The following is a 46,233-nucleotide window of genomic DNA, read 5'->3' on the forward strand; positions in this document are numbered from 1 at the left end:
GGGTTGGGGTGGGGGCTGGCGGCGGGCGCCGACCCTTCGTTAAAAGCAGAGGCGATCACATGCGCGACGCCCCCGATATTCGTCATCACGTCGAGATTGGTCACGCGCACCGTGCGATATCCCCGCATCAGCAGGAGATCGTCGCGCAGCCGGTCCTTCGCATCGTCATGCGTGTCGCCATCAACCTCAACGATCAGCGCCTCGGACGGGCAGAAAAAGTCGGCGATGAACGGCGGTAGCACGGCCTGGCGGCGGAACTTGCGGCCTGAGAGCTGCGAACCGGACAGGATACGCCAGACGCGCTTCTCGGGTTCAGTGGGGTTGCGGCGCATGTCGGCAGCGCGGTCATGCAACGCCGCGATCGCGTTCGCGGAGAGCCCCCACCCCCGGCCCCTCCCCTGAAGGGGAGGGGAGTTGAGGCGCCGATCGGTGTCCTGCGCCGCCAGCATCAGCCGACCGAACCTTCCAGCGAGATCCCCAGCAGCTTCTGCGCCTCGACCGCGAACTCCATCGGCAGCTGCTGCAGCACCTCCCGCGCGAAGCCATTCACGATCAGCGCGACCGCCGCCTCCGCATCCAGCCCGCGCGACATCGCGTAGAACAGCTGGTCCTCGGAGATTTTCGACGTCGTCGCCTCATGCTCGATCTGCGCGGACGGGTTGCGGACCTCGATATACGGCACGGTATGCGCGCCGCACTGGTCGCCGAGCAGCAGGCTGTCGCACTGGGTGAAGTTGCGCACGCCCTCCGCGGTCGGCGCGACGCGCACCAGCCCGCGATAGGTGTTGTCCGAGCGCCCCGCCGAAATCCCCTTCGACACGATCGTCGATCGCGTGTTCTTGCCGAGGTGGATCATCTTCGTGCCGGTATCGGCCTGCTGGCGGTTGTTCGTCACCGCGACCGAATAGAATTCGCCGACCGAGCCATCGCCCGCCAGCACGCACGACGGATATTTCCACGTGATCGCGCTGCCCGTCTCGACCTGGGTCCAGCTGACCTTCGAATTTTTGCCCTGGCACAGAGCGCGCTTGGTGACGAAATTGTAGATCCCGCCGACGCCGTTCTCGTCGCCCGGATACCAGTTCTGCACGGTCGAATATTTGATCTCGGCATCGTCGAGCACGACGAGTTCGACCACCGCCGCATGCAGCTGGTTCTCGTCGCGCATCGGCGCGGTGCAGCCTTCGAGATACGAGACGTACGACCCCTTGTCGGCGACGATCAGCGTGCGTTCGAACTGGCCGGTATTCTCGGCGTTGATCCGGAAATAGGTCGACAGCTCCATCGGGCAGCGGACGCCCTCGGGAATGTAGACGAACGTCCCGTCGGAGAAGACCGCCGAGTTCAGCGTCGCGAAGTAATTGTCACGCTGCGGCACGACCTTGCCGAGCCACTTGCGGACCAGGTCGGGATATTCCTTGATCGCCTCGGAGATCGAGCGGAAGATCACGCCCGCCGCCTCGAGCTCCTTGCGGAACGTGGTCGCGACTGAGACGCTGTCGAACACCGCGTCGACCGCGACGCGGCGCTTCGGCGTGCCGTCCTCGTTCAGCGGATCCTCGACCACGCCCGCGAGCATCTTCTGCTCGCCGATCGGAATGCCGAGCTTTTCGTAGACGCGCAGGATCTCGGGATCGACCTCGTCGAGGCTCCCCAGCTTCGGCTTCGCCTTGGGCTCCGCGTAGTAATAGGCGTCCTGGTAATCGATCGGCGGCACGTTGAGCTTCGACCAGTCGGGCGCCTCCATCGTCTGCCACAAGGCGAACGCCTTCAGACGCCAGTCGAGCATCCACTGCGGCTCGCCCTTCTTGGCGGAGATGAAGCGCACCGTGTCTTCCGACAGACCCTTCGGCGCGAATTCCTGTTCGATGTCCGAGGAGAAGCCCCACTCGTACGTCTTGTTCGCGGCGGCATAGGCCTCTGCGTTCCGGGTAGCCATCATTCCATCTCCGCCGCAACGCGGCTCTCTAAAAACTCTGCGATCTCTGCGTCTCTGCGCGAATATGAGATTTTGCGCGCGGAGGCGCAGAGATCGCGGAGAAAGGGGTTAGGCGCTGCGCGCGTCATGCGGGCACCGGCGAATTCGGGACTTGCAAAAGGCTGGCGAGCGTCACGCCGGCAAGCGCGCCGCGGACCGCGCCGTTGACCGCGTTCCAGTGCGGCTTCACCTTGCACGTCTGGTCGATGCAGCAATCCTGCGCCGCACCGTCGACGCATGCGGTCAGTGCGATCGGGCCCTCGACCGCCTCGATGATGTCGGCGAGCGAGATCGACGCAGGCGGCCGCGCCAGGCGAAACCCGCCGCCCGTCCCGCGCGTGCTCTCGATCAGCCCCGCGGCCGACAAGCGGCTGACCAGCTTCTGCACGGTCGGCAGCGGCACGCCGGTCTCCTCGCTCAGCAGCGTCGCGTTCAGCCGCGCGATACCACCGCAATGACGCGCCGCGGCGCTCATCATCACGACCGCATAGTCGGCTAGGCTGGAAAGACGCATGGTGGCTTGTGAGTCCAATCGGACCGATATGATCCGATTGACAAATGGGCTTTGCGACGGGCAGCGTCAACCCGTCCGCCAGTGCTAACGACTCGCAACTGAGTCCACTTCGTCATTCCTGAGGAGGCGGGAATCCACTCTGCCTTTTGCCCCTGCGGACGGATGGATTCCCGCCTGCGCGGGAATGACGGAAGAAGGGTTTGGCCGCCCCAGCCGATCTGAGTAAGAGCGCGCATGGCCTTCTACCACCCGCTTCTCTTCCGCCTCGACGCCGAACGCGCGCATGGCCTGACGATCGCCGCGCTCGCCGCCTGGGGCAAGGCGGGCACGCCGCTCGCCCCATCCGTCCCGCGGCTTGCGACCAGCGTGGCGGGGATCGCCTTTCCCAACCCGGTCGGCCTTGCGGCGGGCGTCGACAAGGACGGTCGCGCGATCGACGGGTTCTTCGGGCTCGGGCTCGGCAGCGTCGAGATCGGCACGCTCACCCCCCTGCCCCAGCCCGGCAACCCGAAGCCGCGCATCTTCCGCCTCCCCGAAGACCGCGCGGTGATCAACCGCCTCGGCTTCAACAATGGCGGCCTCGACGCGGCGCTTGACCGGGCGAAGGCGCACAGCCGCGGCAAGGGCGTGCTCGGCATCAACGTCGGCGCCAACAAGGACGCGACCGATCGCACCGCGGATTACGTCCACGGCGTTACGCGCGCCGCGCCGCACGCCGATTACATCACGATCAACATCAGCTCGCCCAACACGCCGGGCCTGCGCGACCTGCAACATGGCGCAGCTTTGCGCGACCTGCTCGCCGCCTGCACCGCCGCCAAGGGCGACACGCCGATCTTCCTCAAGGTCGCGCCCGACCTCGAGCCCGCGGACATCGACGACATCGCCCGCGCCGCGATCGACAACCGGATCGACGCGCTGATCGTCAACAACACGACGATCGGCCGCCCCGGCCTGCGTTCGGCGAACGCGACGGAAACCGGCGGCCTGTCGGGCGCCCCGCTCGCCCCCCTCGCCCGCCAGCGCCTCACCGACTTCCGCAAGGCAACCGGCGCCGCGATCCCGCTGATCTCGGTCGGCGGCATCGGCAGCGGCGCGGAGGCCTATGCCCGCCTCCGCGCGGGCGCGAGCCTCGTCCAGCTCTACACCGCTCTGGTGTATGAAGGCCCCGGCCTCCCCGCGCGCATGCTGCGCGAGCTCGACGCGCTGCTCACCCGCGACGGCTTCGCCACCATCGCCGACGCGATCGGCGTCGACGCCCGCTGACACATTTCGTCATCCCGGCAAAAGCTGGGATGACGGCGAGTTTGCGGCGGACGCCTTGCCACCCACCCGATCCGCGCTAGGTTCGCACGCGATGAAGACTCCCCTCCTCGCGCTCGCGCTCCTCCTCCCCACCGCCACCGCCGAAGCCCGCCGGACCGCCCCCACTCCCGCCCCCCTGCCCCCCCCCTTCGTCATCCTGACGAAAGTCAGGACCCAGGGTTGCGGAGCGCTGTCCTGCTTGGCTCTGGATCCTGACTTTCGTCAGGATGACGGGATTGGCGGCGGTGTGGTGTGATCGGGGCGGCGGTTTGCGTGGAGAGCGTTGCGGCGGGCGGGGTTGGCGGCCCTGCCCTTTCCACTCGTCATCCTGACGCAGGTCAGGATCCAGGGTTGCGGGGCGCAGTCCTGTTTGGCTCTGGGTCCTGACTTTCGTCAGGATGACGGATTGCGGTTGCCGGCGCGCGCGGCGCAGCGCCGGCGGGCGACCGCTGGGCGAAACGGAGAAGCGTATTGCTCCCGCATGACACACGCGGCTATCGTCGACGGTGAACCGGCGTTGCCGGCATCGCACCAACCGGCCGTGCCGGTATGAGGAGACGCAGGTGAAGCTGGTACGCGGCGCATGGAAGCTGTTGGTCGGGATCAAGGACGCACTCGTCCTGATCGCGATGCTGCTGTTCTTCGGTCTGGTCTTCGCGGCGCTCAACGCGCGGCCGGGGACCAAGGCGATCAAGGACGGCGCGCTGGTGCTCGACCTGAACGGCTCGATCGTCGAGCAGCCCGCCGAACCCGCCGCCTTTGCCGCGCTGTCGGGACAGAATACGCCGAAGCAGTTTCGCCTGCGCGACGTGGTGCGCGCGATCGATACCGCGCGGACCGATGGCCGGGTGAAGGCGCTGGTGCTCGATCTCGACGGCTTTACCGGGGCCTATCCCGCCGCGCTGGGCGAGATCGGCGATGCGATCGCGCGCGTCCGCGCCGCCAAGAAGCCCGTGCTCGCCTATGCCACCGCCTATACCGACGGCAGCTACCGGCTGGCCGCCAATGCGAGCGAGGTCTGGGTCAATCCGCTGGGCGGCACGCTGTTCATGGGGCCGGGCGGCAACCAGCTTTACTATAAGGGGCTGATCGACAAGCTGGGGATCACGACGCATGTCTACCGCGTCGGCCGCTACAAGTCGTTCGTCGAGCCCTATACGCGCACCGACCAGAGCGACGATGCGCGCGCGGCGAGCCAGGCGCTCTACGGCACGCTGTACGACCAGTGGCGCGAAGCGGTCGCCAAGGCCCGCCCCAAGGCGCAGATCGCGCAGTTCCTCGCGCGTCCCGACGCCCTGGTGCTCGCCGCCAATGGCGACATCGCGACCGCGAACCTGCGCGCTGGAATCGTCGACAAGCTCGGCGACCGCACCGCGTTCGGCAAGCGCGTCGCCGCGATCGCCGGCGCCGACACGAGCAAGCCTGCGGGCAGTTTCAACACCATCACCTATGATTCCTGGGTCAAGGCCAATCCCCTGCCGACCGGCGGCGACGCGATCGGCGTGCTGACCGTGGCGGGCGACATCGTCGACGGCGAAGGCGGCCCCGGCACCGCGGCGGGCAAGACGATCGAGAAGGCGATGCTCGACGGCCTCGCCAAGAAGAACCTCAAGGCGCTGGTCGTGCGCGTCGATTCGCCGGGCGGGTCGGTGCTCGCGTCCGAGCGGATCCGGCTCGCGATCCTCGAAGCCAAGAAGAAGGGCCTGCCGGTGGTCGTGTCGATGGGCGGGCTCGCCGCGTCGGGCGGATACTGGGTGTCGACGCCTGCCGACGTGATCTTCGCCGAGCCCGGCACGATCACCGGGTCGATCGGCATCTTCGGGATCATCCCGACGTTCGAGACCGCGCTCGCCAAGATCGGCGTCACCACCGACGGTGTGAAGACGACGCCGCTGTCGGGCCAGCCCGACATCACCGGCGGCACGACGCCGATGTTCGACACGCTGATGCAGGCGGGGATCGAGAATGGCTATCGCCAGTTCATCGCGCGCGTCGCCGCGTCGCGCAAGCTGAGCCCGGCGCGGGTCGACGCGATCGGCCAGGGCCGGGTCTGGGATGGCGGCACCGCGCGCCAGATCGGGCTGGTCGACCGGTTCGGCACGCTGAAGGACGCGATCGCCGAGGCCGCCCGCCGCGCCAAGCTCGATCCCGCCAAGATCCATGCCGAGTATCTCGAAAAGCCGCCGGGCGTCCTTGCCCAGCTCGCCGCCGGTTTCGACACGGGCGACGACGACACCACGACCGGCAGCGACGCGTTCGGCCGGATCGCGCTCGACCGCCGCCAGATGGTCGCGCGCGCGGTCGGCGACATGAAGCGGCTGGCGACCTCGGGCTCGATCCAGGCACGCTGCCTCGAATGCGGCGGCATCGGCCCGAGCGCCGGCGATGGCGGCGATGCGCGGCTGCTCGATCTGCTGCTCGCGCGGATCGGCCTGTAATGCCGGGCGCGTCGCCCGCGATCGGGACGGCAGGGGCCATCACGATCCGGGCGGCGCGGCCCGAGGACGCCGCCGCGATCGCCGCGATCTATGCGCCGCACGTGCTGGTGGGGACGGTCTCGTTCGAGACGGACGAGCCCGACGCGCGGCAGATGCGGACGCGGATGGCGGCGTCGGACGGGCTCTATCCCTGGCTGGTCGCGACGGTGGGGGATGCGGGCGGGGTGATCGCGTTCGGCTATGCCGGACGGTTCCGCGAGCGCGCCGCCTATCGCTTCGTCGTCGAGACCACGGTCTATGTCGCGGATGCGGCGCAGCGCCAGGGCGCGGGGCGGCTGTTGTACGAGGCGCTGATCGACACGCTGCGCGCGCAAGGCTTCACCCAGGCGATCGGGGTGATCGCGCTGCCCAATGACGGATCGATCCGGCTGCACGAATCGGTCGGGTTCCGCCGCGCGGGCGTCTATCGCGCGGTCGGGTACAAGAACGGCCAGTGGATCGATGTCGGCCATTGGCAATGCGCGCTGAACGACGCGGCGGTGCCACCGGTCGAGCCGCGCCGCTTTGCCGAGGTCGGTGTCGTGCGGGGCTGACTGCGGACTAGCGGCGTGCGCGGTAGGCGGGCAGCGCGAGGTGGAAGCGGATCGCGGCGGCGCGCAGGCTGAACCCCGCGCTCGCCGCGACGACCGCGGACCAGCCGATCGGCACGCCCAGCAGCACCAGCCCGACATAGCTCGCCGCGGCGAGCGCCGCCGCGGTGACATAGAGTTCGGGACGCATCAGGATCGAGGGTTCGCCCGCGAGCACGTCGCGGATGATCCCGCCGAAGCAGGCGCTCATCACCCCCATCAGCACGGCGGGCACGGGCGGCACGCCATAGCCGAGCGCCTTGGCCGCACCGAACACCGCATAGGCGGCGAGCCCGATCGCATCGAACCAGCCCAGCGCCTCGTCGCGCCACCAGCGTTCGGGCGTGATCCAGATCACCAGCGCGACGATCAGGCACATGCTGGCGGCGCGCGCGTCGTGCACCCAGAAGACCGGCGCATCGATCAGCAGGTCGCGCACCGTGCCCCCGCCGACCCCGGTGATCAGCCCGAAGAAGATCGCGGTGACGACGGTCTGCCCGCGCTTGGCCGCAGCGAGCGCGCCCGAGGCGGCGAACACCGCGAGCCCGGCGAGATCGAGCCAGCGCGCAGCGGCGGGAAGGACGTCGGGCGACAGGATCGTGGCGGGCAGCATCCCCCCGGCCTAGCCGCTGTGGCGCGCGACACAAGCGAGGGTGAGGCGGCGACCGGTTTTTGCGCGATTTCCCGGCTGACGACAAACTTATCCACAGGCGGGGATAATTCTTTGTGGATAACGGGGAAAAGTCCCCGGGCAGCCCGTGTGCGGGGCGCAATTTTGCCGGTTCTTATCCTTTTGTGCACAGCCTGTGGATAACTTGCTGTGGATAACGGGGACAGATTGCTGTGCCTGCACGACCCAGGATGCCCGGAGCGAAGATGAACGCGACGTTGTTTTGGGTTCATGCAACCGGGGGTAAACGCCGGCCGTTACGGACACAGATCATTACAAACGGGAGTAGATTTTATGCGTAAGTTGATCATGGCACTCAGCGCGACCGCCCTCGTCCTGCCGACGCTCGCGGTGCCGATCTCGGCCGCGGATGCGCAGCGCGGCAAGCGCGAATGGCGCGGTCGCGACGGCCGGACCTATTGCAAGAAGAGCAATGGCACGACCGGCACGATCATCGGCGGCGTCGGCGGCGCGCTCCTCGGCCGCACGGTCGACACGCGCGGCGACCGCACGGTCGGCACGCTCGGCGGCGCGGTCCTGGGTGGCCTGGCCGGTCGCGCGATCGACAAGGGCACGAGCAACAATAATCGTCGTTGCCGCTAAACCACGCACCGCATTGCGGACTGATGCGTTGAAGGGGGGCGTCGCGGGAAACCGCGGCGCCCTTTTTCATGTTTCGAAGGATCCGAAGATGACAACACGCAGCGGTTCGGCCAGCTATGAAGGCCTTGGCAAGGGCGGCAAGGGCCATGTCTCGACGCAGTCGGGCGTTCTGTCCGACTCGCCCTACGGCTTCAACACGCGGTTCGAGAACGAGCCCGGCACCAACCCCGAAGAACTGATCGCCGCCGCGCATGCGAGCTGCTTCACCATGGCGCTGAGCTTCGCGCTCGCGGCCAAGGGCTATGAGGCGGGCACGCTCGAGACGAGCGCGAAGGTGACGCTCGACAAGGATGGCGACGGGTTCAAGATCACCAAGTCGGCGCTGACGCTGAACGCAAAGGTCGAGGGCATCTCGGCCGACGAGTTCGCGACGATCGCGGCGGATGCCAAGGCGAACTGCCCGGTGTCGAAGGTGCTGAACGCCGACATCACGCTCGACCACACGCTTGCCTGATCGACGCGCCGGCATGCGGATCGCCGCGACCGTCGCCCTCGTCCTGCTCGGTGCGGGGCTCGAGGCGGGGGTCGTCGGTGCCGCCGTGGCCGGTGCACAGACGATCGCCGGCGTCGCACGACGCGACGCCGGCGACTGGCAGCGATACCGCGCCTATGATCATGATCGCCCCGAGCCGGGGCAGCGCGGCTATTTCGCGGACCGGTATTTTCGCGATGGCCGCTATTATGTGGTGCGCCGGCTGAGCCGGGCGGATCGGCTGTATCGCGGCGCCGACGGCCGCTATTATTGCCGCCGCGAGGACGGGACGACCGGGCTGATCACCGGCGGGCTGGCCGGCGGCGTCCTTGGCAATATTATCGCGCGCGGTGAGTCACGGCTGATCGGCACGCTGGTCGATACGCGCGGCGGCGCGCTGCCCGGCCGGTCGGTGGATCGCGGCCGGATTCGCTGCCGCTGACCCTCCGACCCCCGCGGTCAGATAATGCCGCCGCCGAGCATCAGCCGCAGCGTGAAGATGATGATCAGCACGATGTTGAGATTGCGCCCGGCATTGCTCGACGACAGCGCACCCACCGCAGCACCGACGATGCCGATCGGGATGACCAGCCAGTTCATCCAGCCGAGCAGCGGGAAGAAGGCGACGAGACCCAGTGCGAGGGTGACGAGGCCGATGAGGACCGAGACGAGGTTGAGCATGACCCACACATGGCGTCTCGACGGGTCGCAGGCAAGATCGCGGGCCGGCCGACCAAGCGTACCGCGACAACGCTTTCTTCACCCGCGCTCCGGCATTGATGGCGGGTGATGACCCGTTCCGCCCGCACCATCCGCCTGCCCGCCCTCGCGCTTGCCCTGCCGCTCGCGCTGATCGCGTGCGGCGAGCCCGCGGTCGATCAGCAGGACCCGACGCGCCTCGAGGCGGATCCTGGCAACGGCAATGCGGGCGACCCGGCGCTGAACGCCGCGCTCGCGGGTCAGATCATGGTCGACCCGACGCTGACCCAGTCGTCGAACGACGACGCGATCCGCCCGCCGCCCGAACCGATGGGCGGGGCGATGCCACCCGACGAAGCGGGCCGCCGCGCCGATACGGTCGATCTGCGTACGCTGAAGCGCGCGCCCGCCGCTGCCGATGACTGTCCCGCCTGCCGCCAGGCCGACGCGGCGCTGACGCTGGGCGCGCTGGCCGAGCGGCAGACGTTTCCGAACGCGGCGGCGTGCGCGCGGACGATCGGCTATTCGGCGCTGTGGGCGAATCGCCTGCCCGCCGACCTGCCGCTCTATCCCGATGCGCAACTGTCGGAGGCGGCAGGTTCCGACCAGGCCGGCTGCCGGCTGCGCGTCGTGCACTTTTCGAGTCGGGCCACGCCGCAGCGGCTGCTCGACTTCTATTATACCCGCACCGCCGACACGGGCTATTCGGCCGACCACCGCAGCGATGGCCGCCGGCACGTACTCGGCGGTCTGCGCGGCGGCGATGCCTATAGTGTGTATGTCACGCCGCGCATGGACGGGGTCAGCGACGTCGATCTGGTCTCCAACGCCGGGCGCTGACCGTCGCCGCCGCGCCCAAGGGCGAGCGCCGCGCATCCCCGTCAAGCGCGGCTTTCCGTTTTCCGCGATTCGCGCTAGGGCGCGGGCATGTCTCCCCTTCTCTATGTCATGGTCGGTGGCGCGGTCGGATCCGGCGCGCGCTATCTGACCGGGCGCGCGATGACCGCGCTGCTCGGTGCCGGCTATCCGTTTGGCACGCTGGCGGTGAATCTCGTCGGCGGGCTGCTGATGGGCGTGCTCGTCGGCGTGCTTGCGCGCCATTCGGCGCCCGAAGGCTGGCGGCTGCTGCTCGGCGTCGGCGTGCTCGGCGGGTTCACGACCTTTTCCTCCTTCTCGCTCGACGTCGTCACGATGATCGAGCGTGGCGCGCCGGGCCTCGCGCTCGGCTATGTTCTGGTGTCGGTGATCGGTTCGATCGCCGCGTTGTTCGCGGGTCTCTCCGCAGTAAGGGCCGTCGCATGACTGCGGGCAAACACGATAGCGATACGAATTTCCGCGAGTTCAACGTCGGGTTCGACGATGACGGCATCCGGCTGGACCGGTGGTTCAAGCGGCATCTGCCCGAGACGAGCTTCACGACGGTGGCGATGTGGGCGCGGACCGGCCAGCTGCGCGTCGACGGTGCGCGCGCGACGCCGGGCGACCGGATCGCGGCGGGCCAGATGCTGCGCGTGCCGCCGCCCGAAGCCGACAAGGCCACCGCCGACGTGGACGCGCCGCGGCGCGTGCGCGAGCGCGTGATCCTGTCGGACGAGGAAACCGAAGCCGCGCAGGCGATGGTCATCCACAAGGATTTCCAGGCGTTCGTGCTGAACAAGCCGCCGGGTCTGGCAACGCAGGGCGGCACCAAGACGACGCAGCATGTCGACGGGCTGCTCGATGCGCTCCAGTATGACAATGAGGGCCGGCCGAAGCTGGTCCACCGGCTCGACAAGGATACGTCGGGCGCGCTGCTGGTGGCGCGGACGTCGCGCGCGGCGGCGTTCTTCGCCAAGGCGTTTTCGGGGCGGACTGCGCGGAAGGTCTATTGGGCGCTGGTGGTCGACGTGCCGTCGATCGAGGACGGCATGATCGAGCTGCCGATCGGCAAGCAGCCCGGCACCGGCGGCGAGAAGATGCATGTCGACGAGGCCGAGGGCGCGCCCGCGCGGACCCGGTACCGCGTGATCGAGCGCGCGGGCAACCGCGCCGCCTGGGTCGAGCTGCAGCCCTTTACCGGCCGCACGCACCAGCTGCGCGTCCACATGGCGGCGATCGGCCATCCGATCGTCGGCGACGGCAAATATGGCGGTGCGGCGGCGTTCCTGACCGGCGGGATCTCGCGCAAGATGCATCTGCATGCGCGCCGCATCAAGGTGGACCATCCCGATGGCGGGTCGATCGACGTGACCGCCGACCTGCCGACGCATTTCGCGGAAAGCCTGAAGCAGCTGGGCTTCGAGGAGTCGCTCGGCGATGCGCTGGTGCTCGACGAGAAGACCGCGCCGTCGCGCGAGGAGATCAAGTCGCGCGCGCGGGCGCATGCCAAGTCGGTCCGCAAGGAACGCCGCGGCGAACGTCGCGGGCGCGGTGTGGTCGAGGAGAAGACAACAGCGGGCAAGCCTGCGGGGCCGAAGACGGGTGGTTCGCGGACGGGCGCGGGGTCGAAGTTCGGCGCGCCCAGGAGTGGGCCGCGGGTTGAGGGTGCCAAGCCTGGTGGGCGGGGTCGTCCGGGGGGGAAGCCGAGTGGGCCTAGGAGCGGGCCTGGGTCGCGGTGATCTAGCGAACCAACCTCGCCCCATACCCAATACCACCCCGGCGAAGGCCGGGGTCCAGTTGGAAAGGTTGCAGTAACCGGGGGCTGTTCTTCGTCAGCAACGTCCCCCAACTGGACCCCGGCCTTCGCCGGGGTGGTTTTTAGGTGAGGGGGTGCCCGCCTGCCCGTTCCCCCGCAGAGGTGGGGGTCGCGGTCATCTAGCGAACTAACCTCGCGCCATACCTAACACCACCCCGGCGAAGGCCGGGGTCCAGTTGGGGAGGTTGCAGTAACCGGGTGCTGCGCTTCGTCAGCACCGTCCCCCAACTGGACCCCGGCCTTCGCCGGGGTGGTGGTGGTGGTGCCCCCTACCCGTTCCCCCGCGGGGGCGGGGGTCCAGGGGGCATGATCGACAGCTCTGCTTGGGTCCGAGCCCCCGCCTTGCGGGGGAACATAACGGCGCGCGTTCCGGTTTGGCGTTCCCTCGTTCGCCCGGCTGATCTACGAGACGGGGATGCGCTGGAAAATCTCATGATCCGCCTCGCCGTGTTCGACTGCGACGGGACGCTCGTCGACAGTCAGGCGAATATCTGCGTCGCGTGCGAGCGGGCGTTCGAGACGGCCGGGCTGGTCCCGCCGCCGCGCGCCGCGATTCGCCGGATCGTCGGGCTCAGCCTGGTCGAGGCGATGCAGATCCTGGTGCCGCAGGGCGACGAGGCGCTGCACCGCACGCTCGCGACGGACTACAAGGCCGCGTTCCATGCGATGCGGACGAGCGGCGAGCTGATCGAGGAGCCGCTGTTCGAGGGGATCGCCGACGTGCTCGCGACGCTCGCCGACGATGGCTGGATGCTGGGCGTCGCGACGGGCAAGTCGGACCGCGGGCTCGCGCATGTCCTCGCCGCGCACGGCATCGCCGACCGCTTCGTGACGCTGCAGACCGCGGACCGGCATCCCTCGAAGCCCGACCCGGCGATGCTGTTCGCGGCGATCAAGGAGGCGGGCGCGACCCCGGCGACGACCGCGATGATCGGCGATACGAGCTATGACATGGCGATGGCACGCGCGGCGGGCGCACGCGCGGTCGGCGTCACCTGGGGCTATCACGCGGTCGACGAGCTGGCGGAGGCCGGCGCGGACGTCGTCGCCGAGACGGTGCCGGCGCTGCGCCATCTGGTGAGCGCGTCGTGACGGAGGCCGATCGCCTGGCGCAGCGGCGCTGGTTCGTGCTGGTCGGCGTGCGGCTCGCGGGCGTGGCGGGCGCGGTGCTCGGGCTGGTGCTGATCGCGCGCGCCTATAGCTGGGGGCCGAAGATCCTCGGCACCGCGATCGTGCTGTCGGCGATGGCGATGATCGCGATCGTGCCGCGCAGCCTGGCGCAGCGCTGGCGCACGCCCACCGAATGACCGGACAGGACGCATGAAGAGATTCTGGACAGACGTCGCGATCGATGCGGATCGCGTGGTGACGCTCGACGGCAAGCCGGTCCGCACGCCCGGGCGTCGGCCGCTCGCGCTGCCGACCGATGCGCTGGCACAGGCGGTCGCGGAGGAATGGCGCAGCGTCGGCGAGACGATCGATCCGCGGACGATGCCGCTGACGGGGCTCGCCAACGCCGCGACCGATCCGATCGCGAACGATCCGGCGCAGTTCGCCGCACGGCTGGCGGCCTATGGCGAGAGCGACCTGCTCTGCTACCGCGCGGACGGGCCGCCGCCGCTGGTCGAGCGGCAGGCGGCACGCTGGGACCCGCTGCTCGACTGGGCGCGCGCGCGGTACGACGTGACGTTCGCGGTGACGGCGGGGGTGATGCACGTCGCGCAGGCCCCCGCAACGATCGCGCGGCTGCACGAGGCGGTCGCGGCGCATGACGATTTCCACCTTGCCGGGCTGTCGCCGGTCGTCACGCTGACGGGGTCGCTGGTGATCGGGCTGGCGCTGGTCGAGGGAGAGATCGGCGGCGATGCGGCGTGGGCGGCGGCGGGGATCGACGAGGACTGGTCGATCGAGATGTGGGGCGAGGACTGGCAGGCGGCGCAGTTGCGCGAGCTCAAGCGCCAGGAATTCGCGCGCGGCGTGGCGTTTCTGGCGATGCTGTAGGCTTTCGTCATCCTGGACCCGATTCAGGATGACGGGGGGTCAGCGCGTCAGGCGGCGGATGAAGCCGATCAGGCCGGTCTGGCGCGAACGCTTGAGGCGTTCGGCGGCAAGGATCGTCTTCACGCCGCGGATGCAGCTGTCGACGTCGTCATTGACTAGGACGTAATCATAGCCGTCCCAGTGGCTGACCTCGTTCGCGGCGCGCGACATGCGCGCGTCGATCACTTCGGTCGAGTCGGTGCCACGGCTGGTGAGGCGGCGGTGGAGTTCCTCCATCGACGGCGGGAAGATGAAGACGCGGACGACGTCGCCGCCTGCGATCTGGAACAGCTGCTGTGCGCCCTGCCAGTCGATGTCGAACAGCACATCCTTGCCGGCGGCCAGCATCTCCTCGACCTGCGCGCGCGGGGTGCCGTAGCGGTGGTTGAATACATGCGCCCATTCGAGGAATTCGTCTTTCGCGACCATGTCGCGAAAGCCCTCGAGATCGGTGAAATGATAGTCCTTGCCGTCGACTTCGCCCGGTCGCATCGCGCGGGTCGTCACCGAGACCGACATCTCCAGCTCATGCTCGTCGGCGAGCAATCGGCGCGCAATCGTCGACTTGCCGGCGCCGGATGGCGAGGACAGGACGAACAGGACGCCGCGGCGACGGAAACCATGCGGGTCGGACGGAAGTGTGTGGGGCATGCGCGCCCTTGCCGCGGACTGCGCATGGGCGTCAACCCATGCACAGCCCGCGCGTGTCATTCTGGCGGCGGATCAGTAGCCCGACTTGCGCGCCCGGTTGCGGTCATAGGCCTTCTTGGCCGCATAGCCGCCGCCGAGGATCATGCCGAGCGGGCCCATGCGACGCAGCACGCTCATCGCGACCACGCCCTTGACCGCACCTGAGGTGCCGCCGCTGCCGCCGCTGCGCCGACCCATTTCGCGGCCAACCAATGCACTGATGATACGTCCGATCATGACTTAACCTCTCCGAAAACCTGGTCCTTGAGTTCCGCTGCACCGCGCAGCACCGCCCAGCCGATCGCGTAGGTCACGGCCAGCGGCACGACGATCCTGAGCACGTTGGCGGTGACCGCACCGATGATCGCGCCGTCCGCATTGCCGTCATCGCCGCTGAGCGAGTCGATGCCTGCGCCGATCAGCGCGCCTATGGTCGTTGCGCCCACGTAATTTCTCCTTCGCGTGTGGCGGGTTAGCGCGCGAACCGCGTTTGGGTTCCCGCAGGTGCGCCCCTCCCCCTTCCGTTCGCCCTGAGCGACGTCGAAGGGTGTGCCGCAAGCGACGGTGCTTCGACTTCGCTCAGCACGAACGGGGTCGGGGGAGGCGTTAGCGGCCGAGCATCGATTCGGGCCGCACGACCCGGTCGAAGGTCTCCGCATCGACCAGCCCGAGTGCGAGGCCGGCCTCTTTCAGCGTCAGCCCCTCGACATGCGCGTGCTTGGCGATCTTCGCCGCTGCGTCATAGCCGATCTCGGGGGCGAGCGCGGTGACCAGCATCAGCGAGCGGTCGAGCAGGTCGGCGATGCGATCGCGATTGGGCTCGATGCCGTCGACGCAGCGCTCCGCAAAGCCCTCCATCGCGGTTGCGAGCAGATCGATCGAGCGGAGCACGTTCGCGCCGATCAGCGGCTTGAAGACGTTCAGTTCGAGATGGCCCTGCATTCCGCCGATGGTGGCCGCGACGTGATTGCCCATCACCTGGCCTGCGACCATCGTCAGCATCTCGCACTGGGTGGGGTTGACCTTGCCGGGCATGATCGAGCTGCCTGGCTCGTTTGCGGGCAGGTCGATCTCGCCAAAGCCGCAGCGCGGGCCACTGCCCAGCAGGCGGATGTCGTTGGCGATCTTGGTCAGCGCGACCGCGAGCGTGTTGAGCGTGCCCGACAGGTGGACGAGCGGGTCGTTCGAGGCGAGCGCCTCGAAGCTGTTTTCCGCGGGGATGAACGGATGGCCGGTCAGGTCGGAGACCGCCTTGCAGAAATCCGCGGCGAACCCCCTGGGCGCGTTGAGCCCGGTGCCGACCGCGGTGCCGCCCTGCGCGAGCCGGTTGGTGCCGTTGGTGACGCCCGGCTCGATCCGGCGGCCGCAGCGATAGACCTGATTGGCATAGGCGCCGAATTCCTGCCCGAGCGTGAGCGGCGTCGCATCCTGCAGATGCGTGCGGCCGATCTTCACGATGTCGTCCCACGCATCCGCCTTGGCCTGCAGCGCGGTCTTCAGCCGGTCGAGCGCGGGGAAGAGACGGCGCGTAACGGCGAGCGAGGCGGCGATGTGGAGCGCGGTCGGGAAGCTGTCGTTCGACGACTGGCTCATGTTGACATGGTCATTGGGATGGACCGGCGACTTGCCGCCGCGCGTGCCGGTGAGCAGCTCGTTGGCGCGGCCGGCGATCACCTCGTTGACGTTCATGTTCGACTGGGTGCCGCTGCCGGTCTGCCAGATGACCAGCGGGAACTGGTCGTCGAGCGTGCCGTCGATCACCTCCTGCGCGGCGGAGTCGATCGCGTCGGCGATTGTGGCGTCGAGGCCGTGCGTGCGGTTCACGCGCGCGGCGGCCTGTTTGACGAGCGCGAGGGCTTGGACGATCTCGATCGGCATGCGTTCGCGGGTACCGAACGGGAAATTCTCGACCGATCGCTCGGTCTGCGCGCCCCAATAGGCCTGGGCGGGAACCTCGATCGGGCCGATCGAGTCGGTTTCTGTGCGGGTGTTGGTCATGGCCTACCTACGCCGTCATGCCGGGCTTGTTCCGGTATGGCGGCGTAGAGCAGAAGGCCGACATGGGAGTAAATCCCATGTCGTCGACCGCGCGGTGCGCGTCGGCCGGCCGTTCGCGTCGCTTTGCGACCGGCGATCAGCTTTGCCTGATCGCCTCGCTCCAGCTTACTTCTTCCGTTTGAAATCCACGGCGACGACGTTCGAGCCGTCTTCGATCGGCACCGCGGTCGGGCCGTCATTCTCGGCCGGGTCATGCTCGCCGAGCGACTCGTCCGCGCCTTCCTGCGCCTGGAAGCGCAGTTCGAAGCTGACCGCGGGATCCTGGAATGCGGTGATCGCCGAATAGGGGATGACCAGCTTCGACGGGACCTGGTTGAACGACAGGCCGATCGAGAAGCGCTCGTCGTCGACGACGAGGTCCCAGTAGCGGTTCTGCATGACGATCGTCATCTCGTCCGGGAAGCGTTCGATCAGCCGCTTGGGGATGTCGACGCCGGGCGCCTGCGTCTTGAAGGTGATGTAGAAATGATGCTCGCCGGGCAGCCCGCCGGCCTCCGACACGGAACCGAGCACGCGGCCGACGACGGCACGCAGGGCTTCTTGCACGATCTCGTCGTACGGAATCAGGCTATCGGGCAGTCCATCACTCATTCCCTCTGGGTAGCGGTATTCGGATCGCGGTCAAGATTGCATGCGTCGTGGCGCACGTTATGGGAGGTGGCATGCGCACCGCCACGATTTCCCGCTCCACCGCCGAGACGGCGATCGACGTCACCATCAACCTCGACGGGACCGGCGTTTACGACGTCGAGACCGGCGTCGGCTTCTTCGACCACATGCTCGAACAGCTCTCGCGCCATTCGCTGATCGACTTGCACGTCCGGACCAAGGGCGACCTGCATATCGACGAGCATCACACCGTCGAGGACACCGGCATCGCGATCGGCCAGGCGTTTGCACAGGCGCTCGGCGACAAGCGCGGCATCGCGCGCTACGGCGACGCGCTGTCGCCGATGGACGAGACTCTCACGCGGGTCGCGCTCGACATTTCCGGGCGGCCCTGGCTGGTGTGGAAGGACCTGTTCTCGCAGAGCCGGCTGGGCGGCATGGACACCGAGATGTTCGAGCATTTCTTCCACAGCTTCGCGCAGGCGGCGGGCATCACGCTGCACGTCGAGACGCTGTACGGCACCAACAATCATCACATCGCCGAGGCCGCGTTCAAGGGCGTCGCGCGCGCATTGCGCACCGCGATCGAGATCGACCCGCGCAAGGCCGACGCGATCCCGTCGACCAAGGGAATACTGTGACGCTCGCGCTGATCGATTACGGCGCGGGGAACCTGCATTCGGTCGAGAACGCGCTGCGCACCGCGGGCTGCACCGACCTGATCGTCACGGCCGACGCGGACGTCGTCGCGAAGGCCGACCGGATCGTGCTGCCCGGCGTCGGCGCTTACGGGGCGTGCGCGGCGGCGTTGCGCGCGGTGCCGGGGATGGTCGAGGCGCTGAACCGGCGCGTGCGCGACGAGGGCGCGCCGTTCCTCGGCATCTGCGTCGGCATGCAGCTGATGGCGGACGCGGGCGAGGAGATGGGGACGCATGCCGGGCTCGGCTGGGTGCCGGGGCGCGTGCGGCGGCTCGAGCCGGGGACGATGGACGCGAAGGTGCCGCATATGGGCTGGAACGACGTGGTCCCGGCCCGCGCGCATACGCTGATCGAACCGGGTGAGGCCTATTTCCTGCACAGCTTCGCCTTCGAAGGCGCCGACGTGCTTGCGACCACCGATCATGCCGGCCCCGTCACCGCGGCGATCGGCCGCGACACGATGATCGGCGTGCAATTTCACCCTGAGAAGAGCCAGCGCTACGGCCTGGCCTTGCTCGAACGTTTTCTGGAGTGGCGGCCGTGAGCCTTATCGTTTTCCCCGCGATCGACCTCAAGGCCGGTCAGGTCGTCCGCCTCGCCGAGGGCGATATGGACCGCGCGACCGTCTATGGTGACGATCCCGCGGCGCAGGCGATGCTGTTCGCGAACGCAGGCGCCGAGCATCTGCACGTCGTCGATCTCGACGGCGCGTTTGCGGGCGCGTCGGTCAATGGCGACGCGGTGCGCGCGATCGTTTCGCAGTTTCCGGGGCATGTGCAGCTCGGCGGCGGGATCCGGACGCGCGCCAATGTCGAGGGCTGGTTCGATCTGGGCGTGTCGCGGGTCGTGATCGGCACCGCGGCGCTCGAGGATCCCGACTTCGTGCGCGGCGTGGCGAAGGATTTCCCCGGCGGCATCGTCGTCGCGGTCGATGCGAAGGACGGCATGGTCGCGACCAAGGGCTGGGCCGACGTCTCGACCACCAGCGCGGTCGATCTCGCGCGCCGGTTCGAGGATGCGGGGGTGGCGTCTCTGCTGTTCACCGATGTGGGGCGCGACGGGATGCTGAAGGGGTGCAACGTCGAGGCGACCGTCGACCTTGCGCGGTCGGTCGACATTCCGGTGATCGCTAGCGGCGGGGTGAAGGGGATCGCCGAAATTCACGTGCTGGCGCTGCATGTCCGTGATGGCGTCGAGGGCGTTATCACGGGGCGGGCGTTGTACGACGGGCGGCTCGATCTCGCGGCGGCGTTGAGCGTGGCGAAGGCGGCATGAGGGGTCACGCGGAGACGCGGAGCCGCGGAGATAGTGGTTTCGCGCAGAGGCGCAGAGGACGCAGAGCCGACCGCGTCAGCGGTCCTTCCATCCTCGCAAGCGATGAAGTCCTACATGCTGCTGCAGGCACCCACTTCTCTCTCTTCTCTGCGTCCTCTGCGCCTCTGCGCGAAATCGTTTTCCTAGCGGCTTCGCCGCGTCTCCGCGTCTCCGCGTCTCCGCGTGAACCACTTCTTCGAGCACACCCATGACCGTCCGCGCACGCGTGATCCCGTGTCTCGACGTCGCCGATGGCCGCGTCGTGAAGGGCGTGAACTTCGTCGAGCTGCGCGACGCGGGCGATCCGGTCGAGCAGGCGCGCGCCTATGACGCCGCCGGGGCGGACGAATTGTGCTTTCTCGATATCGGCGCGAGCCATGAGGGCCGCGGGACGATCCTCGACGTCGTGCGGCGGACCGCCGCGGTGTGTTTCATGCCGCTGACGGTCGGCGGCGGCGTTCGGACCGCGGACGATGCGCGCGCGCTATTGCTGGCGGGCGCGGACAAGGTCGCGGTCAACTCCGCCGCGGTCGAGCGGCCGGAGCTGGTCGCGGATATTGCCGAGCGCTTCGGCAGCCAGTGCTGCGTCGCGAGCGTCGATGCGCGGCGCTCGGGCGAAGGCTGGGAGGTGTTCACGCATGGCGGCCGGCGCGCGACCGGGATCGACGCGATCGCGCATGCGGTGAAGCTCGCCGAGCTCGGCGCCGGGGAACTGCTCGTCACCTCGATGGACCGCGACGGGACGCGCAGCGGCTATGACCTCGACCTGATCCGCGCGATCGCCGACCGCGTCGCGGTGCCCGTCGTGGCGAGCGGCGGGGTCGGCGGGCTCGACGATCTGGTCGCCGGGATCCGCGACGGCCATGCGAGCGCGGTGCTCGCCGCATCGATCTTCCATTTCGGCCAGGCGTCGATCGGCGACGCGCACGCCGCGCTCGCCGCTGCGGGGATCCCGGTGCGGACCCCCCTGCGGTCGGCCTGACCGGCATGGCGACGCTGCCGCTGGTCGCGGTACAGTCGGGGCATAGCGGCGTGGTGCATCCGCGCACCGGCCCCGAAGCGTCGGACATCGCGCTGTTCGCGGTCGCCGCGATCGGCGTCTGGCTGGTCCGCCGCGCGCTGCGCAAGCGGTTCCTGAAGCGGCCGCCGCGCGCAAAGGATTGACCCGCCCGCACGCCTGCGTCAGCACGCGCGGCATGGCAGACCCCGTTTTCGACCGCCTGGAGGCGACCATCCGCGCGCGCCGCGATTCGCCCGCCGACACCTCCTACACCGCCAGCCTGTTCGCGCGTGGCCGCCCGAAGATCGCGCAGAAGCTCGGCGAGGAAGCGGTCGAGACGGTGATCGCGGCCTGTTCGGGCGACGAGGCGAGCATCGTCCCCGAGGCCGCCGACCTGATGTTCCATCTCGCGGTGCTGCTGGCGGACGCCGGCCTGAGCCTCGACGATGTGCGGGCGGAGCTGGAGCGGCGCGAAGGAGTCGGCGGGTTGGTCGAAAAGGCCGCGCGAACCGGCTGATCCGCCACCTCCGTCATTCCCGCGGAGGCGGGACTCCAGACTGGCTTGCCGCGCGGATTGATCGTGATCCTCCGAGGATATGGATCCCCGCCTTCGCGGGGATGACGAAGGTTGGTAGGATGCCCCGAAAGGAGCAAGCCCCATGCCGATCGACGCCACCCAGCCCTATGACGACCAGAACATCTTCGCGAAGATCCTGCGCGGCGAGATCCCGTCCAGGCGGGTCTATGACGACGACTTCGCGATCGCGTTCCACGACATCAACCCGCAGGCGCCGACGCATCTGCTGGTGATCCCCAAGGGCGCCTATGTCTCGTGGGACGATTTCTCCGCGCGCGCCCCCGATGCGGAGATCGCCGGGTTCATCCGCGCGGTCGGGACGGTCGCGCGCGCCGCGGGGCTGGTCGAGCCGGGCTATCGCCTGCTCGCGAACATCGGCCAACACGGGCATCAGGAGGTGCCGCATCTGCACGTTCATGTCTTTGGCGGGCGTCCGCTTGGCCCGATGCTGGCCGGATAGCGCGGCTTTCCGCCACTAAAGGATTGCGCGTAATAAAATTGCCATTAGGCTTCCCGGCTTGAGCAAGGGGGCCAGTGAACCGGCCCTCACAACCCCCGGGGGGAACCGAATTGATTTTTGGTCGCGTTAAGTCACTGGACGCCATTCTGGCGACGGCGGAGAAGAAATCGCTCCACCGATCGCTGGGCGCGTTCCAGCTAACCATGCTCGGCATCGGTTGCGTGATCGGCACGGGCATCTTCGTGCTGACCTCCGCCGCCGCGCAGAAGGCCGGGCCGGGCATGATCCTGAGCTTCGTCGTCGCCGGCGCGGTCTGCGTCGTCGCCGCGCTCTGCTATGCCGAGATCGCGGCGATGGCCCCGGTCGCGGGCTCCGCCTATACCTACACCTATTCGGTCATGGGCGAGCTGCTCGCCTGGACGGTCGGATGGGCGCTGATCCTCGAATATGCGGTGGCCGCGAGCGCCGTGTCGGTCGGCTGGTCCGGCTATTTCGCGGGCTCGATATTGCACGAGACGTTCGGGATAACACTGCCGACCTGGCTGTCGCACGGGCCGTACATGCCGGGCGGGTTCATCAACCTGCCCGCGGTCGTCATCTCGCTGCTGATCACCTGGCTGCTGATGATCGGCACGACCGAGAGCGCGCGCGTCAATGCGGTGCTGGTGACGATCAAGGTCGTCGCGCTGACCGCGTTCGTCGCGCTGACGCTGCCCAAGACGCATGGCAGCAATTTCGAGCCGTTCCTCCCCACCGGCATCCTCGGCAGCAACGGGCTGGGCGTGGTCGGCGCGGCGGCGACGATCTTCTTCGCCTATGTCGGCTTCGACGCGGTCTCGACCGCGGCCGAGGAGACCAAGGACCCGCAGCGCAACGTGCCGATCGGGCTGATCGCCTCGCTCGGCATCTGCACCGTGTTCTACATGCTGGTCGCAGCGGGCGCGATCGGCACGATCGGCGGGCAGCCGCTGTTCGGCCCCGACGGCGTGCCGTTCACCACCGGGTCGGCCGAGCTCGCCCGCGCCTGCCTGATCCCCGCCAACGCGCAGGCGCTGGTCTGCTCGAACGAGGCGCTGGCGCATGTCCTGCGTCAGGTCGGCTATGCCAATGTCGGCAACTGGATGGGCTATGCCGCCGGTCTCGCGCTGCCGTCGGTGATCCTGATCCTGATGTTCGGCCAGACGCGCATCTTCTTCGTGATGAGCCGCGACGGCCTGCTGCCCGAAGTGCTGAGCCGCGTGCATCCCAAGTGGAAGACGCCGCATATCGTCACCGCGATCACCGGCGTGTTCGTCGCGTTCGCCGCCGCGTTCCTGCCGGTCGGGCAGCTCGCGGACATCGCCAATGCGGGCACGCTCTACGCGTTCATGATGGTCGCGATCGCGCTGCTGATCCTGCGCAAGCGCGAGCCGAACCGGCATCGTCCGTTCCGCACGCCGGCGGCCTGGATCGTCGCGCCGCTGACGATCGTCGGCTGCATCGGGCTGTACTTCTCGCTTCCCTATGAGGCGATGGCGGTGCTGCCGATCTGGGGCGCGGTCGGCCTCGTGATCTATTTCCTCTATGGCTACCGCAAGAGCTATCTCGGGCGCGGCATGGCCGATGGCGGCGAGCCGATCGACATGGCGCCCCCGGGCAGCCACTGAGACGGGACACAAAAAAGGGCCGCGGGAGGAAACTCCCGCGGCCCTTTTTTTTGTGCCTGCTGCCGGACCGTCATCCCCGCGAAGGCGGGGATCCATATCCTCCAGCGTTTGCGTGTCTATCGCGCGGCCGGCCAGTATGGGTTCCCGCCTTCGCGGGAATGACGGCTTAAGGGGCGTCAGCCGATATGCTTGGCGGCGAGCGCCTTCATGTCGACCATCGGGCGAGCGCCGACATGGCTGATGATCTCGGCCGCGCAGACCGCACCGAGCTTGAGCGAGGCGTGGAGGTCGTGGCCCTGTGCCTGGCCGTGGAGGAAGCCCGCCGCGAACAGGTCGCCCGCGCCGGTCGTGTCGACGACCTTGGCGATCGGCTCGGCCTTCACTTCGGCGCGCGTGCCGTTCTGGATCGCGCAGGCACCGTGTTCGCCGCGCGTGACGACCAGCGTCGGGACCTGGGCCGAGATCTTCGCGACTGCCGCGTCGAAATCCTCGGTCTCGGCAAGCGCCGCGAGTTCGCTCTCATTGGCGAACAGGATGTCGATCAGGCCGTCCGACAGCAGCTGGCGGAAATCGCCGCCGTGGCGCGAGATGCAGAACACGTCGCTGAGCGTGAAGGCGACTTTGCGCCCTGCACCGCGTGCGCAATCGATCGCGGCGCGCATCGCGGCGCGCGGCTCTTCGGGATCCCAGAGATAGCCCTCGAGATACAGGATCGCGCTGTCGGCGATCATCGCGGTGTCGATCGCCGCGGCGGGCAGATACTGGCCCGCGCCGAGGAAGGTGTTCATCGTCCGCTGGCCATCGGGCGTCACGAAGATCAGGCAGCGGCCGGTGGTCGGGTCGCCGGCGCGGACCGGGGTCGCGAACTCGATGCCGATGCTGCGGACGTCATGCGCGAAGACCTGGCCGAGCTGGTCGTCGGCGACCTGGCCGATGAAACCGCACTTGCCGCCGAGCGCAGCGACGCCGGCGACGGTGTTGGCGGCCGATCCGCCCGAGATTTCCATGCCCGGCCCCATCTTGGCGTAGAGCGCATCGGCTTCTTCGGACGAGAACATCAGCTGCATCGAGCCCTTGGCGACACCGATCTCGGCGATGAAGGCGTCGTCGGCGGTGCTCAGAATGTCGACGATGGCATTGCCGATCGCGACGACGTCATAGGTAGGCGTGCTCAAGGGGAGGTCTCCGGACCGAACGGGAAAAGCTCGCCGTAATTCGCGCAGGCGGCAGGCGCAACCGCTGCGGCGCCGGGTGCCCGAGCCGCCGGCGTCAGCGCAGATAGGCGACGAGGCTGAGGCCGGCGACCTTGCCGAACACTGAATAGCTCGCCTCGAGCATCGTCTTGCGCTGCATCAGATCCATCGAGATCTGGCCGTAATCCGCATCCTCATTGTCCGAGACGATCTTCTCGAGCAGCGCGGCACGGTCGGCCGCGCGCGCGCCGAGCGTCTCGATCTGCGCCTGGCGGAGGCCGTTGGCGGCGTTGAGCCCGCGGACCTGCGGCAAGGCGGCGTCGAGCTGCGCGATCGCGGTCTTGAGCGCCGCGGCCTGGTCTGCGCTGGGGCTGGCGCCGATCGGCCCGGCCTCGGCCAGCGTCCGGAACGCGGCGAGCACGCCGTCGCCGAGCTCGCTCGCGGTGACGCCATAGGTCAGCGTCGCGCCGCCGCCGATCGACGCCGAGGCACGGACGTCGTCATTGCCGAATGCGGCCTGCGTCGTCGTGCCCGCGGTCTCGGCGAGCGTCGCGGGCTTGAACGGGATCGCGTCGCCCTGCGCACCGGCGAACAGCGGCTCGCTGCCATCGGTCGCGTTGAGCGCGGAGCGGAACTGGCTGAAGGCGCTTTCGATCGCGCTGCCGAGCGCGGGCGTCGCGCCGGTGCCGACCGCGGTCATCAGCTGTGTCCGGAGATCGCCGGCGATCGTGTCGATCGCGGTGATATTGGCCTCGTACAGCGACAAGGTCGTGCCGAGCCGGGTCGTCGCCGCGCTCTGCGCCGCCTGCATCGACAGCGCACTGCGCGCCGACAACGTGCGGACCGCGGCGCTGCCGAGATCGGCGAGGTCCTTCGCCTTCTTGCCCGAATTGAGCTGCAGCTGCGTCTGCGCGAGCCGCTGCTGCGCCTTCTGGACCGCGTCGGTCAGCGTCCGCTGGAGCGGGATGGTGGCGATGCGGGTCATCGATGCTGGTCCTATCTGATCATGCCGAGAAGCGTGTCGTACATCTCGCTCGCGGTGGTCATGACGCGCGCGGCGGCGGCATAGCTGTTCTGGAGCACGACCATCTGGCCGAGCTCCTCGTCGATATTGACGCCCGAGACGCTGTCGCGGCGGTTGATCGCGTCGTCGCGGCGTGCGCCCATCTGGTCCGCGCGATCGGTGGCGCGCGACGCGGCGGATCCCGCATCGCCCAGCACGACCGCGGAGAAGCGCGCGATCGTCATCGTCCCCGCATCGCCGAGATCGACCGCGCTCGCCAGCGCATCGACCAGCGCGGTCGCGCCGCGCCGGTCGCTCGGCCCCAGCGCCTTCGTCCCCACCGCTACGGGCTGGAGGCGTGCGAGCGGGAGGCGGGTCGGATCGGCGAGCACGTCGCGGCGGACCCCGGCGCTGTCGAGCCCCGCCCCCGCCGCGCCCAGCCCGGTGATCGCCGCAAAGCCGCGCCCGGTGCCGCCGCGGTCGGTCGTGTCGGACAGGACCGAGAGCATTGCCCCCGATTCGGCGCGGGTGGCCGAGAACCGCAGGCGCCCGGCATCGTCGAGCGCGAACTGGCCATAACCGCCGAGCGGACTGGCGTTGAGTTCGTCGATCAGGTCGCCATAGGTCGGCCCCGTCGCACCCGTCAGCGCGTAGCGCGCGACCAGCCGGCCCGACGAATCGCGCAAGGCGAAATCGACCGCCTCGCCGGCGGCGAAGCGATGCGGATCGGCGGTGGTGAACCCCGAGGGCACGAGCATGCTCGTGTCGCTGCGGACGATGTCGTTCAGCCCGAAATAGTGCGACAGGCCGACCCCCGCGCGCGCGCTCGGCCGCGCGGTGTCCTGCGCGATGGCGACGCCGGTCCCTGCCCCGGTCGCGGCGATGGTGAGCGTGCCGTCGGCGAACGACGCGGTCGCCGCACCGCCCAGGCCGGTATTGATCGCCGCGATCGCATCGTCGACCGTTGCTGCCGCGCCGAGCGCGTCGAAGTCGAGCGTGGTGCCGGCGACCATCGTGCCGTCCGAGCGCGTCACCGCGATCAGCGCCGCGCCGGTGAACCCCAGCCGGTCGCCACGGGTCAGCGCGGTCGCGCGGCCGGTGAGCGTCGCGGGCGGCGGCACCGCCGACCCGGTGTTGGACGCGGCGTTGATCGTCCGGGCGAGCCCCGCGAACAGCGTCTCGACCCGCGCCGAAAAGGCGGGCAATTGCCGGTCGCGCAGGTCGAGCAGTCCACCGAGCCGTCCGCCCATCGCCGGCGTGTCGAGCGTCGTCCCGGTCGCCGCGCCGAGTGTGCCGTCCGCCTCGGCGAACCGGACGTCGATCGTCGGATAGACCGGCTGCGCGCTCCCGACCCCGCTGGCGGGATAGGAGAGCTGGCGCAGCCGCTGGTCGAGCAGCGGGACGCCCGAGGCGGTATCGATCGTCACCCGCCCGCTCGGCTGTTCGCGCGCGGTGATGCCGATCAGCGCGCTGAGCTCCTCGAGCGCGGTGGTGCGGCGGTCGGCGGGGCCCGACGCGCTGCGCCCCAGCCCCTGCAGCCGCGAGATCGAATCATTGAGCGTGTCGACCGTGCGCAGCAGCGCGTTGACCCGCTCGACCGTGTCACCGACCTCGCCCTCGATATCGCCGCGCAGGACGTCGACGTCGCGACCGAGCTGGCGCATCGATCCGATCGCGTCCTCGACCATGCCGACAAAGGGCGCGGTGACCGCGGAGCCGCCATTGGCGCCGGCCATCGCAGTCGCGGTCGCGGCGATCGCGTCGAGCCGGGCGGGCAGCGCGGATTCGGACCCGGTCGCGCCGAGCAGCGACTGCAACCGGTCGAGATAGCCCGCCTCGACCTCGGCGCGGCCCGCATCGCCGCTGCGGCCATAGACGGTCGCTTCGAGGAACTTGTCCGCGACGCGGCCGGGTTCGCCGACCACCACGCCGTTGACGCGGCCTGCGGTGACCCCCGTCTGCAACGCGACCGTTTCGCGCGCATAGCCGGGCGTGTTGACGTTCGCCAACATGAACACCACCGGGTTCAAGCGCCAGCGCGCCGCGTTCCAGGACCTGCTCTATCAGCAGGAGACGCGCCCCGGTTCGGCGGCGGGCGGTGACGGCCAGGCCAAGGTGCCGACCGGGATCCAGATCGGCGCGGGCGTGAAGACCGGCGGCGTCTACCGCATCACCGAACAGGGTGCGCCGAACCAGACCGGCAACCGCTATGACCTCGCGATCCAGGGGCGCGGCTATTTCCAGGTGACGTTGCCCTCGGGGCAGATCGGCTTCACCCGCGACGGATCGTTCCAGCTGTCCGAACAGGGCGAGCTGGTCACCGCGGACGGCTTCCGCGTCGAGCCCGCGATCGTCATCCCGCCCGAGGCGGTCGACGTCGCGATCTCGAAGACCGGCGAAGTCCAGGTCAAGCTCGCCAATGATCCCGCGCTGCAGACCGTCGGCCAGATCCAGCTCGCGACCTTCGTCAACGAGGCGGGGCTGGAGGCGCAGGGCGGCAACCTCTTTCTCGAAACCGCCTCGTCGGGGTAGCCGACCGTCGCCGCGCCGGGCCAGCCGGGCTTTGGCGACACGCTGCAGGGCTTTGTCGAGGCGTCGAACGTCAACCCGGTGTCAGAGATCACCGCGCTGATCACCGCGCAGCGCGCCTATGAGATGAACAGCCGCGTGGTGAAGACCGCGGACGAGATGCTCGCGACCTCGAGCCAGCTCCGGTGAGCCGCCTGACGATCGCCGTCGCGATCCTGCTGGCATCGGGGGCTGCGCTCCCGGCACATGCGGCGGATCCTTCCGAGACGCCCGTCGCGGTGCTCACCCGCGCGATCGCGCGCGGCGACATCCTGAGCGCGGCCGATTTCGAGCTGCAGCCGCGGGCCGCGGTCGCCGCGCGCGGCGTGCTGGCGGCGGACGCGGCGAGCGGACGCGAGGCGGTGCGCGCGCTGCCCGCCGGCACGATGGTCCGCGCCGGCGACCTCGTCGCGCCCCGGCTGGTGCGCCGCGGCGAGGCGGTGACGCTGTCGCTCCAGGGTCGCGGGTTTGCGATCACCACCGCGGCGCGGGCGCTGGCGGCGGGCGGCATGGGCGACGTCGTCCGCGTCGTCGCGCTGTCCACCAACCACAGCGTCGATGGCGTCGTCACGGGCGCGGGCAGCGTCCGCGTCGCCGCGCAATGAGGAGACTGCGATGACCAGACCTGCGACGATGTTCCTGATCCTCGCCGGCGCGACCGCCCTGTCGAGCTGCGGCACGATCGGCCAGCTCAAGACGATCGGCAAGGCGCCGAAACTCAGCGAGATGACCGCGGTCGACACCCCGCTGACCGAGGATTCGCTCGGCCAGCCAAGCCGTCGCCCCGCCGCGCCACCACTGGCGCTGGCGCCCCCCGACGCATCGCTGTTCCGCGCGGGCGCGGGTGCGTTTCTCGGCGACCAGCGCGCCGCGCGCAAGGGCGACATCCTGACCGTGCGGATCAACGTTCAGGATCGCGCCGAGGTCGGCAACACGACCGCGCGCACGCGCGGCGGCACCGAGAATGCGGGGCTGACCGCAGCACTGGGGCTCGGTGTCGCGACGCCCGATCCGCTGATCGCCGGCAATTCGAAGTCGCAGTTCAACGGATCGGGCAATATCAGCCGGTCGGAGACGATCAGCATGACGATGTCGGCGATCGTCACCGACGTGCTGCCCAACGGCAATCTGATGATCCGCGGCCGCCAGGAGATCCGCGTCAATTACGAGCTGCGCGAGCTGATCGTGACCGGCATGGTCCGCCCGCAGGACATCAGCCGCGACAACAGCATCCGCCACACGCAGATCGCCGAGGCACGGATCAGCTATGGCGGCCGCGGCCAGCTGACGCAGGCGCAGCAGGCACGCTGGGGCCAGCAGATCTACGACGCGCTCTTTCCGTTCTGAGGCGCGTGCCCACGCTGCAAATAATCCGCGCAGCGCGACCAACTATCCGGATTTCTTCCCAGAATAAGGAGCGGGTCGGATCTGACCGCTCCGTCGGCGAGCCGCCGTACGGCTCAAGGACGCAGAAGCGACCGACTATTCCAGAAGGAAGAATATCATGGGAATGTCCGTTAACACCAATGTTGGCGCGATGGCGGCCCTCCAGGCCCTCAACGAGACCAGCAAGGGTCTGTCCGTCGTCCAGAGCCGCATCAACAGCGGCCTGAACGTCGCATCGACCAAGGACGATTCGGCAGCCTTCACGATTGCCCAGGGCCTTCGCGGCGATCTGGGTGGCCTCAAGGCGGTCAACTCCTCGCTCAGCCGGGCGAAGAGCGTGGCCGACGTTGCGGTCGCAGGCGCAGAGCAGATCTCGGACGTCGTCAACCAGATGAAGACGCTCGCCAAGCAGGCGTCGGACGATGGCATCAGCGACGAGAGCCGCGCTGCGTACAACAAGGACTTCACCGCCCTTCGCGACCAGATCAGCACGATCGTCGATTCGTCCGAGTTCAACGGTACGAACCTGCTCAAGACCGGCGGCGGCACCGTGAGTGCGTTGCAGTCGCTGACCAACAAGGCAACCGGCACCGACACCTACGATCCCGATACGCTCTCCATCGCCAACCAGGAAATCGACCTGCCGGCGACGGAAACCGCGTCCGCGGGCGTGGGTACCGGCGTGCTCGGCCAGGATTCGGAAATCGACACGGCTGCCAAGGCCAAGGCGATGGTCGATACCCTGGACACGCTGGGCAGCTCGCTCAACACCAAGCTGAGCGATCTCGGCTCGGGGTCGCGCAAGATCGACGCACAGATGACGTTCACCAGCAAGCTGTCGGACGCGATCGAAAGCGGCGTCGGCAAGCTGGTCGACGCGGATCTGGCCAAGGAATCGGCGAAGCTGCAGGCACTGCAGGTCAAGCAGCAGCTTGGCGTTCAGGCGCTGTCGATCGCCAACCAGGCACCGCAGACGATCACCTCGCTGTTCCGGTAAGCCGGTACGAGACACGATCCCGCCAAGTCCCCCAAGCACATCGGCGGGGGGTCGTGGAAACCGGGGTGGCCGATCGGCCACCCCGGTTTTTTCATGCCTGTTTTCAGGCGGCGGCGCGCCTGGATACGGGTAATCCCTTAATAGCCGTGCGGCCCGGTTCGACTAGGGTCGAGCGAACCGGCGTGCGGACCAGCCACGAACGACCGGAGAGGATGAGGTCATGGACTACCGCGTTTCGCTGTCGCTCTCGGTCACCGACCCGCATGCGCTGTGGTCCGCCGCGGCGGCCTGTGCGCTGACCGCGCCGGGCATGACGCTCGACGACGTCGTCGAGACGATCGGCAGCGAGCATGATCCCGACATCGCCGACTGCATCGCGCTGCTGCTGCTGTCGCCGCGGATCACCGGCGCGCGAATCGAAGACTTCGCCTGCCGTCGCGCCGGCCGGCCCGAGCTCGTGGCCGACGTCACCCCGTTGCCGACCCGCCCCCGCGCGACGCGGCACGGGCTGAACGCCAACGCCTGAGACACGCCGGGCCGGGGTTCGGCGCAGCGCGCGGACTTGAGCGCGATCAGGCGCGGCGCGCCGCCACCTCGACCAGCAACACCGCCGCGATCGTCGGATCGACCCGGCGCAGGGCCGTGGAGACGTCCTGCGCCAGTCGCCGTGCATCGACCGGCGTCGACGCGGAGGCATGCAACCGCGCAAATTCGATCGACGCGACCAGCGCCGCCTCGCGCAGTTCGGGCCGACGCGTCTCGATCGCCCCCGCGCCTGCGACATCCGCGGCCTGGAGCACGAGCTTGACCTTCAGCCGTCCGTCCGCGCGATCGCCCTCGACGATCGGCACGTCGAGTGGATCGAGCATCACGAACAGCGGCGACGGCCGTACGGGTTCACCTTCCGCCCCGCCTCCTTCCGCCCCGCCCCCTTCGGACGCCGCCGCGCCCGGCGCCATGACTGGCGCGGTCAGCAGCGCCGCGATCAGCAGCGCGATCTGCTTAAGTGAAGGGCGGGTGCGCATCGCTCGGGCTCCGGTTTGTGGTTTCGTCGGGACGTCGCCCCGAATGCCGGCCGATGCCGACGATCCGCAGGTCTTTGCCTCTATAATAGGAGGATAGCGGAGGGATGGAGCGCAAGTGAGCCACGATCAGAAACCCGCGCGCGTCAGGATCGTCGCGAACGGTGCCGAGACGGACGCCCGTCGGCGCGGCGATGCGACGGCGATCGCACCGATGCCGACCACCGGACCAGTCGATGGTCATCATGCCGCTGCAGGCAACAGGGTCGCGACGATCGTCCTCGCGCTGCTGTTCCTGGGGGCTGCTGCCGCCGCCGCGGTCGCGGTGACGCTGGCCTTCGCATGATCCGCCTCGCCATCGCGCTGGCGATCGGCGCGGGGCTGGCCGGACCGCATTCCGCACGCGCTGCCGAGACGACGCACCCGAGCACGACGCCCGCGCAACCGTCGCCACCCGCCCCCGCCCGCCCCACGCCTGCGCCCTTTGCCGCCGAGCTCGCCGCGCAGCCGCTGCCGCCGGCGCGCACCGCCTGGACCGCGATGAGCGAGGAGGCGGCCTGGGCGGCGCTCGCGACCGCCACGCCCGCGACGCGGCAGGCGACACGCTGGCGCTATGCGGTCGCCCTGATCGCGCGCGATCGCGCCGGCGAGGCGCTCGGCGTGCTCGACGTGATGGCGGCCGACGATACCGGACTTGCAAAGGTCGCCGCGTGGCGGCGCGCGCGCGGCGTCGCGCTCGGGCGCCTCGGGCGGACCGATCCGGCGATCGCGGCGCTCGACGACCCTGCGCTCGCGACCGATCCTGAGACCTGTCTGTGGCGGATGCGGATCCTGGCGGAGGCGGGTCGTGCGGCGCCGGCGCTGCGCGTGCTCGGCTGTGCGATGCCCGCGCTGAACGCGCGTGGCGCCAAGGCGCGCCGCCCCTTCATCCTCGCCGCCGCGCGCGCGGCGATCGACGCAGGGAGGCCCGGCCCGGCGCGCGACTGGCTCGATCGCATCCCGGCGACCGACGCGGCGGCCGCGCTGTTGCACGGCGAAGCGGACCGTGCGCTCGGCGCCGCCGCGACGAGCCGTCGCTGGTTCGATCTGGCCGCACGCACCGGCAATGCCGAACAGCGCGCCGCAGCCACGCTCGGCACGATCGAGACCGATCTGGCCGCGCGCACGCTCGCCCCGCCGGTCGCGGCGCGCCGGCTGGCGGCGCTGCTGTTCCGCTGGCGAGGGGGCATGGTCGAGCGCCGCGGGCTGACGCTGGCGATGAGCCTCGCCACCCGCCGCGGCGACGAATCCGCGCTGCTGGCGGCCGCCGCCGCGCTGCTGCGCTACGGCAATGTCGGCGCCGACGCCGCGCCGCTGTCGGCGACCGTCCAGGCGCATCTCGTCGCGCTGGTGGCGCCGCAATCGACCATGCCGCTCGGCACCGCCGCCGGTCTGCTCTGGGATTACCGCGACCTGATGCCGACGGGGGCGGACGGCGACCGCGTGGTGTGGATGCTCGCCGACCGGCTGCAACAGGCCGGGCTCTATCGCCGCGCCGCCGAACTGCTCGAACGCCGGCTGTCCACCACGCAGCACGACGTCGAACAGGGCCCCTTGTCGATCCGCGTCGCGACGCTGCGGATCCTGGCGGGCGCGCCCGACGCCGCGGTCCGCGTGCTGCGCGAGACGGCGATGATTCCCTATCCCGACGCGATCCAGGACGAGCGCCGCCGGCTCCAGGCGGTCGCGCTCGAACTGCTCGGCCGCCACGCCGAAGCGGTGGCGACGCTCGCCGACATCCGCGACGCGACGCCGATCCGCGCTGAATTCGACTGGCATGCGCGCGACTGGTCGGGCTTAGCCGCCAGCGGCACCGCCCTGCTGCCCGCCCCCGGACCGCGCGGCGGCCTGTCCGCGGAGGGCCAGGCGATCGTCCTGCGCCAGGCGATCGCCCATGCGATGCTCGGACAGGAAGCCGCGCTGGCGCGGCTCAACCGGCGCTATGCCCGCGCCTTTGCCGCACTCCCCACCGCGCCCGTGTTCGCAATGCTGACCGCGCCGGTCGGAGGCTTCGACCCGGCGCGACTCGATTCCGCGATGACCGCGCTGTCCGCGGCGGGACCGGCCGGGGCGATCGGCGACCTGCTGACCGCGGGACAGGCGGCGCGGACGTCGACGCGACTGGACTAGGGCGCCGCGCCCCTGCCCACGGATCATGCGCGCCGCCTGCGAGTTCAACCTGTTCACCAGGAGAGCCGCATGCCCAGCACGATCGCGCAGATCATCACCGAGATCGCCGCCGAGATCACCGACGACGCCGCGCGGATCGAGGCGTCGGCGGACCGCAAGGAGGAGGCCGTCCCCGGGCCGATCGGCATCGCGGTCGCGCTGACATCGGGCACGCTGCTGACCGCGGGCGCGGCGACGACGGCATTCCCGATCCAGAGCATCTCGAAGCTGTTCGCACTCGACCTCGCGCTCGCGGCGATCGGCGACGACGTCTTTGCGCGCGTCGGGAAAGAGCCGTCGGGCGACCCGTTCAACTCGATCGTCGATCTGGAACGGACCAAGGGCGTGCCGCGCAACCCGTTCATCAACGCAGGCGCGCTGGCGGTCGTCGATATCCTGGTCGAACACCGGCCCGAGGACGGCGACGATCCGGCGGTCGCCCGGCTGATCGGTCGCGAGACCGGGTCCGATGCCGTCACGTTCGACGAGGAGGTGATGGCGTCCGAGCAGGAGGGTGGCGATCTCAACCGCGCGATGATGAGCTTCATGCGGCATCACGGTAATCTCCATGCCGATCCCGACGCGGTGATGGCCGCCTATGTCCGCAACTGTGCGATCGCGCTCGATTGCCGTGGCCTTGCCAAGGCGGGCGCGTATCTCGCGGCGACGCGGCGGACGCCCGATGACCCGGAGGCCGACGCGGTCGCCAAGCGTCACCGCACGGTGCTCGGCCTGATGATCACCTGCGGCCATTATGACGGGTCGGGGGATTTTGCGGTGCGGGTCGGCTTGCCCGCCAAGAGCGGCGTCGGCGGCGGCATTCTCGCGATCGTGCCCGACCGTGCGGCGATCGCGGTCTGGTCGCCCAATCTCGACCAGCACGGCAACAGCATCCTCGGCATCCGCGCGCTCGAGATGATCGCGCACCGGACAGGCTGGTCGGTGTTCGGGCCGCCGCTGGTCTGATGCTCAGGCGGCGAGCCGGGTAACCGTCACCCCCGAGGATTGCGGGTCGGTATCGCCGGGTGCGCCGATGATCGTGTCCCCCGGCAGCTCGGCGAAGTCCGCCGTCGCATCGGTGAACGGGACGACCGGCCGCCCGAGCAGATAGCCCTGCGCCACGTCGCAGCCGATATCGTGCAGCACGTTGAGCTGTTCGCGCGTCTCGACCCCCTCGGCATGCGTCAGCACGCCCAGTTCCTTGCCGATCGCGACGGTCGCGCGCAGCACCGCCATGCAGCGCGGATCATTCGCCGCCTCGGCGACGAAGCTGCGGTCGATCTTGATCCGGTCGAAACGGAAGTCGCGCAGATGCGCGAGCGACGATTGACCGGTGCCGAAATCGTCGAGCGACACCTTGATGCCGAGCTTGCGGATCCGGTCGAGCATCACCGCGGTCCGGCCCGCATCGTCGATCAGCGCGGTCTCGGTGATCTCGATCTCGACCCGCTCGGGTGCGACGCCGTGGATCAGGATCGCCTGGGTCAGGCTGTGCAGCAGCCCTTCCGACTTCAGCTGCGCGGCGGAGATGTTGATCGCGACGTTGAGATGCGGCGACCAGCCCGCGAGGTGGCGGCACGCCTCCATCATCACCCAGCGGCCGATATCCTCGACCAGCCCGCATTGTTCGGCGATCGGGATGAAGACGCCCGGCGGGATCCAGCCGCGCACCGGGTGGTTCCAGCGGATCAGCGCCTCATAGCCCGTCGTGCCCCCGGTCAGCAGATCGACGACCGGCTGGAAGGCGAGCGCGAAGCCGCCCGTCTGGACCGCCTCGTGCAGATCGTCGACGATCCCCTGACGTTCGGCGAGCCGTTCGGCGAGCCCGGGCAGATAGGCCTGCGCGCGCCGCCGTCCGAGCCGCTTGGCCTCGTACAGCGCCATGTCCGCGCGCTTCATCAGGTCGTCGGCGGAACAGGCGCCCGAAAAGTGGGAAATCCCGATGCTGCAGCTCGGCAGCAGCCGGCAACCGTTGATGACGACCGCGCCGCTCAATTGCGCAACGATCGAATCGGCGAGCGCCGCCGCCGCCTCACCCGTCTCGCTGGCGAGGATGGCGAGCTCGTCGCCGCCCATCCGCGCGATGAAGCTGTCCTGGGGCAGCAGCCGCGTCAGCTCGGCCGCGACATGGACCAGCAGCTGGTCGCCGACCGCGTGACCAAAGGCATCGTTGATCCGCTTGAAATCGTCGAGGTCGATCATCAGCAGCGAGAAGGGCGCGCCGATCCGGATCCGCGCCTCCTTCTGCTCCCGCAGCGACCGGCGGTTCCCCAGCCCGGTCAGCGGGTCGTGATAGGCCAGGTGCGTCAGGTTGCGCAGCGCCTGCCGCTCCGCGCTGACGTCGTTGAAGGTCAGCACCACGCCCTTGGACTGCATCGGACGGCACTGCATCCGATAGACGCAGCCATCGTCCATCGCCCATTCGCGGTCGAACGTCGCGTCGGTCCGGATCCATTGCTGCATCGCCGCGCGGATCTCGGCGCGCCGCTCGGGCCGCCAGCCGCGATGCCGCGCGACGGTGTCGATACAGACGGTGATCGGCATGCCCGGCGCGATCGCCCCGTCCGGGATCGCGTACATCTCGAGGAACCGGTGGTTGAAATGCTGCAGCCGGGCATGGCCGTCGATGAACACCAGCCCGTCCGACATGCTCTCCAGCACCGCTCTCAGCGTCTGCCCCTCTTCCTCGCGCGTCGTCCTGAACCGCTCGAAGGTCAGCAGGCTGGCGAGGCAGGTGACCGACACGCCGAACGCCATGCAGGCGGCGACGAGGCCCGGCGACAACAGGCTGCCGCGCACGTCGCCGATGCTGCCGATCACGATATCGCCCGACAGCGCGACGAAATGCGTCGTGCAGATCGCGAGCGCGAACAGCATGCAGGCGGCGGTGCGCGACCGCGCCCAGCCGCGGTGGAGCTGCCACGTCGCCATCAGCACGGTCCCGAGCATCAGCCCGGTGATGTTCGTCGGCCAGGAAAACACGTGGACGCAATCGGTCATGCCGGTCAGCCCGACCGCATGCATGCACCAGATGCCCGCGCCCGCGATCGTCGCCGCGGCGATCCGCGCGACGCGGCGGCGCAGGCGGGTGACCGCGACCAGCGGCACGCCGACCAGCGCGATGCCGACCAGCGCGGACAGGATCGTGATCGGCACGTCGTAGCGGAGCAGAAGGTCGGGACGATAGGCGAGGATCGCGATGAAATGCGTCGCCCAGACGCCGAGCCCCGCGGCGAGTGCGAGCGCGGCATGCCGCCAGCCGAGCGGTTCGCCGGGCTCTGCCGCGGTCCGGTCGAGATCGATCGCGAGCATCGCCACCGACCAGCTGGCGGTCAGGCAGATTCCGACTGCGACGGCGACCAGCGACCCCGAATGCTCGAAATGAAGATTGAAAAGGGGAACCACGATCTTTGCTCTCAGGAAGTCACTCCCAATCGCATGAACTTATTAAAGAAAGTTATAACCGAAACGGTTTGATAGGGCCCCTTGCCCGGCCGGCACGATCAATTGCCCGCCGAGGCGACGACGGCCCGGGTCACGTCGCCCATCAACCGCATCCGCACCGGAATCGGCTCGCGCGTGCTGGCGATCATCACCGCGACCGCATAGCGATGGCCGTTCGGCGCGACGAGCAGCCCGATATCGTTATAGCCGGTCGACAGGCTGCCCAGATCCTGCCCGGTGCCGGTCTTGTGCGCGAGCGACCAGCCCGGCCGCAGCCCCGATTTGAGCCGCAACGGCCCGGTCTTGCTCGACCGCATCAGCGTCAGCAGCGACGCGGTCGAACGCGCGCTCAGCAGCTTGCCCTGCGCGAGCAGCGACAGGCCGAGCGTCACGCCATTGGCGGACGCACCGTCGTACGGCGCCGCGAGATAGCGGTTCAGCGCCTTCGCCCGCGCCTCGTAGGTCATCGCCGCGCGCGCCTGGAGAAAGCCCCAGCCCCCCGCCCATTCGGGCCGCCATTCGAGCCCCGCGGTCTTCGCCTGCAGCACCCGTTCACCCGGGCCGAAGGTCACGCCCTCGACACCCTTGGCGTCGAGCATCCGGTTGATCGCCGCGGGCCCGCCGACGCGCCACAGCAGCACGTCGTTGCAGGTATTGTCACTGCGCGTCATCGCACCGCGCAGCAGCTCGTCGATCGTCGTCGTATAGCCGTCCGCGCCGATCAGCGCGCGGATCGGCTGGTGGAACAGCGTCAGGTCGGCGCGCGTCAGCGTGACGCGGTCGGACAGCGAAATCTGCCCGCGGTCGACGGCGTCCATCACCGCGATCGCCACCCACAGCTTGCTGACACTCTGCTGCGGACGCCGCGTGTCACCGTCCCAAGCCACCACCCAGCCCTCGTCGATGTCGCGCACGGTGATGCCGACCTGTCCCTTGAAGCTCGCGCCGAGCGCCTGGACCGCGTTGAGCAGGTCCGCCGCGGGCTGGGGCCTGGTCGACGGCCGCGTCGGCGACGATGGCCGGGGTGCCGGCGCCACGGTCGTGACGGTCAACGGCGGCGGTGCGGGGCGCATCGGCTGGCGACCCGCGGGGACGCACGCGCCCAGGCTGGTGACCGCGGCGAGGATCCCGGCGAGGCGATGAGACACTGAAATTGACACGATAAGTTCCCCTTGTCCGCTGCTTAGCGCGCTGAGCGCTGCGCGGAACCCGAAAGCTGCCGCATCCGCCGCGTTTCGGGTTCCGCCGGTCGCACGCCGCCGATCCGCCGCGACCCGGCTTTGGCCCCGGTGGCGGTGCCCCGCCTACCACGTCCGCCGCCCCATGCTGGCTGGAACCGGGACAATCGATTGCGTCAATTCTGCAACATTATGACGTCCATATGAAAGTGATGCGTATTTTCGGTTGCAAAGACGGGACCGCTATGGCCGTTTGTTGCCAGGACAGGTCAGGGACGAAGCCGGACAGGCGGCCGTCCTTGTGCGTGACAGGGCAATTTCCGCAGGCGCGCCAAGGGGAATCGGCGGTCTGGAACGGCGATGATGGGGGAGGATCCTGAGGGCCACTTTTCAAAGGGGGCTTAGGATGATCAGATACACGACCTCGACCGTCGCACTGGCGGCCGCACTTCTTGCCGGGTCCGCCGCCTTCGCAGCGACGCCCGGCAGCGGGCAGGATGGCGCCGCGCCCGCACCCGCACCGGCCAGCGCCGTGCAGGAAAGCGTACCCGACGCCGCCAGCGCGACCCCCGAGCCGTCGAACGACATCGTCGTGCTGGGCACGCGCCGGACAGATCGCACGCTCGCCACGTCGCCGTCGCCGGTCGACGTGATCAGTTCGGCTGAGCTGACGTCGCAGCCCGCCGCCAACATGATCGACGCGCTCAAGAATATCGTGCCGTCCTTCTACGCCGGACAGAATTCGATCTCCGACGCCTCGACCTTCGTCCGCTCGCCGTCGCTGCGCGGCCTGTCGGGCGATCAGGTGCTCGTGATGATCAACGGCAAACGCTATAACCGCTCCGCGCTGGTGCAGGTCTATGGCGGCAGCGACACCGGGCTCGGTCGCGGTGCGCAGGGGCCCGACATCTCGGCGATCCCGTCGCTCGCAATCGGCAATCTGCAGGTGCTGCGCGAGGGCGCGACCGCGCAATATGGCTCCGACGCGATCGCCGGCGTGCTCAATTACGGCCTGCGCGAGGACCAGGGGATCGAACTGGTCGGTCGCGCCGGCCAATATTATGCGGGCGACGGCGAAAGCTATCAGATCGCGGGCAATGCGGGCGTGAAGGGCGACTGGGGCTTCATCAACGTCACCGGCGAATATGTCGACGAAGGCCAGACCAGCCGCGGCCGCACCCGCCCGTCGGCCGCCAATTTCGCGCAGAACTTCCCGGCGCTCGCGAACCAGCTCCCCAATTATCCGCTGCCCGTGCAGATCTGGGGCAATTCGCCCTCGCACGGCTTCAAGTCGGTCTACAACTCGGCGATCAACGTCACCGACAACAGCAAGATCTACGTCTTTGCCAATTATGCGCAGAGCAAGGGCAATCAGAGCTTCAACTACCGCGCCTCGGTGTCGAGCACCGCGGTCGACACGAACGGCGTGGTCCGCAATCAGGGCGCGAACGGCGCGTTCAACAACACCTTCTTCCTCACCCCCTGCCCCGCCGGCAACGCGACCTGCCCGAGCGGCGGCTTCGTGCGCGACGGCAACACCTTCCGCTTCGGCACGCTCTACCCCGCCGGCTTCACGCCACGCTTCGTCGGCAAGACGCAGGAAGTGTACGGGGTGCTCGGCTACAAGGGCACGTCCGGCGCCTTCAGCTATGACCTGTCCGGCACGCTGGCGCGCAACAAGCTGTCGCTGTCGATGTATGACTCGGCCAATTTCTCCTACGGCCCGGCGACGCAGACCAGCTTCGACTTTGGCGACCTGATCCAGAAGGAAACCAACTTCAACGCCGACTTCACCTATGCCGCCGACCTCGGTCTCGCCGCACCGCTGACCATCTCGGCCGGCGGGGAGTTCCGCAAGGAGACCTACGAACAGACTGCGGGCGACACGCAATCCTATGCCGCGGGGCCCTATGCGATCGCGCAACAGCTCTTCACCCAGACCGCGCCGGGCGTGTACGTCGCCTCCGGCACGACCGCGGCGCAGGGCGTCGGCGCGAGCGGCTATGCCGGCACCAGCCCCGCCACCGCAGGCAAGTTCAGCCAGAAGGCCTATGCCGCCTATGTCGGTCTCGAAACCGACCTGACCGATGCGCTGACGGTCGGTGCGGCGGGCCGGTACGAACATTACAACACATTCGGCGATGCCTGGGTCGGCAAGGTGAACGCGCTGTACAAGTTCGCCGACGCCTTCTCGGTCCGCGGCAGCTTCGGCACGGGCTTCCACGCACCGTCGCCGGGCCAGTCGAACGTCTCGATCGTCACGACCTCGTTCAACAACGGCGTCGCGTTCCAGGCGGGCACCTACCCGACCAACACCGCGGTCGCGCAATATTATGGCGCAAGCAACCTGACCCCGGAAAAGTCGACCAACTACGGCCTGGGCTTCATCCTCGAACCGGTCCGCGGAATGACGGTCACGGTCGATGGCTACCGGATCAACCTGCGCAACCGGATCGGCCTGACCTCGCCCTTCATCGTCACCGCGGCGGACCTTGCCGCGCAGCCGGCGCTGCTGCCGGTCGGTGTCGGCGGCCAGGTCCAGTATTTCACCAACGGCTTCAAGACGCGCACCCAGGGCATCGACGTCGTCGGCACCTACCGCACGCGGTTCAGCGAGGCGGAGCTGAACTTCTCGCTGGCGTATAACTACAACGACACCAAGGTTACCGAGTTCGATGCCCGGGTGGTCGGCACCGCGCAGCTGATCGACGCGGAGAATCTCGCGCCAAAGCACCGCGTCGTCTTCAACGCCGGCTGGACGCTCGACAATCTGAGCCTGAACGTCCGCGAGAATTACTACAGCTCGTTCACCAGCGCGCAGGATTACGGCCAGACCAACGGCGTGCCGAACCAGGTGTTCGGCGGCAAGTTCGTCACCGATCTGGAGCTCAGCTACACCTTCGCCGAGCATTTCACGGTCGCGGTCGGCGCGCAGAACTTCACCGACGAGCATCCCGACCGGCTCAAGCCGACCTCGACCGTGCAGATCTATCCGCTGACCGGCGGCACGTCGGACGGCCAGGTCTATCCGCGCAACGGCGGGCCGTTCGGCTTCAACGGCGGCTTCTACTATACGCGTCTGCGCGTGAAATACTGAGACCGGACGGGGGGCGCCGCGGTGCCCCCCGTCTTTTCACCACCGGATCAGTGCGCGGCGGCGGGGTCGACCGGCCGGGCGGGCCGCGGCGCCAGCCAGATGATCGCGGCGGACACGAAGAAGATCAGCGCGGCAAAGGCGAACAGGTGGTTCGTCGCCAGCGCGAAGCTTTCCTGCTCGACCACCCGCTCGATCAGCCCTCGCCCCTGTTCCGCGCTCAGTCCGTGCCGCTGCGCGTTGGCAATCACCTGATCGCCGTTGTTGAGGATGTTGGTCAGCTCGGCGCGGTTCGTCTGCGCGTTGTTCTGCCAAATGGTGCTGCCGATCGAGGTGCCGATCGCCGCCGCCAGCGTCCGCAGAAAGCTCATCACGCCCGCCGCCGACGCGGTCTCCTCGGGATTGACCGCGCCCAGCGCGATGATCGTCAGCGGGATGAAGAAGAACGGCATGCCCAGCCCCTGGACGAGTTGCGGCGCCGCCAGGATCCAGAAATCCGCGCCGCTGAACCAGAAGGTCCGCAGCACCGACGTCAGCCCGAGCCAGAAGATCCCGAAACACACCAGCGCGCGCGGATCGACCTTGTTGCTCAGCTTGGCGACGATCGGCGAGAAGATCACCGCGAGCACGCCGTTGAACGCGGTCACATAGCCCGCATCGCTCGCGGTATAGCCCATCGTCGACTGCAGCCATTGCGGGATGATCACGACCGAGGCGAAGAAGGTCCCGAAGCTGAAGGCGAGCGCGGTCACCGCGACGGTGAATCCCCGGTGCCGGAACACGCGCAGGTCGACGATCGGATTGCCCGCGGTCAGCTCCCAGATCAGGAAGGTGACGAAGCCGATCGCCGCGACGATCGCGCAGCCGACGATGAAGCTCGACCCCAGCCAGTCATGCTCGCGCCCGAGATCGAGCATGATCTGCAGCGCCGCGATCCACACGACCATCAGGAACAGGCCGAACCGGTCGATCGGCACGATCTCGGTCTTGGTCTCCGATTTGCGCAGCAGCGTGAAGACGCCGACGATGCAGAAGATCGCGATCGGCAGGTTGATGTAGAAGATCCACGGCCAGGACCAGTTGTCGCTGATCGTCCCGCCCAGGATCGGCCCGAGGATCGGCGCGGTGACCGTCGTCATCGCCCAGGCCCCCATCGCCGCCGCGCGCTTCTGCGGGGGAAAGATGGTCAGCAGCAGCGTCTGCGTCAGCGGCATCAGCGGGCCGCCGCAAAAGCCCTGCCCGATCCGGAACGCGACCATCGCGCCGAGCGACGAGGCGAGGCCGCACAGCGCCGAGAAGACCGCAAAGCCGATCATCGCCGCCATGAAGACGCGGATCGTGCCGAACCGCCGGACCAGCCAGCCGGTCAGCGGCACGCAGATCGCCTCGGCGACCGAATAGGAGGTGACGACCCAGGTCCCCTGGGTCGGCGACACGCCGAGCCCGCCCGAGATATGCGGCACCGACACATTGGCGATGGTCGTGTCGAGCACCACCATGAAGTTGGTCAGCGCCAGCACGAAGCCCGCAAGGATGAGGCGCGGGCCGGTCAGCACCGGCGCGGACGTGTCGGCGGCCATCGATCCGTTCCTAGCGATCGCCCGAGATGTCGATCTCGGCGTCCATCGACAGCCCGACGCGCAACGGATGGTCGCGCAGTTCCTTGGAATCGAGCGCGATCCGCACCGGCAGGCGCTGGACCACCTTGATCCAGTTGCCGGTCGCGTTCTGCGCGGGGATCAGCGCGGACGACGCGCCGGTCCCGCCGGCGAGCCCGACGACGCGGCCGTGATAGACGACGTCGTCGCCGTGCAGGTCGGAGATCAGCGTCGCATGCTGGCCGACGCGGACATGCTGCAGCTGGCCTTCCTTGTAGTTCGCGTCGACATAGAGCTGGTCGACGGGCACGATCACCATCGCCGCGGTGCCGGGCGCGAGCCGCTGGCCGATCTGGACGTTGCGCTGCGAGATCACGCCGTCGATCGGCGCACGCACGACCGCACGCGAGAGGTCGAGCCGGGCCTGACGAAGCTTGGCGCGCGCGGCGAGGACCTCGGGGGCGTTGTCGCGCGTCGTGCCGCGGGTCAGCGCGGTGTTGGCGGCGCGATCCTCGAGCGCGGAGGCGCGCGTCGCGGTCGCCTGCGCGATCCCCGCCTGCGCGATCGCGACATTGGCGCGTGCGGTGCGCAGCGCGTTCGTCGCCGCGGTCACCTCGTCACCCGATACCGCGCCCGCCGCGACCAGCGCCTGGCGACGCTGATAATCGATCTGCGCGCGGTCGAGATTGCCCTGGGCGAGCAGCAGCTGCGCGCGGGCGGCACCGATATCGGCACCGCGCGCATTCGCCTGCGCCTGGAGCGCATCGCCCGTCGCCGCGGTCTGGCCATAGCGGCGCTCGGCGCCTGCCAGATCGGCTTCGGCCTGCGCGACCGCGATCTGCAGGTCGGCATCGTCGAGCCGCATCAACACCTGCCCGCGCTTGACGGTCTGTGTGTTGCTCACCGTGACCGCGATCACCTGCCCGCTGACCAGCGGCATGACCTGCGCGGTTTCGGCGGCGACATAGGCATTGTCGGTCGTCACGCGCTTCGACAGCACGAGCGCATCGTAGACGAAATACAGGACGGCGATCACGACCAGCACGGCCGCGAAGATCAGCAGCAGCCGCTTGCGCTTGCCGGGGTTGGCGGTGTCGACCTTGGCGTCGGCCTTGGGCTCCTCGGCGGGAGTCTGGTCGCTGTCGTGGGATGGGGTGTCCATCATCGTGTCCCGCTGGTCTGGATAAGGGGTTGGAAGCCGCCGCCGAGCGCGCGCACCAACTGCACGTCGAGCGCGAACCGGCGCGAATCGATCGCCGCGACCGAACGCCGCGCGGTCAGCACCGCTTCCTCGGCGCTCAGCACGTTGAGGAAGGTCGACAGGCCACCGCGATAGCGCAGCTGCGCGACCTGATACGCGCCTTCGGCATCGACCAGCGACGCGCGCGCATCGCGCATCTGCGCTGCGACCTGGCGCCGGCTGGTCACGACATCCGCGACCTCGCGCAGCGCGTTGATCACGATGCGGTCATAGCTGCCGACCGCCTCGTCATACTGGCCGCGCGCCTGACGATACTGGCCCTGCAGCGCGCCGCCGCGAAAGATCGGCAGGCTGATCGCGGGGCCGACATTGCCGATGCTCGATCCGCCCTTGAACAGGTTGTCGAGGCCGAGCGATTGCAGCCCGATCAGCCCCGACAGGCTGAGATTGGGGTAGAAATCGGCGCGGGCGACCTTGATCCGGCTCGCCGCCGCTTCGGCGCGGGCGCGGGCGGCGGCGACGTCGGGACGCCGGCCGATCAGGCCGATCGCCGCGTCGGCGGGCAGTTCGGTGGCGAGCACGGGGACCGCAGGCCGGGTGATCGTCAGTGCGCGATCGGGCCCGGCCCCGAGCAGCGCGGCGATCGCGTTCTTGGCGAGCGCAATCTGTTCGGCGTTGCTGGCCAAGTCGACCCGCGACGCCGGCACCGCGGAACGCGCCTGTTTGAGCTCGGCCTGCGTATCGAGCCCGATCGCGACCCGCTCGTTCACCAGCCGCTCGCTCGCGCTGCGCACCGCATTCGCCCGCTGCAGCACGTCCTGTTCGGCATAGAGCCGCGCGAGATCGGCATAGCGCGCGGCGATATCGGTCGCGAGCGTCAGCGCCGCCTGCTCGCCGTCGAGCCGCGCCGCCTCGGCCTCCGACGTCGCCGCGACCAGCGCCGCGCGGTTGCGCCCGAACAGGTCGAGATCGAGACCTGCGTCGAGTGCCAGCCGGCCCGTGTCGTTCCAGCCCTTCGGAATGAACTCCGCGGGGATGCCGTTATTGTAGCTCTGCTTGTTGAGCCCGACCGTGCCCTCGGCGTCGAGCCGCGGCTGGTTGGCAGCACCCGCCTGCTGCACCGCACCGCGCGCGGTCCGCACGCGGGCCGCCGCGATCGCGATGTCGGGCGATCCCGCCAGCGCTTCGGTGATCAGCGTGTCAAGCTGCGCATCGCCGTAGCCCCGCCACCACTGCGCCGCCGGCCACGCCGCATTCGACGCCGGGCCGTTCGACGCGAGGCTGTTGCGCGATGCATAGGTGTCCGCGGATGCCAGGACGGGCGGCGGCCCCACATCGGGCACCGCGCAGCCGGCAAGCCCGGCTGCGATTGCAGTGCAGCCGGCGAATCGAATCAGTCGCATTGAATCATCGTACTCCTGCGTACGCTCGGCAGATGGTCCCGGGTCGTGGACTTGTCAATAAATAATCGTACCGTATAGTACGGCTATGTCCGAGCCGAAAACCCGCCGCGATCTGAACCGCGAAGCCCGTCGCGAGACGATCGTGGCGACCGCGCGCGAGGCGTTTCTCGACCATGGCTATGCCGCCACCTCGATGTCGACGATCGCCGTGCAGCTCGGCGGGTCGAAGGGGACGCTCTGGGCCTATTTCCCCTCCAAGGAGGATCTGTTCAGCGCGGTGCTCGACGATGTCACGTCGAACTTCCGCCAGAGCCTCGAGGATGCGCTGCGCCCGGGGCGCGACTGTGCGACGACGCTGCTCGATTTCCTCGAACGCTTCCAGGCCAAGCTGCTACATCCCGACAGCATCCGGCTGCACCGGCTGATCGTCGGCGAAGGCGGGCGGTTTCCCGAGATCGGTCGCATCTTCTATGCCCGCGGCCCGCAGATCGTGATCGAGCAGCTTTCACTCTATCTGCGCGGGCGGATGGACGCCGGCGACCTGCGCGCCGATGATCCGGTGCAGGCGGCGATGCACCTGCTGCTGCTCGCCCAGACGCAACAGAGTCTGCGGCTCTGGGGGGTGGTCGGCATGCCCGGTCCCGAGGAAGCGCGGCGGCAGGCGGCGCGCGCGCTCGATCTGTTCACGCGCGCTTATGGGGCAGAGGTCGCGCCGTAACGGCGTTACGCGCGGGTGCCGGAACCCGGAGCGTCCTCCCCCGCTGCAACCGTGTCGCCACCACCGCCGCCGCCCTGTCCACCAC

Annotated in this window: 48 protein-coding genes and 1 pseudogene; 30 read left to right on the top strand and 19 right to left on the bottom strand. The window is 69.0% G+C overall.

What is annotated here, in order from left to right; all coding sequences use genetic code 11:
- From GV027_RS04140 to GV027_RS04150, 3 genes are all read right to left on the bottom strand, one after another.
- On the bottom strand, nt 1-449 hold a 449-nt coding region (locus GV027_RS04140), incomplete at its 3' end, for an endonuclease domain-containing protein (protein ID WP_159511072.1).
- Nucleotides 449-1,939: a Fe-S cluster assembly protein SufB gene (gene sufB / locus GV027_RS04145; protein WP_056020496.1), complete on the bottom strand. Its 1,491-nt coding sequence runs from the start codon at nt 1,937-1,939 to the stop codon at nt 449-451. The genes GV027_RS04140 and sufB, both read right to left, overlap by 1 nt.
- Before the next feature lie 124 nt (nt 1,940-2,063).
- On the bottom strand, nt 2,064-2,492 hold the full coding sequence (locus GV027_RS04150) for an SUF system Fe-S cluster assembly regulator (RefSeq protein WP_159511073.1): 429 nt from the start codon (nt 2,490-2,492) through the stop codon (nt 2,064-2,066).
- Nucleotides 2,493-2,726: 234 nt separating this feature from the next.
- On the opposite strand from GV027_RS04150, the gene GV027_RS04155 reads away from it, so the two are divergent.
- The 3 genes from GV027_RS04155 to GV027_RS04165 all read left to right on the top strand — a co-directional run bounded on the left by GV027_RS04155 (nt 2,727) and on the right by GV027_RS04165 (nt 6,828).
- On the top strand, nt 2,727-3,758 hold the full coding sequence (locus GV027_RS04155) for a quinone-dependent dihydroorotate dehydrogenase (RefSeq protein WP_159511074.1): 1,032 nt from the start codon (nt 2,727-2,729) through the stop codon (nt 3,756-3,758).
- A 602-nt stretch (nt 3,759-4,360) separates the two neighbouring features.
- A complete protein-coding gene (gene sppA, locus GV027_RS04160; RefSeq protein ID WP_107931529.1) occupies nt 4,361-6,235 on the top strand; it encodes a signal peptide peptidase SppA in 1,875 nt (624 codons plus the stop codon).
- Entirely contained in the window at nt 6,235-6,828 is a 594-nt protein-coding gene (locus GV027_RS04165) for a GNAT family N-acetyltransferase (RefSeq protein WP_159511075.1), read from the top strand. The genes sppA and GV027_RS04165 overlap by 1 nt, the downstream gene beginning before the upstream one ends.
- A 7-nt stretch (nt 6,829-6,835) precedes the next feature.
- Here the strand turns inward: GV027_RS04165 and GV027_RS04170 are convergent, their stop codons facing one another.
- A complete protein-coding gene (locus GV027_RS04170) occupies nt 6,836-7,477 on the bottom strand; it encodes a trimeric intracellular cation channel family protein (protein WP_056408854.1) in 642 nt (213 codons plus the stop codon).
- Nucleotides 7,478-7,828: 351 nt separating this feature from the next.
- Between GV027_RS04170 and GV027_RS04175 the strand changes: the two genes are divergently transcribed.
- The 3 genes from GV027_RS04175 to GV027_RS04185 all read left to right on the top strand — a co-directional run bounded on the left by GV027_RS04175 (nt 7,829) and on the right by GV027_RS04185 (nt 9,111).
- On the top strand, nt 7,829-8,137 hold the full coding sequence (locus GV027_RS04175) for a glycine zipper 2TM domain-containing protein (protein WP_037532560.1): 309 nt from the start codon (nt 7,829-7,831) through the stop codon (nt 8,135-8,137).
- An 88-nt stretch (nt 8,138-8,225) separates the two neighbouring features.
- On the top strand, nt 8,226-8,651 hold the full coding sequence (locus GV027_RS04180; protein ID WP_159511076.1) for an OsmC family protein: 426 nt from the start codon (nt 8,226-8,228) through the stop codon (nt 8,649-8,651).
- Between the two features lie 13 nt (nt 8,652-8,664).
- Entirely contained in the window at nt 8,665-9,111 is a 447-nt protein-coding gene (locus GV027_RS04185) for a hypothetical protein (RefSeq protein WP_236559044.1), read from the top strand.
- 17 nt (nt 9,112-9,128) lie between these two features.
- Here the strand turns inward: GV027_RS04185 and GV027_RS04190 are convergent, their stop codons facing one another.
- The gene (locus GV027_RS04190) at nt 9,129-9,350 is read right to left on the bottom strand and encodes a hypothetical protein (protein WP_159511077.1); all 222 of its coding nucleotides are present in this window, start codon (nt 9,348-9,350) and stop codon (nt 9,129-9,131) included.
- A 108-nt stretch (nt 9,351-9,458) separates the two neighbouring features.
- Here GV027_RS04190 and GV027_RS04195 point away from each other — a divergent pair, with 108 nt between their 5' ends.
- The 6 genes from GV027_RS04195 to GV027_RS04220 all read left to right on the top strand — a co-directional run bounded on the left by GV027_RS04195 (nt 9,459) and on the right by GV027_RS04220 (nt 14,043).
- Entirely contained in the window at nt 9,459-10,208 is a 750-nt protein-coding gene (locus tag GV027_RS04195; RefSeq protein ID WP_159511078.1) for a hypothetical protein, read from the top strand.
- A gap of 87 nt (nt 10,209-10,295) precedes the next feature.
- Nucleotides 10,296-10,670 (top strand): fluoride efflux transporter CrcB, encoded by a 375-nt coding sequence (crcB, locus tag GV027_RS04200; RefSeq protein WP_031441014.1) that lies wholly within the window; start codon nt 10,296-10,298, stop codon nt 10,668-10,670.
- Nucleotides 10,667-11,965, top strand: coding sequence for an RluA family pseudouridine synthase (locus tag GV027_RS04205; protein WP_159511079.1), 1,299 nt, complete (start codon nt 10,667-10,669; stop codon nt 11,963-11,965). The genes crcB and GV027_RS04205 overlap by 4 nt, the downstream gene beginning before the upstream one ends.
- Before the next feature lie 509 nt (nt 11,966-12,474).
- Entirely contained in the window at nt 12,475-13,134 is a 660-nt protein-coding gene (locus GV027_RS04210) for an HAD-IA family hydrolase (RefSeq protein WP_031440844.1), read from the top strand.
- Nucleotides 13,131-13,349 (top strand): hypothetical protein, encoded by a 219-nt coding sequence (locus GV027_RS04215; RefSeq protein ID WP_037532554.1) that lies wholly within the window; start codon nt 13,131-13,133, stop codon nt 13,347-13,349. Before GV027_RS04210 ends, GV027_RS04215 begins: the two co-directional genes overlap by 4 nt.
- 13 nt (nt 13,350-13,362) lie before the next feature.
- On the top strand, nt 13,363-14,043 hold the full coding sequence (locus GV027_RS04220) for an ATP12 family chaperone protein (protein ID WP_159511080.1): 681 nt from the start codon (nt 13,363-13,365) through the stop codon (nt 14,041-14,043).
- A 39-nt stretch (nt 14,044-14,082) separates the two neighbouring features.
- Here GV027_RS04220 and gmk read toward each other — a convergent pair whose 3' ends face one another.
- From gmk to GV027_RS04245, 5 genes are all read right to left on the bottom strand, one after another.
- Nucleotides 14,083-14,733 (bottom strand): guanylate kinase, encoded by a 651-nt coding sequence (gene gmk / locus GV027_RS04225; RefSeq protein WP_031394372.1) that lies wholly within the window; start codon nt 14,731-14,733, stop codon nt 14,083-14,085.
- A gap of 72 nt (nt 14,734-14,805) precedes the next feature.
- The gene (locus GV027_RS04230) at nt 14,806-15,009 is read right to left on the bottom strand and encodes a hypothetical protein (protein WP_031440271.1); all 204 of its coding nucleotides are present in this window, start codon (nt 15,007-15,009) and stop codon (nt 14,806-14,808) included.
- Nucleotides 15,006-15,218 (bottom strand): hypothetical protein, encoded by a 213-nt coding sequence (locus GV027_RS04235; RefSeq protein WP_159511081.1) that lies wholly within the window; start codon nt 15,216-15,218, stop codon nt 15,006-15,008. Before GV027_RS04235 ends, GV027_RS04230 begins: the two co-directional genes overlap by 4 nt.
- 160 nt (nt 15,219-15,378) lie before the next feature.
- Nucleotides 15,379-16,770: a class II fumarate hydratase gene (fumC, locus tag GV027_RS04240; RefSeq protein ID WP_159511082.1), complete on the bottom strand. Its 1,392-nt coding sequence runs from the start codon at nt 16,768-16,770 to the stop codon at nt 15,379-15,381.
- Nucleotides 16,771-16,935: 165 nt separating this feature from the next.
- A complete protein-coding gene (locus tag GV027_RS04245) occupies nt 16,936-17,421 on the bottom strand; it encodes an SspB family protein (protein ID WP_031394376.1) in 486 nt (161 codons plus the stop codon).
- A 71-nt stretch (nt 17,422-17,492) separates the two neighbouring features.
- Between GV027_RS04245 and hisB the strand changes: the two genes are divergently transcribed.
- The 8 genes from hisB (at nt 17,493) to GV027_RS04280 (ending at nt 23,135) form a co-directional block, all read left to right on the top strand.
- Nucleotides 17,493-18,080 (top strand): imidazoleglycerol-phosphate dehydratase HisB, encoded by a 588-nt coding sequence (gene hisB / locus GV027_RS04250; protein ID WP_107931520.1) that lies wholly within the window; start codon nt 17,493-17,495, stop codon nt 18,078-18,080.
- Nucleotides 18,077-18,682 (top strand): imidazole glycerol phosphate synthase subunit HisH, encoded by a 606-nt coding sequence (gene hisH, locus GV027_RS04255; protein WP_159511083.1) that lies wholly within the window; start codon nt 18,077-18,079, stop codon nt 18,680-18,682. The genes hisB and hisH overlap by 4 nt, the downstream gene beginning before the upstream one ends.
- Nucleotides 18,679-19,413: a 1-(5-phosphoribosyl)-5-[(5-phosphoribosylamino)methylideneamino]imidazole-4-carboxamide isomerase gene (gene hisA / locus GV027_RS04260; RefSeq protein ID WP_056409225.1), complete on the top strand. Its 735-nt coding sequence runs from the start codon at nt 18,679-18,681 to the stop codon at nt 19,411-19,413. Before hisH ends, hisA begins: the two co-directional genes overlap by 4 nt.
- A gap of 247 nt (nt 19,414-19,660) precedes the next feature.
- Nucleotides 19,661-20,434, top strand: a complete 774-nt coding sequence (gene hisF / locus GV027_RS04265; protein ID WP_159511084.1) for an imidazole glycerol phosphate synthase subunit HisF — start codon at nt 19,661-19,663, stop codon at nt 20,432-20,434.
- A 5-nt stretch (nt 20,435-20,439) separates the two neighbouring features.
- Nucleotides 20,440-20,616: a hypothetical protein gene (locus GV027_RS21170; RefSeq protein WP_166747134.1), complete on the top strand. Its 177-nt coding sequence runs from the start codon at nt 20,440-20,442 to the stop codon at nt 20,614-20,616.
- A 32-nt stretch (nt 20,617-20,648) separates the two neighbouring features.
- The gene (locus GV027_RS04270; RefSeq protein ID WP_031394257.1) at nt 20,649-20,969 is read left to right on the top strand and encodes a phosphoribosyl-ATP diphosphatase; all 321 of its coding nucleotides are present in this window, start codon (nt 20,649-20,651) and stop codon (nt 20,967-20,969) included.
- A gap of 142 nt (nt 20,970-21,111) precedes the next feature.
- Entirely contained in the window at nt 21,112-21,489 is a 378-nt protein-coding gene (locus tag GV027_RS04275; protein WP_159511085.1) for a histidine triad nucleotide-binding protein, read from the top strand.
- Nucleotides 21,490-21,599: 110 nt separating this feature from the next.
- The gene (locus GV027_RS04280) at nt 21,600-23,135 is read left to right on the top strand and encodes an amino acid permease (protein WP_037530632.1); all 1,536 of its coding nucleotides are present in this window, start codon (nt 21,600-21,602) and stop codon (nt 23,133-23,135) included.
- A 176-nt stretch (nt 23,136-23,311) separates the two neighbouring features.
- Here GV027_RS04280 and GV027_RS04285 read toward each other — a convergent pair whose 3' ends face one another.
- The 3 genes from GV027_RS04285 to GV027_RS04295 form a co-directional block, all read right to left on the bottom strand.
- Entirely contained in the window at nt 23,312-24,310 is a 999-nt protein-coding gene (locus GV027_RS04285) for an adenosine kinase (protein ID WP_159511086.1), read from the bottom strand.
- 94 nt (nt 24,311-24,404) lie between these two features.
- Entirely contained in the window at nt 24,405-25,313 is a 909-nt protein-coding gene (locus GV027_RS04290; protein WP_107931515.1) for a flagellin, read from the bottom strand.
- A gap of 11 nt (nt 25,314-25,324) precedes the next feature.
- Entirely contained in the window at nt 25,325-27,343 is a 2,019-nt protein-coding gene (locus tag GV027_RS04295) for a FlgK family flagellar hook-associated protein (protein ID WP_159511087.1), read from the bottom strand.
- Between GV027_RS04295 and flgG the strand changes: the two are divergent.
- The 5 genes and pseudogenes from flgG to GV027_RS04320 form a co-directional block, all read left to right on the top strand.
- Nucleotides 27,336-28,049: pseudogene (gene flgG / locus GV027_RS04300) on the top strand (flagellar basal-body rod protein FlgG); the annotation flags it as partial. The gene GV027_RS04295 and the pseudogene flgG sit on opposite strands and share 8 nt — an antisense overlap.
- Nucleotides 28,046-28,504 (top strand): flagellar basal body P-ring formation chaperone FlgA, encoded by a 459-nt coding sequence (gene flgA / locus GV027_RS04305; protein ID WP_159511088.1) that lies wholly within the window; start codon nt 28,046-28,048, stop codon nt 28,502-28,504. The pseudogene flgG and the gene flgA, both read left to right, overlap by 4 nt.
- A 10-nt stretch (nt 28,505-28,514) precedes the next feature.
- Complete coding sequence (flgH, locus tag GV027_RS04310; protein ID WP_159511089.1) at nt 28,515-29,246, top strand: flagellar basal body L-ring protein FlgH; 732 nt, start codon at nt 28,515-28,517, stop codon at nt 29,244-29,246.
- Between the two features lie 157 nt (nt 29,247-29,403).
- Nucleotides 29,404-30,282: a flagellin gene (locus GV027_RS04315; RefSeq protein ID WP_031395278.1), complete on the top strand. Its 879-nt coding sequence runs from the start codon at nt 29,404-29,406 to the stop codon at nt 30,280-30,282.
- A gap of 220 nt (nt 30,283-30,502) precedes the next feature.
- Nucleotides 30,503-30,808: a hypothetical protein gene (locus tag GV027_RS04320; RefSeq protein WP_159511090.1), complete on the top strand. Its 306-nt coding sequence runs from the start codon at nt 30,503-30,505 to the stop codon at nt 30,806-30,808.
- A gap of 46 nt (nt 30,809-30,854) precedes the next feature.
- On the opposite strand, the gene GV027_RS04325 is transcribed toward GV027_RS04320, so the two are convergent.
- Nucleotides 30,855-31,307, bottom strand: a complete 453-nt coding sequence (locus GV027_RS04325) for a hypothetical protein (RefSeq protein WP_159511091.1) — start codon at nt 31,305-31,307, stop codon at nt 30,855-30,857.
- A 115-nt stretch (nt 31,308-31,422) separates the two neighbouring features.
- Between GV027_RS04325 and GV027_RS04330 the strand changes: the two genes are divergently transcribed.
- From GV027_RS04330 to glsA, 3 genes are all read left to right on the top strand, one after another.
- A complete protein-coding gene (locus GV027_RS04330; RefSeq protein WP_159511092.1) occupies nt 31,423-31,650 on the top strand; it encodes a hypothetical protein in 228 nt (75 codons plus the stop codon).
- On the top strand, nt 31,647-33,473 hold the full coding sequence (locus tag GV027_RS04335; RefSeq protein ID WP_159511093.1) for a hypothetical protein: 1,827 nt from the start codon (nt 31,647-31,649) through the stop codon (nt 33,471-33,473). Before GV027_RS04330 ends, GV027_RS04335 begins: the two co-directional genes overlap by 4 nt.
- A 69-nt stretch (nt 33,474-33,542) precedes the next feature.
- Nucleotides 33,543-34,478 (top strand): glutaminase A, encoded by a 936-nt coding sequence (glsA, locus tag GV027_RS04340; protein WP_159511094.1) that lies wholly within the window; start codon nt 33,543-33,545, stop codon nt 34,476-34,478.
- A 3-nt stretch (nt 34,479-34,481) separates the two neighbouring features.
- On the opposite strand, the gene GV027_RS04345 is transcribed toward glsA, so the two are convergent.
- The gene (locus GV027_RS04345) at nt 34,482-36,917 is read right to left on the bottom strand and encodes a bifunctional diguanylate cyclase/phosphodiesterase (protein WP_159511095.1); all 2,436 of its coding nucleotides are present in this window, start codon (nt 36,915-36,917) and stop codon (nt 34,482-34,484) included.
- A 98-nt stretch (nt 36,918-37,015) separates the two neighbouring features.
- Nucleotides 37,016-38,116 (bottom strand): serine hydrolase, encoded by a 1,101-nt coding sequence (locus tag GV027_RS04350; protein WP_235188233.1) that lies wholly within the window; start codon nt 38,114-38,116, stop codon nt 37,016-37,018.
- Between the two features lie 424 nt (nt 38,117-38,540).
- On the opposite strand from GV027_RS04350, the gene GV027_RS04355 reads away from it, so the two are divergent.
- Complete coding sequence (locus GV027_RS04355; protein WP_159511096.1) at nt 38,541-41,231, top strand: TonB-dependent receptor plug domain-containing protein; 2,691 nt, start codon at nt 38,541-38,543, stop codon at nt 41,229-41,231.
- A 47-nt stretch (nt 41,232-41,278) separates the two neighbouring features.
- Here GV027_RS04355 and GV027_RS04360 read toward each other — a convergent pair whose 3' ends face one another.
- Genes GV027_RS04360 through GV027_RS04370 form a run of 3 tightly spaced genes read right to left on the bottom strand, consistent with a single transcriptional unit; the run spans nt 41,279 to nt 45,430 of the window.
- Nucleotides 41,279-42,808 (bottom strand): DHA2 family efflux MFS transporter permease subunit, encoded by a 1,530-nt coding sequence (locus GV027_RS04360; protein WP_159511097.1) that lies wholly within the window; start codon nt 42,806-42,808, stop codon nt 41,279-41,281.
- A 10-nt stretch (nt 42,809-42,818) separates the two neighbouring features.
- A complete protein-coding gene (locus GV027_RS04365; RefSeq protein ID WP_159512725.1) occupies nt 42,819-43,988 on the bottom strand; it encodes an HlyD family efflux transporter periplasmic adaptor subunit in 1,170 nt (389 codons plus the stop codon).
- Complete coding sequence (locus GV027_RS04370; RefSeq protein ID WP_159511098.1) at nt 43,988-45,430, bottom strand: efflux transporter outer membrane subunit; 1,443 nt, start codon at nt 45,428-45,430, stop codon at nt 43,988-43,990. Before GV027_RS04370 ends, GV027_RS04365 begins: the two co-directional genes overlap by 1 nt.
- A gap of 85 nt (nt 45,431-45,515) precedes the next feature.
- Here GV027_RS04370 and GV027_RS04375 point away from each other — a divergent pair, with 85 nt between their 5' ends.
- Nucleotides 45,516-46,148, top strand: a complete 633-nt coding sequence (locus GV027_RS04375; protein WP_159511099.1) for a TetR/AcrR family transcriptional regulator — start codon at nt 45,516-45,518, stop codon at nt 46,146-46,148.
- Nucleotides 46,149-46,233 lie beyond the last annotated feature (85 nt).

This window comes from Sphingomonas sp. T1 (genome assembly GCF_902506585.1).
In the GTDB taxonomy this organism is placed as follows: domain Bacteria; phylum Pseudomonadota; class Alphaproteobacteria; order Sphingomonadales; family Sphingomonadaceae; genus Sphingomonas; species Sphingomonas aerolata.

Bases quoted from the DNA above. Each gene is read 5' to 3' on its own strand.
- sufB (WP_056020496.1), bottom strand. From the start codon at position 1,939: ATGGCTACCCGGAACGCAGAGGCCTATGCCGCCGCGAACAAGACGTAC.
- GV027_RS04150 (WP_159511073.1), bottom strand. From the start codon at position 2,492: ATGCGTCTTTCCAGCCTAGCCGACTATGCGGTCGTGATGATGAGCGCC.
- GV027_RS04155 (WP_159511074.1), top strand. From the start codon at position 2,727: ATGGCCTTCTACCACCCGCTTCTCTTCCGCCTCGACGCCGAACGCGCG.
- GV027_RS04165 (WP_159511075.1), top strand. From the start codon at position 6,235: ATGCCGGGCGCGTCGCCCGCGATCGGGACGGCAGGGGCCATCACGATC.
- GV027_RS04170 (WP_056408854.1), bottom strand. From the start codon at position 7,477: ATGCTGCCCGCCACGATCCTGTCGCCCGACGTCCTTCCCGCCGCTGCG.
- GV027_RS04175 (WP_037532560.1), top strand. From the start codon at position 7,829: ATGCGTAAGTTGATCATGGCACTCAGCGCGACCGCCCTCGTCCTGCCG.
- GV027_RS04180 (WP_159511076.1), top strand. From the start codon at position 8,226: ATGACAACACGCAGCGGTTCGGCCAGCTATGAAGGCCTTGGCAAGGGC.
- GV027_RS04185 (WP_236559044.1), top strand. From the start codon at position 8,665: ATGCGGATCGCCGCGACCGTCGCCCTCGTCCTGCTCGGTGCGGGGCTC.
- GV027_RS04190 (WP_159511077.1), bottom strand. From the start codon at position 9,350: ATGCTCAACCTCGTCTCGGTCCTCATCGGCCTCGTCACCCTCGCACTG.
- GV027_RS04195 (WP_159511078.1), top strand. From the start codon at position 9,459: ATGACCCGTTCCGCCCGCACCATCCGCCTGCCCGCCCTCGCGCTTGCC.
- crcB (WP_031441014.1), top strand. From the start codon at position 10,296: ATGTCTCCCCTTCTCTATGTCATGGTCGGTGGCGCGGTCGGATCCGGC.
- GV027_RS04205 (WP_159511079.1), top strand. From the start codon at position 10,667: ATGACTGCGGGCAAACACGATAGCGATACGAATTTCCGCGAGTTCAAC.
- GV027_RS04210 (WP_031440844.1), top strand. From the start codon at position 12,475: ATGATCCGCCTCGCCGTGTTCGACTGCGACGGGACGCTCGTCGACAGT.
- GV027_RS04220 (WP_159511080.1), top strand. From the start codon at position 13,363: ATGAAGAGATTCTGGACAGACGTCGCGATCGATGCGGATCGCGTGGTG.
- gmk (WP_031394372.1), bottom strand. From the start codon at position 14,733: ATGCCCCACACACTTCCGTCCGACCCGCATGGTTTCCGTCGCCGCGGC.
- GV027_RS04230 (WP_031440271.1), bottom strand. From the start codon at position 15,009: ATGATCGGACGTATCATCAGTGCATTGGTTGGCCGCGAAATGGGTCGG.
- fumC (WP_159511082.1), bottom strand. From the start codon at position 16,770: ATGACCAACACCCGCACAGAAACCGACTCGATCGGCCCGATCGAGGTT.
- GV027_RS04245 (WP_031394376.1), bottom strand. From the start codon at position 17,421: ATGAGTGATGGACTGCCCGATAGCCTGATTCCGTACGACGAGATCGTG.
- hisB (WP_107931520.1), top strand. From the start codon at position 17,493: ATGCGCACCGCCACGATTTCCCGCTCCACCGCCGAGACGGCGATCGAC.
- hisF (WP_159511084.1), top strand. From the start codon at position 19,661: ATGACCGTCCGCGCACGCGTGATCCCGTGTCTCGACGTCGCCGATGGC.
- GV027_RS21170 (WP_166747134.1), top strand. From the start codon at position 20,440: ATGGCGACGCTGCCGCTGGTCGCGGTACAGTCGGGGCATAGCGGCGTG.
- GV027_RS04270 (WP_031394257.1), top strand. From the start codon at position 20,649: ATGGCAGACCCCGTTTTCGACCGCCTGGAGGCGACCATCCGCGCGCGC.
- GV027_RS04275 (WP_159511085.1), top strand. From the start codon at position 21,112: ATGCCGATCGACGCCACCCAGCCCTATGACGACCAGAACATCTTCGCG.
- GV027_RS04290 (WP_107931515.1), bottom strand. From the start codon at position 25,313: ATGACCCGCATCGCCACCATCCCGCTCCAGCGGACGCTGACCGACGCG.
- GV027_RS04295 (WP_159511087.1), bottom strand. From the start codon at position 27,343: ATGTTGGCGAACGTCAACACGCCCGGCTATGCGCGCGAAACGGTCGCG.
- flgH (WP_159511089.1), top strand. From the start codon at position 28,515: ATGACCAGACCTGCGACGATGTTCCTGATCCTCGCCGGCGCGACCGCC.
- GV027_RS04315 (WP_031395278.1), top strand. From the start codon at position 29,404: ATGGGAATGTCCGTTAACACCAATGTTGGCGCGATGGCGGCCCTCCAG.
- GV027_RS04320 (WP_159511090.1), top strand. From the start codon at position 30,503: ATGGACTACCGCGTTTCGCTGTCGCTCTCGGTCACCGACCCGCATGCG.
- GV027_RS04325 (WP_159511091.1), bottom strand. From the start codon at position 31,307: ATGCGCACCCGCCCTTCACTTAAGCAGATCGCGCTGCTGATCGCGGCG.
- GV027_RS04335 (WP_159511093.1), top strand. From the start codon at position 31,647: ATGATCCGCCTCGCCATCGCGCTGGCGATCGGCGCGGGGCTGGCCGGA.
- glsA (WP_159511094.1), top strand. From the start codon at position 33,543: ATGCCCAGCACGATCGCGCAGATCATCACCGAGATCGCCGCCGAGATC.
- GV027_RS04355 (WP_159511096.1), top strand. From the start codon at position 38,541: ATGATCAGATACACGACCTCGACCGTCGCACTGGCGGCCGCACTTCTT.
- GV027_RS04360 (WP_159511097.1), bottom strand. From the start codon at position 42,808: ATGGCCGCCGACACGTCCGCGCCGGTGCTGACCGGCCCGCGCCTCATC.
- GV027_RS04365 (WP_159512725.1), bottom strand. From the start codon at position 43,988: ATGGACACCCCATCCCACGACAGCGACCAGACTCCCGCCGAGGAGCCC.
- GV027_RS04370 (WP_159511098.1), bottom strand. From the start codon at position 45,430: ATGCGACTGATTCGATTCGCCGGCTGCACTGCAATCGCAGCCGGGCTT.
- GV027_RS04375 (WP_159511099.1), top strand. From the start codon at position 45,516: ATGTCCGAGCCGAAAACCCGCCGCGATCTGAACCGCGAAGCCCGTCGC.